This window comes from Enterococcus sp. DIV1421a, assembly GCF_051711025.1.
GTDB lineage: Bacteria > Bacillota > Bacilli > Lactobacillales > Enterococcaceae > Enterococcus_B > Enterococcus_B hirae.
In genome coordinates this window covers 2,362,844-2,420,514 of sequence record NZ_JBIOLU010000001.1, presented here as the reverse complement: position 1 = coordinate 2,420,514, position 57,671 = coordinate 2,362,844, and the positions used below count along the sequence as shown (strand labels likewise).

Below are 57,671 nucleotides of genomic sequence, written 5' to 3'. Positions count from 1 at the left end.
AGTTTGTGGTTCAATTGAACATCCTAAACAACAAAATGAGCATGTATTGCCTAATCAAGAAGAATTTGTCCAACTGGAAGCAAATTTAGCCGAGGCAGAAACAAACCTTGAACAAATCAATCAAGAAATAGGGCGTAGTGAAGCAGAAAAAGCACAAATAGAACAAAAAATAGCTGACTTGGAAAACTTCGGAACAGAAAAACAAGTAGAGATCCAAAAAAGCAAAGAACGATTACAACATTTGATCCAGCAATCGTTTAAATTTGCCATAGCAGATGATCCTCTTGTATCCTTAGAAAAAATCCAGCATGATTTGGATTCGCGTGCAGAGGCCATCACACAGGCAAAAATCGCTACTCAAACACTAACTGAACGTTTAAGTCTTATCGAAGATCAGCGAAAGAAGATCACCGAACAAATCAGCCAAAACAAAGAAGAGCTCCAACAAGTACAAGGGGAGCTTGTTACCTTGACGAAACAGTTAGAAGGACAAAATACTCAGACTTTGATTGAGGATGTCAACCAATTAGAAGAAAATGTTGCGATGAAAGCCCAATGGTTAGCAGAAGAAAAAACAAAAGAACTTCGTTTTTCTCAAGAAATCAGTTTGTTAAAAGCGCAAATGGCTAATATTCATGAGCAACAGGCAAAAATTGAAAATAAAATTCAGCGTATCCAAGAGCAAATTTCAGCAAAAATAAAAGAGCAAGCTTACTTTAAAGAAGCAGATGAGGTATTGGCATTTGCTAAACAAACAGTTGAATACCAAGAGAAGAGTCAACTGGTCAACGCATATGAGAAAGAACGATTAATCGTTGAAGACCGCTTAAGCCAGTTGAACCATGTTGCTTTAGCTGAAACACTTCCTGATTTAGAACAATTGGAGCAACAACTAGATGAGCTAAAAGCTGCGGTTCAAACACAACAGGAACATTGTTATCACTTGCAAGAGCAAGAACAGCAGAATCAGCAAATCATCGAAGAATTTTCTTCGATTTATCAAGCGAGTCAAGAACAATTAGATGAATTGATCCAACTACAACAATTATCGCAAACGATGAATGGGGAAAACCCTAGAAAAACCAGCTTGGAAAGATACGTACTACAAGTGTATTTACAAGAAGTACTACAAGTGGCAAATGTGCGATTGCAACGTCTGACGAAAAATCGTTACCAATTTGAGCTTGCAGATGAAGTGGGAAGTTACCGTGGGAAAACAGGGTTGGAGATCAATATCTATGATGATGAAGCAGGTCTGACACGTGGGGCTCATACGCTATCTGGTGGCGAAAGTTTTATTGCAGCTTTATCCTTAGCGTTGGCTTTAGCTGAAGTGATCCAGACACAAGCCGGTGGTGTGTTGATCGAAGCGTTATTCATTGATGAAGGATTTGGATCGTTAGATGAAGAAGCACTTGAAATGGCGATTGAAGCATTAGAAACAATTGAAAGTGAAGGTCGTATGATCGGGATCATCAGCCATGTGAGAGAATTAAAAGAACGAGTAGTACAACAAATCAGAATCGAAACAGAAGGTAGCGGACAAAGTAAAGTACGCTATCATCTTGGATAAGAGGGGGATTAACTGATGAAATGGAGCATTCCAGAAAAAGTCATTGCAAGAGGACGTCAATATCTGCAAGAAGGACGGGTATTATCGGTTGTCCCTGACCAAGAAGAAAAAGTTTGGCATGCGGAAGTCTTAGGCAGTGAATTGTATATGGTCGATTTAGATGGGACAGCCAAAGAAGTCGATTTCTGCCAATGCCCTTATTGGGAAGAACATCATTATTGTAAGCATACAGTGGCAGTCGAACTGTACTTGCGCTCTAAGAATCTTTCACGAATAATCAAGGCAGATCAACCTACGTTAGAACCAGTCAAAAAAAGTAGCGAAGGTGAAATTTTAACGAAAGGTTTTTCAAGACTAACTGTCAAAAAAAATTCACCACGGACGCAACCATTGATTGTGGAATATCAAGTAGAAACGATTGAGACCAATCATTATCATCCGGAATTAGCTATTTTAGCCGTTTATTTGCGGATTGGCTATTTAGATCAGCCAAAGAAAACGTATATCGTTAAAAACATTTTTGATTTTTTACATTCCTATATGGAAAATGAACGTTACACTGTGAATAAACAATACCAGTTCCATCTAGATCAACGAGCTTTTCAAGGAGAAGATCAAGTAATCTTAAAAACGTTAGCTGAGTGTGCCCAAACGCAACTTCTTTTAGGTGCAAACGGCCTACAAGTTAAAGGGAAATTAGATAAACGCTATTTGTTATTACCGATCGAACAAGCAAAAACATTGTTAGAACAAATGAACCAAACGACGAAACTCCAAATGAAGATCGGAGAAGTGAATTATCAAGGAGTCCGATTTTCGAATAATGAGCCTTCCTTAGAATTTGAAGTAACAAAAAAAGAAGAGGCTTATCAATTAAGTGCACTGAATGATTTTGAATTATTCTTTACTCATTATCAATGGGGAATGATCCAAGGAACATTTTATTCATTAACAAAACGTCAACAAGCAGTCTATTTAACTTGGAAACAGCTTATGAGAAGATTTGAGAAACCAGAAGTATTGTTTCTTAAGCAAGAACTATCCTCATTATTCAAAGAAATCATTCCATTGCTATCTGAAATTGGTCAAGTGAGCATAGCGGATGAAGTGAAAGCAGAAGTTGCTGACGTGCCAGTGGAATTTATTTTCTTCTTTAGAAAATCGAAAGGCAAGATCCAGGCTCGTGTTGATTTTGTCTATGATGAAGTCGTTTTTTCAACAGATAAAAAACATGAAGTTATTGCTGAAAATGCTTCTGAAGTATTAAGAGACAAAGCCCAAGAACAACGTGTATTAGACTTGTTCAAAATGTATCGCTACCAACGAAATGATACAGGCTATGAACGTTTATTGCCAACAGGAGAAGAGTTGTATACTTTTTTCCGTACGGAGTTAGCCGTTTTTCGTCAGTTTGGTGAGGTCCGCCTTGGGAAAAAACTTCGGGAATTGTATTTAGATGCACATCGACATCAACCGAAGATCGAAGTGGAAGAAACCAGTTCATGGTTAGATATTCGTTTTGATGTGACTGGGATTGAGGAACAAGAAATCAATCAGGTCTTACAAAGTTTGTTGCGAAATGATGCTTTCTATACGTTAGAAAATGGGCAAGTATTGTCCTTTGATTCCGAAGAGTTTCAGCAAACAAGTCAAATCTTGCAACAATTCCGTGAATCGATCCGTTCAGAATCTGGAACGATCCATGTGCCTAAAAACCAAGGATTGATCATTCAAGATAAGTTAGCAGGAAGTTCAGCAACTTTTGGTGACTCCTATCAAAAAATGATCCAAGATCTAATACAACCTGAACAATATCAAGTATCCTTGCCAGCAGGTCTACAAGCTGAATTGCGTGATTACCAAAAACAAGGATTTCGATGGTTGAAAATGCTAGGAAATTACCAGTTTGGCGGAATTTTAGCAGATGAAATGGGTCTAGGAAAAACCCTTCAGACAATTGCCTATTTGCTTTCAGAAAAAGAAGAAAAAGGCGAACTCTCTGCTTTGATCGTCGCTCCTGCTAGTTTGATCTATAACTGGCAAGCAGAAGTGAAAAAATTTGCTCCTTCTTTGAGCATCCAAGTAATCAACGGGAATAAAAAGGAACGAGAAGAACTATTAGCTCGTAAGGCAGATATCAGAGTCACTTCTTATGCTAGTTTAAGACAAGATTTAGCAGATTATCAAAAACATGCGATTAATTATTTGATCCTTGATGAGGCTCAGATGGTTAAAAATAGTAGTACCAAAACAGCTCAAGCGCTACGAGAATTAAGTGTACCGCAACGTTTTGCCTTAAGTGGGACGCCAATTGAGAATAATCTGGAAGAACTATGGTCGCTCTTTGCGACGATTATGCCGGGATTTTTCCCGAATAAGACCCGCTTTAGAGAGCTGGCACCTGAAGAAATTGCCCGAATGATTCGTCCGTTTGTGTTACGAAGGGATAAGCAAACCGTGTTAAGCGATCTGCCAGAAAAAACCGAGATGAATCTTTATTCTGCATTGACAGAAGAGCAAAAAACCGTGTACTTGGCTTATTTACGTCAGATGCGAGAAGAGATTTCTACTATGGACTCAGAAGCTTTTAAAAAGAATCGCATCGGTATTCTAGCTGGTTTGACACGATTACGCCAAATTTGCTGTGATCCAAGATTATTCTTGGAGGATTATGAAGGTGGCTCAGGAAAGCTAGAACAAGTCAAAGATCTACTGGTCGCAGCCAAAGAAAACAATCGGCGGGTTCTGTTGTTTTCTCAATTTACAGGTATGTTGACCATCTTACAAGAAGAACTAGCAGAATTAGGAATTTCTACTTTTTACTTAAGAGGAAGCACCAAACCGCAAGATCGTTTAACGATGGTAGATGCATTCAATGAAGGAGAACGAGATGTCTTTTTGATTTCATTGAAAGCTGGCGGAACCGGACTCAACTTAACGGGAGCAGACACGGTAATTCTGTATGATTTATGGTGGAACCCAGCCATTGAAGAACAAGCGGCAGGACGTGCGCACCGTATCGGACAAAAAAATGTGGTCGAAGTTTGGCGCATGATTGCAGAAGGAACGATTGAAGAGCGAATGGATTCGTTACAACAAGAAAAAAGAGAGTTATTCCAAAAAGTCATCCAAGGAAATGAAGACCAATTAACCAAATTAACGGAAGATGATATCCGAATGATTCTGAGTGTCGGAGACCTGGAAGACTAAAAATTTTGAAACAAAAAATAATTAAATCTTAAGACTCAATAATAAAAAACTCTCGAAACAAGATTATGTTTCGAGAGTTTTTTAGTTATTTGTTTTGCTAGGAGCTGTGCATGGATGCTTTAGCTGAAAATTACTTTCATCGTTTCTAATAATTGATCAAATGAGGTGATTTCGATATCACAGTTCAATGGACCATCAACTTTTCGTTCACGATGGTTAAACCAAAGCGCTTGCCAACCAGCTCTTTTAGCACCTAATACGTCATTGTCGTAGTTATCGCCTACATATAGAGTTTCTTCTGCAGTTAGATTGAAACGTTCTTCAGCAAGTTGAAAAATCTCTTTTTCTGGTTTCTGAAATCCTGTTGCTTGCGAAACGATCATATGCTGTGAAGGAATCCAGTTTGCTAATTGAAGTTGATTCAATTTTTTGGTTTGATGATCGGTGGGACCATTGGTAATGATTCCGAGAGGGATATTCATTTCAGTCAAGAAGTCCAATGTTTTCTTTACTTCCTCATGAAGACAGATATTATCTAATTCTTCTTCATAAACTTGTTGGAAATAAAGACCTTCTTCTTCAGTAATATGTGGATAATCTAAGTCTTTTAGTGATTGGCTGATTCGATGTGCACGCATATACTCCAAGGTCCATTTTCCTGCCATCACTTTAGGGAAATTTTCATCACTGTGATGACGGAACCGGAGATATAATGGTCCCATATCTATATCTGAAACAAGCGGCACTACTTTTTTTACCGCATTTCTAAATGGCTGTTGTTGATCGTACATCGTATCATCAACGTCAAAAACAACTGACTTAATCAAATTCTACACGCCTTTCGGTTTTCATCATTTTTTTCATAAATCCTCGACTATTGTATCAGAAAAATACCGGTTAAAACGTTGTTAAATAAAGGTTTTTATTACTATATTTCGCTTTTCTTGACAGAATAAGCTTTTTAAGTTTCAGTTTTTTTCACTAAAATAGTAAAATTGAATATCATTTGATTATCTGATGAATAAATTAATCCTCAATGAAACGAAATTCTGACTAATTTTAATAGAATAATCCTATTTTACTTGATAAAGAATGTTTTTTTTAATACAGAAAAACGAAAATGATTAAAATATAAAATAACACTTGATGATGACGATAAGGCGTTTTGTAGTGATTTTCATTTTATAACCATTGTAATATAAAAGGGTGCTTAATTAGCGGACAAAATAAGGGTTAGGTTCAATTAAAAGGACTGTTGTAATAGCAAACAAAATAAAGCAGACAGAAATAAAAAACATAATTTTTTCAAAGAAACCGTTTTTTTGTGGGGTGAGTAATAAAATAATAGTACAACTTTAAAGTCTGTTTCAATGGCAGGTTATATTTGAATTAAATTTGAAAACTCTCATTTTTTAATTGCTAACTAAACGTAAAGTGTTGGTTTTACGGAATATAAATCTTAGATAACTTTCATTTTTTTGATAAAATATTATGAAAAAAGCTAGCTATTTAAAAGTTGATTATGTATAATAGAAACAGATGGAAGATTATAATGATCTTCTGTTACAAAAAAGTGACATTAGTCATGAAAAGGAGTGGTGCACGTTGTTAACACTATATACTTCCCCAAGTTGTACTTCCTGTAGAAAGGCCCGTGCGTGGTTACAAGAACATCAAATTCCATTTGTTGAACGAAATATCTTTTCTGAACCATTAAATAGTTCAGAATTAAAGGCAATCTTACAAATGACTGAAGATGGCACAGAAGAAATTATTTCAACACGTTCAAAAGTTTTCCAAAAACTAAACATGGATCTTGATGATTTACCATTGCAAGAACTGTTAGAACTCGTTCAAAATAACCCTGGATTGTTGCGTCGTCCGATTATGATCGATGACAAACGCCTACAAGTTGGTTTCAATGAAGATGAAATCCGTCGTTTCTTACCACGTGATGTACGTCAATTGGAATTGCGTCAAGCACAATTAATGGCTGGATTATAGAAAATAAACGTTAACTTAGAAAAACTATTTTTGTAGTTTTTCTAAGTTTTTTTTTACCAGAATAGAAAGTACATATAACTAGATGTAACATGCAAAGGAATTTTACTCTTTGGGTGATAGCGAGATTTGAGAAGACCAAAATACTTGGTCTCAAAAATTCGATTCATTGTTAAGGATTACTTTTTGAATGCCGTTTATTCGTTCTCGCATTAGGAGTGGCTTTTTGTCCTAAGCTCTTTTTTACGTTTAGCTAAGTGAAAAAAATGATGTCAAGGTTAAATTAAAAACTTATTTTGATTTTAAATGGTAATTTTTTTTCTTTACATTTAAGCTTATTTCGCTACAATGAAGTTATATTGATAGTTGTGGCAAAGTGAGGTGTAGCCAGATGGAAATGGAACATATTAATGAAAATACGATCCGAGTAATGATCGGTCATGAAGATTTAGAAGAGCGAGGCGTCTCATTTTTAGACTTGCTTGGTAACCATAGAGAGATCGAAAATTTTTTCTACAGTATTTTAGAAGAAGTTGATATTGAAGATGAGTTCCGCAGTAGCGAAGCTGTTACATTTCAAGTGCTTCCTAAAGGAGACGGTTTAGAACTTTTTATTAGTAAAAACTTACCGAATGAAGAAATGCTCCAAGAAGACGAAGACTCTTTAGATTCTGATGATGTAACTGAATTTATCCAGCAACAAATCTTAAATAATGAAGAAGAAACGACTGAACGCATTTCCGATGAAACAGAACACCAAGCGATTTTTGCTTTTGAAGACTTTGAACAAATGATTCAACTAGCCAATGATGTCGAGTTGGAATCAGCCTGGACAGATTTGTATTTACTAGATGGTATCTACTATTTAGCCGTACATTTTTGGATGGAAGATTTAAACCAAACAGATGTCGCGAATGAAGTAGCTCGAATTTTAGAGTTTGCAGAAAGAAGCGATCGGACCATTGAAACATTGAACGAATATGCGCAATTACTTATGGAACGAAATGCTTTGGAACGTACAAAATTTTATTTTGCGTAAGCAGCAAATAATCAAAGAAACAATTTGAAGAATCTGGTCAATGAAAATGATCAGATTCTTTTTTTGGCGTATTTTCTTTTAGGAGGGGGGCAGCTAATTTATGATAGTTGCGATTGATAAACATGGAAAAAGATATCTGGCTACAACATGTACGAAACGGCAAAGTCTTTTCTGCCCAGCTTGTAAGGAACCAGTGATATTAAAAACTGGGCAGCAAAAAACAGCACATTTTGCTCACAAAAATTTACAGGATTGTTTTGGTTTTAGTGAGAAAGAAACAACGGAGCATCTCCAACTCAAAAAATATTTTTTTGAGTGGTGTAGACAATTTGTTACTCATCCGCCTGTCTTAGAAGCCTATTTACCAACCCTTCGACAAAGACCAGATATCCTTTGCGGGAATCTAGCCATAGAAATTCAGTGTTCAGTTCTCGCTTATGAACGGATGAAAGAACGAACAAAAGGATATCTAAGCAAAAACTATCGTGTTTGGTGGATCTTAGGTTCTGCTTTTTTCAAAAATGATCGTTTAAAAACGAGAGAAAAGTACTTTTGTATGTACAATGACACTATGGGCACTCATTTATGGAAAATCGATTGGCTAGAAAAAAGATTATATTTGTTTTATCATTTGGCAGAATTATTTTCTGGAACAGTAACCTATGAAACAATCAGCTGGCCTTTCTTTAGTGAATCTCCTGTAAGTCTATTAGAAAAACAGATGGAGAATCAAAATCGGCAAAAAGTTCTTACTAATGTTGGCTGTCAAAAATGGTTACAAAAAAAATTATACTATCGTCAGTCTAAATACATTCATTTACAAAAACAATTCTATCTTAGAAAAAAACATTTACTTTATTTATCTCCATGGATGTACGCAGAAAGTCGATTTTTTTTTATTTTCAAGAAAAAGTCTTCTTTTATCGTCTTTTATTTGAAGAAATCATCAGTGAACAAGCAGGCAGAAGCAAACAATGGAAGTATCTCAATTGGCTTCAAAAAATTGAACCAAATAAAACAACTTGGCTTTATTTAATGGTTGATAAGAAAAAGATTTTCCGATTACTTTACCAGGAGTGTGAGGAGATATTCTTGATGTCAAACAGAAATAAATTATGATACACTAATTAAGAGTAGCTGATTTTAGTAGGCTTATTCATTTTTCTATTTTCAATATGAATTAGAAAAAAAGAGTGAAAACAATAAAGGAGTGTATTAAATGAGTGAAACGACCCAATTACCAAAACGAGAAGAATTGCCTGAAGAACTAACTTGGGATCTCACCAAAATCTTTTCTAGCGATCAAGAATTTGATGAAAAATACCAAGAATTAACAGAAGAATTAAAAAATTCCGATCAATATAAAGGAACATTAGCAAAGGGTGCGACAGAATTTCTGAATGCGCTTGAATTTGTTTTAGATGTTTACCGAAAAGTGGAACTCATTTATGTCTATGCTCATTTAAAAAATGACCAAGATACAGCAAATACGACTTATCAAGCTTTATATGCGAGAGCAGGAAGTTTATTTTCTAAAGTAAGTGAAGCAGTCTCTTGGTATGAACCAGAAGTCCTTCAACTTTCGGATGAGCAGATTTGGCAGTATTTTGAGCAAGAGCCGAAGTTAGAACTGTATCGTCATTACGTAAAACAAATGGTGGATAATCGTGCGCATATATTATCTGCAGAACAAGAATCATTACTAGCTGGAGCAGGAGAAATTTTTGGCGCTTCCAGTGATACATTTGCTGTTTTAAACAATGCCGATCTAGAGTTTCCTACGATCGTGGGAGAAGATGGGAAAAAAATCCAGCTTTCTCATGGTGTCTATGGTCAATTGATGGAAAGCACAGATCGTACAGTTAGAGAAGCTGCATTCAAAGGGCTTTATCGTGTCTATGATCAATTTAAAAATACGTTTGCTTCAACATTGAGTACCCATATCAAAGGGCACAATTACAAAGCAAAAATTCGCCATTATCATTCTGCTAGAGAAGCTTCTTTGAGCAACAATCATATCCCAGAAAGCGTTTATGATACATTGATTGAAGTAGTCAATAAAAATCTTCCGCTATTGCATCGCTATATGGAATTACGCAAACGTCTTTTAAATGTAGAAAAACTGCATATGTATGATCTATATACACCAGTATTAGGAGAAGCTCCTATCAAGTTCACTTACGAAGAAGCGAAACAGAAAGCTTTGGAAGCTTTGGCACCAATGGGGGAAGAATATCTGTCAGTGGTAGAAAAAGCTTTTGCTGACCGTTGGATCGATGTGGTCGAAAATAAAGGGAAACGAAGTGGCGCTTATTCTTCAGGAAGCTATGATACCAATCCTTATATTTTAATGAACTGGCATGATACGTTGGATCAATTATTTACGCTCGTACATGAAATGGGACATAGTGTGCATAGTTACTTTACTCGTTCAAATCAACCGTTTGTTTACGGTGATTATTCCATTTTCTTAGCAGAGATTGCTTCAACAACTAATGAAAATATTTTGACAGAATACTTGCTTGAAACTGAACAAGATCCACGTGTTCGTGCATATGTCTTGAATCATTATCTTGATGGATTCAAAGGAACGATTTTCAGACAAACACAATTTGCAGAATTTGAGCATTTCATGCATGAAGAAGATGCCAAAGGTGTACCTTTGACCAGTGAATATCTAAGCGACAGTTATGGGGAATTGAATGCCAAATATTATGGATCAGCGGTAGAAAAAGATCCGGAAATCAAATATGAATGGTCTCGTATCCCACATTTCTACTATAATTATTACGTTTATCAATATGCAACAGGCTTTTCAGCTGCCTCTGCTTTGGCGCAGAAAATTTGGGGTCAAGAGCCAGATGCTCTAGAAAAATACCTTACTTATTTGAAATCAGGAAATAGTGATTACCCAGTTGAAGTCATGAAAAAAGCAGGCGTCGACATGACAAAAGCTGATTATATCGAATCAGCTATGACTAAGTTTGAACAACGATTAAATGAATTAGAGGAACTAGTTGAAAAATTGTCATAAGTGTTCGAGACAAGAATGCGTTGATTATCAACAGATAGCTTCTGTTTCTTTTATCTGATCTAAATAGCTGAAACCCACAAAAGTCCTATGTGGATTTCTGTGGGTTTTAGTTATTTACCTCATAATTAAAATAAATAAGAGCATTTTATTTTTTTATAGTTGCTTGTTTATATTGACGTAAATTTTATTTTTTCTTATGCTATAGAAAATAATTTGTCTGATAGATGTTGGAGATGCCTATCAATACTTCTAAAAATACATAGATGGTATTCAAGTGTCAACTCTATGAAATAAGCCAAAATTTTTCTTATTGTCAGAGAAGTTGCACAATATTTTTGTACCATACACATTCAAAAAAGAAATGGAAGGATGAATATGTCTTTTTGGGGATTTGAACAAGAGTCAGATGAAGTAGTGTTAACTTATGTCAATTGTCATGTACGTTGTCTGCGAGAAGCTGCTCGCTTGGAAATGAAGAAAAGAAGAGCAAAGAACGCGAAGAATAAAAAACAGATCCATAATAGGAAGAAGGTGACCCAGAAATGATGGAAGTACAAATCACTAGAAAAAGTGAGTTAACAGAAGGTGGTTGTAATGCCTGTGGTATCGTAGATGCTGCGATCTATTCGCTGCAATTAGGAGCGAAAACAGCAATCATCGCTGATTTGACTGTTGGTTCGTTAGTTGACAGTCTAGCACTACTAGAAGGATATGAAGGTGAGGACATCTATGAAATGTTAGGAGAAGTTCGCCAGTTGAGTAGAGCGGGCAAGACGATCAATGTTTCTGAAGAATTAGGGAATGTGACTTTTTGTACAGCTGATCAGCAACTGACCGTCAAAAATAGGATGGAGCGTCCAGCTTTATTTGAGCAAGTGAATCAGATCCTTCAACAGTTTTTTGAATTAGGACCATACAAATTTAAAGAAATAGCCACTGTACCAAAACATGATCCTGAATGGCAAAAACGAATCGAAGATCAAACGGATCATGCGTATTTATTTCAATAATAGCAGATGTTTTATTGAAATGGATATGGTGAGGAAATTAGCTGCAAAAAGACCGACCGCCAAAAGTTGTTTAAATGAACTTTTGGCGGTCAGTCTTTATTTTGACACTTATTTTCAGGTAGCATTTCATGATTATTTGTTTTTTTGAAAAGTGACGATCATAATTTTGCTTTATTCTTTTGAAACGTAACGTTGAACTACCTTACATTTCTTTCATTGGATTAAGCTGAAACACTTTCTTCCATAATCTTTGTAGTACCATTGCCGATGTGTGCCACATAAAATTCTGGGGCGTAGCCAACGACGTCTAAGTATTCATCATAGACCTTGTTTTTAAAGTTAGGGATATTTTCTTCTTTGACTAATGCGATCGCACAGCCACCGAAGCCAGCTCCTGTCATACGGGCGCCTAGGACACCTTCTTGTTTTTGAGCTGCATCGACTAATGTATCAAGCTCGATACCAGTTACTTCATAATCATGTCTCAACGAATCGTGTGAGGCATTTAATAATTGACCAAAAGCAGCCAAGTTTCCTTGTACCAGTTCAGCTTTAGCTTCTAATGTTCGTTGGTTTTCAGTAACTGCATGACGAGCACGACGAATCAATGTGTCATCACCAATCAAATCAATGTTTGCTTCAAATGTTTCTTCGTCTAAATCACCTAATGCTTGAATAGCTAATTTTTGTTGGAGACGTTTTAGTGCTTCTTCACATTCACTACGTCGTTCATTATATTTAGAATCAGCTAATTCACGACGTTTATTTGTATTCATGATTACTACTGCATAGCCATCTAATTTTACTGGAACCATTTCATATTTTAACGTATTTGTATCAAGTAGAATAGCTTTGTCTAATTCGCCAAAGCCAATCGCAAATTGGTCCATGATCCCCGAGTTGACACCGATAAATTCATTTTCTACTTTTTTACCAATTTGAACTAATTCAAGTCGATCAATGGATAAATGGAATAAGTCTTCTAAGGCAACACCGACTAACAATTCTAAGGAAGCGCTACTTGAAAGTCCTGCACCGTTCGGGATCGTCCCTTCAACTAAGAGTTCAAAACCATGTTCAATTGGGTAGCCTGCTTCGTTTAGTTTAACGATTATACCTTTGACATAGTTTGCCCATCCTGCTTGTTTGTCGTAATCAAGTTGGTCTAAAGTAAAGCTGATGACACCGTCGTCTTCAAAGTTTGTTGAGTAGACCAATACTTTATTATCCTCACGAGGTGCGGCAACTCCTTGTGTGCCATAAGTGATGGAGGCAGGGAAAACATGACCACCGTTATAATCTGTATGTTCACCAATCAAGTTGATTCTGCCTGGAGAAAAATATTGTGTGGTTTTTTTAGGTCCAAAGATTTCTGCGAATTTTGTATTTAAACTGCGTTTGATTTCCATAGTTAGATACCCTCTCTTGTCTCGATTTTAAATTCTGTAGTTGTTTCAAATGGTGTGTGTGCTGCTAAATGAATATTTCCAAAAGCTGGATACTGTTCTGCTCCGGGAGCGATTTGAGTCTCAAACGTGATACCACCGTGGTTGGCTAGTTTCTTTCCATGCATTTCTGGGGTATCTTGCCCAAAGTTAGCAGTAAAGATCACGACACTAGGTGAATCGGTCATGATGCTTACTTTGATTTGTTCATCGGGACTTAATAAATAAGCCGATACATGATTTATATCTGGGTTATTTAAAAAGAAAGGATGATCGATCCCGTCAACGAGTCGTTTTTGTTCAAATTGACTAGTAAAGACAGTGGCTAGTTTTTGAGGTGTTTGAAAATCAAAAGGTGTTTGAGCAACACTCGCTTTTTCGCCAGTTGGTATACTATCAGGTCGTAATGGGGCGAAAGACTCACTGTCTAGCCAAAGGGTGTGCTGATCAATTGATTCTTCTACATCGCCACTTAAATTGAAATACACGTGGTTGGTCGAATTGAAAAGCGTATCCTGATCACTGATTGCTTGCGTTCTAACACGCCAAATGTTGTCTTGTGTCAAAGTATAGCAAACTTCTACGGATAGATTTCCAGGAAATCCATGTTCTCCGTCGGGACTGGTAGTAGTAAAGGTGACTGAGCTTTCTTCGTCTGTTTCACTTAGTTGATACGTCCATTTTTTCTGTTCAAATCCTGGTGTACCTCCGTGAAGTGAATGCCCCGTCTTAGGATCGACACTCAATTGATAGGTTTGATCATTCAAAGAAAATTGGCCTTTTTCAATCCTACCTGCTGTTCGTCCGATCGTTGCTCCGATATAAGCATCTTTTGTCAAATATTCTTGTGCGGAGTCAAACCCTAAAATTAATTCCCGATCATTAGCAGTTAGTTGAACGATCCGTGCACCTAAGTCAGTGACGGCTAATTTAAGTCCGTGAGTATTGGATAATGTGATCAAATGGTACCCCTGACCAAAGTCTTTTTCTGTAATCGTCATAATATAATTCCTTTCTTAATGTTGTGGAATGATAAAGTCATCTTCTAATTCAGATGCGAGTTCTTCATGTGAAGCTAATTTATTTTCTAGTTCTTTGACGATTTGCGCATGTTTTTTCTCTGTCAAAGTGATCTTCCAAGCAAAAATGATGGCAGAAAAGAACATCAATGCTGCAGGAACATAAAATGCATACGCTTTAAAAGTCATGATCCCATGATTGGTAATATCAGCAGCAGAAGCATTTCCAGTCATACCAGCTGCGATTGCGACAAACCCAACGATCCCATTAGATAAAGCACCTGCAATTTTATCAAGCAGTGGGCGAATCGATAAAGTCACAGCTTCGTTACGAATCCCATTTTTCCATTGTCCATATTCTACAGAATCAGTGATCGTCATCAAAGCAGATAAAAAGATCAACTGTTGTGGGAAGTAAAATAAAACAAGTCCAACGATCACGATCGGTAAGCTAGTGCCTGCGATAGAGAAGAAGAAGTAAGAACTGATCATCATCGCAATACCGCCGATATAGACATAGCGTCTAGAAATCAATCGTGTCAAAGCAGGGAATAAAGGCACAGCGACTAGTCCAAGTAAAGCTGCTACTAAACCGACAATCCAGAATTGAGTTGGTTGACCTAAGACATATTTGAAAAAGTAGAATAAAACGGCAGTTGTTGCTACATTGGCAATAGCATAAGCAATGTAAGAAAGTGCTAACCACATTAATTGGTCATTTTGGGCAATTGCTTTAAAGACATCTTTGATGCTTGCTTTTTCATTTTGTTGACGAATCGCCGTGTCGACTTCTTTTGTTCCTAAAGCTGTAATAATTGCAGTTCCTCCAGAGATCACAGCGGTAATCACACCGAACCAGAACCAACCTGAAGCGCCTTCAACATGATGAGCAGTAACTAAATAAGTGAAAAATGTGACGATTGGTACGACGACCAAAGTGGTCCCATTTGCTCCTAAGGAAGAACCGAATCGAGCAAAAGTCGCGAATTTTTCTCTTTCTTTGGTTTCAGTACTTAAAGCTGGAATCATTGACCAAAAAGCAATATCTTTAAATGAATAAAAACTATCTAATAATACAAAAACAATGGTAAAAAGGATGATAAACAAAGTTGTATTGTGAGTAGCAAGGCCAAAGAAATTAGTAAAAAGAAAAATCAAAAGGAATGAACTAACTAAACCACCAATGACCAGCCATGGTTTAAATTTTCCATATTTTGTTCGAGTATTATCAATAATCCCGCCAATCAATGGATCGAAAACGATTTCAATTAAACGAATACCAACGACTAAACTGGTCACCGTAGCGATCATTCGAGCAGTAGTTGCTTTATCTGTACCTGCAAACATCTCGCTTGTTACAAAAACCATAAAATAAGTGCTGAGAGTAACATAAAAAGTATCATGACCGAATGCGCCTAAAGCATAAGAAACCCGTTGTATCATTTTGTTCTTCATAGTATCTAATCCCTTCTTTGTTAAATATACAATAAAAAGTTAACCGGTTACAATAAATAAATAAAGTTCTTTTTCTACTATTGACTTTATCAAGAAAACGCTTCCTGATGAATATATTTTTGTGACTAATATTTAACTTTTTGTTGCACGTTGTAGAACAAGAAGAGTAAAGTAAAAACAAAGGAGTGAGAGCGATGGAGCAAGCAATATTTTTAAAAAAAGAACGTCAAGAATTAGCTAAAGGGTGTTATTTTGACTTTTGTGGATTTTCAAAAACTTTGCCATATCATTCTTTCGGTCCAGCAATCAGACAAGATTATGTGTTACATGTCGTGATGGAAGGTAAAGGAACTTACCATGTGAAAGAACAGCAATATCAATTGCAAAAAGGGGATCTGTTTTTGATCCGGCCAGGGGATTCTACTTTTTATTTAGCAGATGGTGAAGAGCCTTGGGTCTACTGTTGGTTGTCTTTTGGTGGGCCATTAGCGAAAGAGATCATTGAACGTTCCTTATTCAAAGAAGATCAGTATACAATGGTTTCTGCAGGTATTTCGGCATATATAGATATTATTTTGGACTGTCTTCATTATTCACAAGACGGTTTAGCAGATGAATTAGAATTGACGGCTTTGACTTATCGCTTTTTATCCGTATTACTAAAAGATGGCGGGAAAATCGGTTTGGGAAATCAAAAAGTCTCTTCGCCACTAGCAATCGAAACAGTGAAGTATATTGAAGAACACTATCCAGAAAATTTAACAGTAGAGGAAATTGCTCGACAACTGTCAGTCAACCGGAGTCATCTATCAAGAGTCTTTAAAAATCAATTAGGAACGAGTATCAAAGAATATTTGATTGGCGTGCGAATCAACCGAGCAGCATTTTTATTATCGTTGACTGATGATTCAGTAGAGAGTATCGCTTATCAAGTTGGTTTTAATAGTTTAGTTGTATTTAGCCGAATGTTCAAAAAGACAACTGGAGAAACAGCAACAAATTATCGGAAACGGATGAAAAATGAAGCGTCCAAAAACCTTTCATTAGGTGCTTTGAAGAAAGAATTAGAAGAACAAGAGATTGTTTCCTGGTCTACCTAACCATAAGGCAGGAGACTAATGACATTTTGTGTTCTGTGCTAAACTAGGAAATAGCAAGAATGAAGAGGAGTCAAGAAATGAGAACTTTGATTATCGTTAGTCATCCTACGATTGAGACATCATTGAACCAACAGTTTTTCAAAGAAGCAACTGAAAATTTAACGGTTACTTGGCATCATTTGGAAAAACATTACCCAGATTGGACGATTGATCGTGATACAGAACTTGAATTATTAAAAACACATGACCGGATCATCTTCCAATTCCCTTTGTATTGGTATAGTGCGCCAGCTCATTTAAAACTATGGGAGGACACTGTATTGGAACACGCTGACGAATTTCTTAAAGGCAAAGAATTAGGGATTGTCGTAACAACTGGCGTTTCTGAAAAAGAATATCAAGCAGGCGGGAAAGAAGAATATACCATTTCTGAATTATTAAGACCGTATCAGCGGATTGCCCACAAGTTTGAAATGACTTTTTTACCTCCATTTGTGATGGCGCAATTCATGTATCAAACAGAAGAAAAGCGTTGGGAGCGTTTAGTGGCGTATCAACAATACCTGACATTAGTAGGCAAACCGACCTTGATCAAGCGAATAAACTGGTTTATTGAGCGACTAAGCAGCAATCATTCTTTACAACAACTAGATCAGACTAAGCAAGCATTCTTAATCGACTATTTAGAGAATGAAAAAGAAGAGATTGAAGACCTCACATTTATCTTACAAGAATTAAAGGAGCAATAAAATGGCGGAAGAATGGTTTGTACGACAATTGGAAGAATTAAGTACATCGGTAGATTATGAAACAAAAGCTGTGTTGCATGAAACAAAAAAACTTTTACTGGAAATTTCAGAACGAAAAGTCCAATTACAAGGAGAAATCGATGGAGAATCCTGGAATCATCAAAAATGGTGAGTTTTGTTTATAAATAACACAGTTTAAAATGTTCAGAATGATGATTATTTGCTACAATGGGATTAAAGTAGGATTGAGAACGCTATTTTATATACTAATGGGTGGTGAAAGAAATGAACGAAGAAAACGAGCAAAGAGTCAATGTCCGAATGGCTCGTAGACAACAACAGAAAAAAGAAACGCAACGCCGATTGATCAAAATTGGTTCGGCTGTTGCTGTTTGCTTGGTCCTTATAGGTGCTGTTACAGCTCTTTATTTCCATGGGAAGAATAGTTCGAGTGCAGAAAGTTCGGTCGCAAAAACAAGCGAAACAACCACAAAAAAAGCCTCTTCCACAACGAAACCAAAAAATAAAGAAACTGCAAGTTCGACCCAAGAATCGAAAACAGGCACACTGACGGATCAGTTACAAATGATTATGACAGATTATACAAAGAAATTGGAAGAACAAACACCTCGTTTGATCGAAGAATACCAAGCTGAGATTCAGAACAATCAAAACGGTGTGATGGGGTTGTCTGCGATTGCTAATCAAAAGGCTCGAGCGCTACAAGCTATTTCTGATGAAGGGATCAGCAAACTACAAGCAACGTATCAAGCAGCGCCAACCAAAGAAGGTGTAGATCTTGCAAATTGGATCAACCAACTTTCAGCAGATTATACGGAACAAGTAGCTAAAATTTCTGATATCTATCTCCGAACAAGTGCTTCGGTACAAGCAGAAACGTCAAGCAGTCAAACAACTAGTGAAACGGAAACTAGTGTTTCTCAGACGACTGACTCAACGACACAATCTTCCAGTCAAGCTACCCAAGCTACCCAAGGAACCGAAGGACAGACAGCAAGTGCTACTTCAAATGAACAAGCTGCTACTACTGTCGTTCAACAAGGAGAAGGTCCCAACCAGATTGCAGAACGTACAGGGATACCAGTTGATAAGCTTTTATCATTGAATGGGATGACGATGGACAGCTATTTCTTCAATCCTGGAGACGTATTGAAATTGAATTAAGCCACTGACAAGATGCCTTGATCAGCAAAAATAAGCTAGCGACCAATCAATTGATTGGACACTAGCTTATTTTTTTGAGTTGAAATGGTTTGTTTACGTATATCGTAGTTTGGAGTAAGCCATTGACACAGAAATCATTGGGAGCATTATTCGATGAGAAATTTTCTTAATTTTAGAAAGTCGTAAACATTGAAAAAAGTCCGTCTAGCGCCTCTTAGCTTTCAAAAAAACGACTAAGTGGTTAGCTATTACAATGAACTTCTATCAATGCGTATATCAATCATTTGTCTTGCTTATTTTAAGTATGTTGAAAATCATTTATCTAATTGCTTCGCTTAAATTCCCACGAAGTTGAACATATAGGAAAATTAATGAAAAAACGGAAAAAACGCTTGATTAGAAAGCGTTTTCGTTATAAAATGATTTTGTAAAAATAACAAGAAGATGATAGTCGTGTTTAAAAAAAGTAATTTTATTTGTTGCATAGCTAGTTTGTTGTTGGGATTAACTCCACTAGTTACTTTTGGAACTAATGTTTATGCAAGTGGAATAGTAGATAATAGGTCGGATCCAATCGAGTTTTATAAAGAAAATTCGGATTATTTCGATGTTCAAGTAGAAGAGGACAGCACAATCGTAACGATAACAGACAATAATTTAAAAGCGTTTCTTGAAATGAAAAGATTGGATTCTTCTTTTCTTTCTAAAAAGCAGCTCACACCAAGAAGTAATGGTGTCACTAAGATTGTGTGGCATGGACAAGCTAGAAAGTGGAATGTTGATATATATATTAGTAAAACTTGGTTGAATAATATAAGTAAAGCCGGTATTGGAGCAATTATAGGAGCTCTAGGCAGTTTACTCCCAGGCGCTGGTTGGGGTTCCGCCATAGGTGGGATATCAGGTGTTATAACTGGTGGTAATTTTAAACATGGTAGAGTTTTTGTAGTAAGAGGATTTGTATATCAATACTATTATTTACAATGATATCTGAGTAGATATTATTTTTTAGGAAGTGTTTATGTATGAAGAAAAATCAGCATGAAGTTTTAAATATATTATCAGCTTTTATAGGCTATATAATTGTCGGCACAATAAAGGCATTGATTGATGGAACATTGAATTTTTTATCATTTTTTAATGATATATTTCTTTCAGGTCTACTTTTTATTGTATTTTATTCAATTAGTTATCTTCTAATCATGAGATTAAAAAAATGATTATTAAAAATGGGAGGCAATTAGGCTGAAGAGTTTTGGATTAGGAATTCCACTTATTTTTATATTTTGTTTAGTTGGATTAGCTGTTCCAGTTGCAGCAGAACAAAATACAACGACGGATCATTTATTTATATACCTAGATGAAACGGAAAGTGAAATTGCAACAGATATATATGTAGTTGAGAACAATGATAATATTGTAGAAATTACTAAATCTAATCATTTAGTGAGAGTTAGTCCAATCTTTTCAGCCCAAGTTTGGATGAAAGTAGGATCGACTTGGGGTGGGAAACCTGCACAAAGTAAATATTGGTATGTTGAATATGTAAGTGGTCGAAAGTATCAAGGGTATGTTTATTGGACAGAAGACAAAAGAGTAGCAAATTGGGGACCACCACCACAAATGGAATTTAAATTCCAAGGAACTTTAGATTTAGTATAGAAAAATTTCTATTTGTTTCAAACAATAAAAAACGCTATTTGTGCATTTAACTAAAAAAGAGTAAAAAAGCAGGGTCCTATTTGATGGGAAGCCCTGCTTTTTTGATGAAGATTAGCGACTTTTCAGTCTTCGTTCACGTAGAAAATAATGAATCGTCATGTAGCACAAAAACACGAGACCAATAATCAATGGAATTCTTGTTTCTTGATTGATAAACATAAAAATCAAGACAATGGCTAAAAATAATAAAGTAAGATAATTGGTATAAGGTGATAATGGCATTTTAAATGGATGATCTCTCATTTCTTTTGGGTGTTGTTTTTTAAATTGGATCTCACTAAGTAAGATAACTACCCAAGGAACCATCCCCGGTAAAATACTGGAACTATAGACAAAAACGAAAATATTTTCTGCATGATTCACAAACAAAGGTAACAGGTAATTTAAAACTAGGCCAATCAATATCCCGCTAGAAATCGCTACGACTGGATAAAAAGGTACGCCATGACGGGTTAGTTTTAAAAATTTCCTCGACATTTTTCCATTGATTGCTAAGGTGTAGATCATTCGACTGGCACTGAAAATACCAGAATTACACCCAGATAAGGCAGCCGTCAAGACGACGAAATTGATCAATCCGGCAGCAAATGTGATCCCGATTTTAGAAAATGTTTGAACAAATGGGGAACCTATTGTGCCTAATTGATTCCATGGATAGATACTAACGATAATAAAAATAGCACCAATGTAAAAAATCAAGATTCGTCCAATAGTTGATTGAACAGCTTCAACGATCGTTTTTTTCGGATTTGCAGCTTCTCCAGCGGCCATTCCGATCAGCTCGATTCCTTGATAAGATGCAACAACAATGGATAGCGCAAAAAAGAAACCTTTTACTCCGCCGGTAAAGAAACCGCCGTTTTTCCAAAGATTAGAGATCCCGACTGCTTGGCCTTGATTTCCTAAGCCAAATAAGATGACACCTAGCCCTACCAGAATCATCAAAACGATCGTGCCGACTTTAATCATTGAAAACCAAAATTCTAGTTCACCAAAAGCTTTAACAGAAGCTAAGTTGGCAAGCATCAAAAAGAGGATGACAACAATCCCAGGAATGATTGTTGGCAGATGAGGCCACCAATAATTCATATATTCACCGACTGCAATGACTTCACTGATCCCGACAACAATAAACTGAAAGATGTTACTCCAAGCAGTTAAATAACCAGCGACAGGATGAAGATAATTACTAGCATAATTCGCAAAAGAACCCGTTGAAGGATCGACATAAAGCATTTCGCCAAGTGCTCGCATGATCAAATAAAGAAAGAGACCTGCGACAGCATAGGCAACCATTACTGAGGGACCTGTCCAACGAATGGTTGAGGAAGCACCCATAAACAATCCTACGCCGATCGTTCCTCCTAGTGCAATCATCTGAATGTGACGGGCACTAAGGCTTCGAGTTAATTTTTCTTCTTCCATACTAAAACTCCTTTCATTTTTGAGTAAAACAAGCAAATACGAATAAATGATAGACATTAATAACAAATAAATGATCAATAAAGACAATTTGCTTTTAAAACTCTTGATGTGATTTTACAGAAAGTTCTCACAAATTGCGAGCCTTTCTTGTAAAAAAAATCATGCGGGATACTTGAAAATGCTTTCGTCTTTAGTTAAACTATAGTTAAATAAAAAGTTAGGTAAACCTAAAAGGAGTGGAGAATGTGTCAGAAGCGATCATTAATATCCAGCAATTAACCGTTGCTTATCAAGGAAAGTTAGCGTTAAACGAAGTTGATGTAATGATCCAACCCAAAAAAATCACTGGGATCATCGGTCCAAATGGTGCGGGAAAATCAACTTTTATGAAAGCTATACTGGCTTTGATTCCCAAAGTATCTGGAGAAATTTCTTTTGGCGGTTCATTGCTAAAAGAAGCACGTAAAAAAATCGCTTATGTTGAACAACGAAATGAATTGGATCTCTCTTTTCCAATTGATGTGTTAGGTGTGGTCTTATTGGGGACTTATCCATCATTAAGGTTGGGACAACGTCCGGGAAAAAAAGAAAAAGAACGAGCACAGCAAGCATTAGAAAAAGTCGGTATGGCTTCGTATGGGAAGCGACAAATAAGCGAATTGTCGGGTGGACAGTTACAACGTGTTTTTATTGCCCGCGCATTGGCGCAACAAGCAGAATGGATTTTTCTTGATGAGCCATTTGTAGGGATTGATGCCGTAAGTGAGAAAAAAATTTTTTCAATATTGAAAGAATTAAAAGCAGCAGGTAAAACGATCATCATTGTTCATCACGACTTGCACAAAGTAACAGAATATTTTGATGAAGTGATTTTATTGAATCAGCAATTGATCGCTGCCGGACCTGTTGCAACGACATTTACTTCAGAAAATCTGAAGATTGCTTATGGTGAAGTGATCGGGCAATTAGTGAAAGGAGCAAAAGAAAAATGATCCAATCGTTTATTGAAGGAATGATGAACTACCAGTTTTTACAATATGCATTGCTCACATCAATGCTCGTTGGTTTGGCTTCCGGGGTGATCGGATCTTTTATCATCTTACGAGGGATGTCGTTGATGGGAGATGCTATTTCACATGCGGTCTTACCAGGAGTAGCAATTTCCTACATGTTTGGCTTTAGTTATATTTTAGGTGCCACGGTCTTCGGCATGTTGACGGCAGGACTCATTGGTTTTGTTACCCAACGAAGTCGATTAAAGAATGATACAGCAATCGGTATCGTCTTTAGTTCATTCTTTGCATTAGGAGTCATTTTGATTTCTTTTGCCCAAAGTGCTACGGATCTGTACCATATATTATTTGGAAATGTGTTAGCGGTGAGAGAAAGCGACCTGCAGATGACGGCGATCGTTAGCGGTATTGTGTTATTGTTTGTGTTCATTTTCTATAAAGAACTCAAAATTACTTCTTTCGATCCGATGATGGCTAAAGCTTATGGGCTAAATATTACCTTGATCCACTATTTGCTCATGTTTTTCCTGACGTTAGTCGCAGTGGTTAGTTTACAGACAGTAGGGACGATCTTAGTGATTGCGATGTTGATCACACCAGCTGCTACAGCTTATCTATTAACGAATAGTTTAGTGAAAATGATTGCTATCTCATCAACAGTTGGTGTATTAAGTGCAATCTTGGGGGTATTTTTTAGTTATAGCTATAACTGGCCTTCCGGTGCAACCATCGTTTTAGCTTGCGCGCTATTCTTTCTGTTGGCATTTTGCTTTTCACCTTCTAAGGGAATCTTTTTTGCTCATAAACGAGTCATAAAAAGCGAGTAAAAAGAATGATCATGTAAAACAAATCATTTGAAAAAAGGAGTAATGAGATGAAAACCAATAACTATCGGATTTTTTGGGTAATGTTCGCAAGTTTCTTTTTGTTAGTAGGCTGTGGCAGTCAAGAAAAGCAGGAAGCTAATAAAGAAACGACTAAAGAAACATTGAATGTTGTAGCAACCAACTCTATCTTAGCGGATATGGCAAAAGAAGTAGGAAAGGAACATGTAGCTGTTCATAGTATCGTGCCTGTAGGAACAGATCCTCATGAATATGAAGTGTTACCAGAAGACATCAAAAAAGCGAGTGATGCCGATGTGATTTTATATAATGGGCTAAATCTAGAAACTGGTAATGGCTGGTTTACAAATTTAATGGAAACCACACATAAAAAAGAAGAGAAAGATTATTTTGCAGTGAGTAAAAAAGTAACACCCATTTATTTATCAGGTGGGAGTTCCAAGAGTAAAGCTGACCCTCATGCCTGGTTAGATTTATCGAATGGGATGAAGTATGTAGAAGAAATTACCCGTATTTTTTCAGAAAAAGATGCTGAAAATAAAGCAGTCTATGAAGAAAACGCAAAAAAATATATTGAAAAGTTGAGCGAATTGGATGAAAAAGCTAAAACAAACTTTCAAACAATTCCTGAAGATAAAAGATTATTAGTAACGAGTGAAGGAGCTTTCAAATATTTTTCCAAAGCTTATGGTATCCCAGCAAGTTATATCTGGGAAATCAATACAGAAAGTCAAGGAACTCCTGAACAAATGAAACGAATCATCAATCAAGTAAGAGACTCTGCAGTACCCGCTTTGTTTGTCGAAACAAGTGTTGATTCTAGAAGCATGGAACGTGTAGCGAAAGAAACAGGAGTAGCTATCTATGATCGATTATATACAGACTCTATCGATAAGGAAGGCAAACCAGGAGATTCTTATTATAAGATGATGGACTGGAATATCCGAACGATCCATGATGGGTTGACTCAAGAAAAATAAATGGTACAAAATAACTTTCATTCAAAAAAACTAGAAAAGAATGCGTGCTAAATAGCCAGCCGAAGAGATCAAAATCAGTTCGTTAGATTTTGATTTCTTCGGCTTATTTATGCTAAAAATCAAGATTAAAAAAACAAGAAGCAGGAGGATTCATTTACCCTGATTTATGTGGAAAGGAGATCAAGCGAAGGCTCACTTATTTTGCAAGTAAAAAAATAAAAAAAACGTCTGCTTTTTGTTAGTTTCGGATACCTTTTTTTGTTGTTTTCCGTTATAGTTAAAGATAAGAAAGGAAGGTAAAGCTATGAATTTTACGCGTAAAGATAAACAACTAATCAAAGAAGAAATCCTTAAAGTGATCGAACAACAGGATAGCTCTGATAAAGATCAAGACCTTCAATTTCTTGAAACAGAAATGGCTAAATTATTCATAGCAAGTCCAAGTGAAGCGGATGTAGAAGAACGTTATCCGGGGAAATGGCTTTTTGATGAATTTCAGCCATTAGATGAACAGACTGGAATTGGTTATTTTGTCTCGATTTCTTCTGTTGGATTTATTCCAGGAGTATTAGTGAAACAAAATAATGAAATCAATATCAAGGCATGGCCAGCATTATTTTCCACAATGGGGACAGAAGGGGTCATTGAAAAAATTCAATCGGCTTATTATAAAAGTTCGTTTATTGCAAATAGTAAACTAATGAATACATTCTATAATCGTTTGGTTTTGATTGCCCGCCCAGGAGATATTCCACAAACATTTACCTACTCGCAGCAAAAGAATCTCTACGAAGAAACATTATATTCCAGAGATTTATCCACTTTTTCCGCAGTAGAACAGGTTCGATTGCATGAATTGTTGCATACTAAGCCAGTATCGCTCAACTTTTTTCAAGCGCTAGATAACCAAAGAAAATGGTTGTCTCTCAACTATTGGGAAATCTTTGCTACTAGAAAAAGATGGATGGAAGAACGAAAGATCGCAGATCAACAGATCCAATTTGTCCAGCTAAAAAGAGATCGGCTTTATTACGGAATTTATAGTCGCTAGCAATTATTTGAATAGGTGGAAAAGATGACAAAAACCTTAAAAGAAGAAATCATTGAAGAAAGCAAACGTTTAGGTATTGATAAAATCGGATTTACGACGGCAGAACCCTTTGATTATTTAAAAGAGTCTTTAGAAGAACAAAAAGCCGCTGGACATACTTCGGGATTTGAACATCCAGTAATTGAAGAACGTTTATATTTAGAAAAAACTTTTGATCGCCCACAATCGATTATCGCTATTGCTTTAGCCTATCCAACCAAGATCCATGAAGAGGTCCCAAAAGATGAAAAAAGAGGACAATTTGCACGGGCATCTTGGGGAATCGATTACCATGATATTTTACGTGACCGTCTCAATCAATTGATTACTTTTATCCAAAGCAGAGCAAGTGTCTGGCAACAAGAAGAAGCTTGGCGGTTTGCCCCACAAGTGGATACTGGAGAATTAGTAGATGTGGCTGTTGCACAAAGAGCAGGACTAGGATTTATTGGTCGAAATGGGTTGCTGATCACAGAAGAATACGGTTCATTCGTGTATCTTGGAGAAATTGTCACCAATATCGTATTTGAACCTGATGAACCAGGTGTTTTTGGCTGTGGTGATTGTACTCGTTGTGTGACAGCTTGTCCGACAAAAGCTTTGTTAGGCGATGGCAGGATGAATGCACAAAGATGTTTATCTTATCAGACCCAAACCAAAGGGCTAATGCCAAATGAGTATCGGAAAAAAATGCGAAATGTCATTTACGGGTGCGATATCTGTCAGTTAGTCTGTCCTTATAATCAAGGGAAAGATTTCCATTTCCATGAAGAAATGGAACCAAAAGTAGATGAAGTCTATCCGAAATTAAAACCAATGCTTTCTTTATCAAATAAAGAGTTTAAACAACAGTTTGGGCATTTAGCTGGTTCATGGCGAGGGAAAAAACCATTGCAAAGAAATGCTTTGATTGCTTTAGCAAACCTTGGGGATACTTCGGCTTTACCTGAGATCGAAAGCTGTTTAAGTGATGTTCGACCGGTTATTCGAGCAACCGCTGCTTGGTCGATTGGGCGTTTAGGTAGAAAAGAACCAGAAAAATGGTTGGAAACTTTAGAGCAAATGAAACAACGCGAAGAAGACCAAGAAGTGATTACAGAAATTATAGAAGCGCAAGAAATGTTAGCCAAGAAAACAAAGCGAAAAAAGAGGACATGAAAGAAGCGGTCAGCTCCGAGCGAATAAGAGAAAATTTTATGTACAAGATTCCTTTCACTTCTATAATAAGAAAAAAATAGAGTATTATGTTAAAACAAGCGTAGTACGACAAAGAGACTAGGACAGTTAGTTTGTTCTAGTCTTTTTATTGATTAAAGTAAAATAATGGATCATAACTAAATAATAAAAAGAATCTGTATTAGAAAATTTCAATACTTAGAGTAGTATAATCCACTGAATGTTCGACTTGTTTGTAATTGAAGTAGTTCAAAAAATAGAATACTATCGGTTTTTTTAGCAAAAAATCTAGAAATACCAGAAATTTCAAAAATATTAAAAAATTTATCCTAAAATTTTTTAGTAAAGGTTGTAATAATTACTCAATTTTTTGTCGTTTTGACACATAATTACTAAAAAAAAGGATAAATTAAATAAAAAAATCAAAAAAGTTAAAAAAAAATACTAGAAATATTACAAAATATAAGATTTTCTAAACTTTATAAGAAAATGTTAAAAAACGGTTTCTTTCTTATGATATAAGGGTTCTAGGACTTTAGTCGTACTTTTTTGTCCAGAGTTATGTTACAAATGTTAAAAATTAGGATATTTTGTCATTAAATGTCATATTTCTTTTACCTATGAAATATTTCTAGATGATAAAGTTAATGACGTTGATAAATACATGGAAAAAAAAGGAGATAAACATGAATTCAATTAAGAAGATCGTTTTAGGAACAACTTTTGCTGCTGGTGCAACTGCAATGTTTGTAGGAACAACTGCTCATGCTGACGAAGTCTATACAATTAAATCAGGTGATTCACTATCAAAAATCTCACAAAAATTTGTTGGAGATAACTCATTGATCGATGCAATCGCTGAAAAAAATGGTATCAAAGACATCAACCGCATCTATGTTGGCGAAGAATTAACGATCCCGACTTCAAGTGATGCTTCAGCAAAAACAGTCGAAGCACCAAAAACAACTGAAACAGTAACGGAAGAACATACATATGTTGCTCCAGTTAAAACAGTTGAAGTAACACCTGCTGCTCCAGCTGCTCAAACAGCAACAGCTCCAAGCAATTCAAGTTCTGCAAAAGAATGGATTGCGAATAAAGAATCAGGCGGTTCTTACACAGCAACTAACGGCCGTTACATCGGACGTTACCAATTAGATGCATCATACTTAAATGGTGACTATTCTGCTGCAAACCAAGAACGCGTAGCTGATCAATATGTATCATCACGTTATGGCTCATGGGATGCTGCTCAAGCATTCTGGTTAGCAAACGGCTGGTACTAAGTCGATTATTGAATACTAATAAAAAGACAAAACCAAGAAATCGTGTCATTCGATTTCTTGGTTTTTTTGCTGTTTAGGGATGAGACGGTAATGACGAAAAATAAATGAATGAAATAGTTATCTCTTTGTTCATCTTAGGTTTTCTTGATGTAGTTATGGAGATCTTTTTGATAGTCCGTTCCATGCCACGTACCAGTATTTATAAATTCAGCTAAGAGATAACCGATATAAGGACCAGTCGTTAAACCAGAAGAACCGAGTCCACTTGCGACGATCAGATTTGGTTCATCGAATAAAGGACCAAAAAACGGAGCAAAATCAGACGTATATGCCCTCGTTCCTACTTGTAACTGATAAGGCTGTGAAAGTAATTTTTCTGGTTGTACAAAAAAAGCTTTTGTCTGTTCAGTCAACTGTAAAAACGCTTCATTAGTAGGAGTCAGATCCCATCCTTGTTCATTTTCATGTGTAGCGCCCAATAAGATTTTTCCGTCATTGAAGGGAATGAGGTCTGCTTCTCCATCTAGCATGGCAACAGGCCATTTTTGGCTTTGGAACTGATGAGTAGTAAAAGCGATCAACTGCCCTTTTTGAGGACGAAGATCGACCTGATAGCCTAATGGTTCCAATAAAGGCTTCAAGGAAGGTCCAGGAGTCAAAATGACCCGGTCAAACGGTTCTTCACCAAATTCTCCGAGGATCAGCCAATCATCATTCCTTTTTTGTAGGCGAATCTTATCGTTTATTACTGTTACACCAGCCCTTTTCAAGCGTGCCGTTAAATAATGAAGGTAAGCTTTTCCGTCTAAACGGCCACCACCAGTGATGAATAAAGAGGGGGTCGGTTTTAATAAAGGAAGTAAATCAGCTGTTTGATCCGCTTTTAATAAATGGATTTCTCCGATCTCAGGTGCCTCTTTTTTTTGTTCTTCTGCAAGATCAAGTAATTCTGCTAATTGTTCTTTTTGTCGAAGCAAGAGTGTACCGGAACGAGCATAAATGGTCGGATCAAGTGCAAAATCTTGCACTAATTTTGGGAAAAATGCCGCACCGTCTTTGGCTAAACGATACCATGTTTTATTTCTTCTTTTGGATAACCATGGAGAAATGATTCCCGCACTTGCTTTGGTTGCCTGACCGATTCCATGGTCAAATAAGGTGATGCTGTATTTTGTGGTATCTACATAATTGGCTAATGTCATACCGATGATTCCACCACCGATAATGGCGATTTTTTCCATGTTTGATTCCTCCTTTACTTACAAATTGTATTTTTGCACAAAAAAACGGCAGTTGCAAACGACTGCCGTTTCAATCAATCATGAATGTTTTGTAGTTAAACTATAACGAATAAATAAGATAAAGCTGATAACTAATAGAAGAAGTAATACACCTAAAGCAACTTGTGAACCGAATGTCGTGGCGACTTTATAGCTCAAATCAGCATGCGCTTGAATAAGGTTGATAATGATTGCCACTAATGAAGTAGCAACGGCACCAGAAAATTGTTGTAAGGTATTAAAAACAGCATTGCCATCACTTTGATAGTCATCCGTTAAAGCATTCATCCCAGTGGTCATCATATTGCTATAAGACAAACCAATCCCTATCATATAGATCACGTGGCAAGTAATCAACAATAGCAATGAAACATGTCCTAGAAGAAAGACTAGTGCGGACCAACCAACAAGAGCAAGGAGTAATCCGGCAAAAATCGGTTTTTTGGGACCGTGTTGATCAAGCAGTTTTCCAGAAAAAGGCGATAATACAGCGCCAATCGTAGCTCCTGGCAACATGGCGATTCCAGCGATGAAAGGACTGTTTCCTTGAACAATCTGAACAAAATTTGGTAAGACAAAAGAAACGCCTAGCAATAAGAACTGGTAGATTAAAAAGCTAAATAAGAACAAGCGAAATGTTTTATTAGAAAAAATGGTTAGTTGGATCAATGGATAATCGGCTTTTTTTGTTCGTTGATAAAAAAGGATCCCACCAATAATCGCTATTAGTAACGCAAACCAACTAAGCGGTTGTCCTAGCATACTCAAAAACGTTAAGCTACCGCTAAATAATAAACACAAACTAAATACACTCAACACATCCAAACGTCCACTTTTTTGAACGGGCATTGAAGGAATAGCAACCAAGCCGATGCCAAGAGAAAGAATCAAAATAGGAATCAAGAAAAGAAAGATATGATTCCAAGTGAAATTTGAAGTTAAGATTCCCCCATATGTTGGCCCGATAGCCGGAGCAATTGCTGTGGTCAGTGTTCCCACCCCCATCATCGCTCCGCGGCGGTTCATAGGCGCAAAGGTCAAAATAATATGGAACATTAGTGGTAAAGCAATCCCGGTAGCTGCCCCTTGTAAAAGCCGACCAAGTAATAAAATGAAGAAAGTCGGAGAAAAGAAGTCAACAATGATTCCTGCTAAAAAAAGCAGGTTTGAAAGTAAAAAGAGACTTCTAAGGCTGAAATTTCGTGTTAAATAAGTTGATAATGGCACGATGATCGAGATCATCAGCAGGTAAATCGTTGTCACCCATTGAACTTGTGCAGTCGTTAATTGAAACTGGTTGATCAACGTTGGAAATGTGACGTTCATTGCTGTTTCGATCAACACTCCCGCAAAAGACATCATACCGGTTGCAATAACTGCAGGTACTAAGAGTAATTGTTTTTGTTTTGTCATATCCTCACCTCAAAAAATTTCGTAAAAAAAGAGAGTGATTTCTATTATAAAAATAGAAACCGCCTCTCTCTCGACACGTAATATACGTGTTATCTGTACGATTTATTTCCATCGCTTATTCTAGCATAGAGGTAAAAAAAGTGTCAACCAGGTTAGCCAAGTCTTTTGAAAAGAGTTATGATAGTAGAGAATAAATCATCGCAGGAGGAAAAAATGGCTACGATTGATTGGAAAAAAACGGAACCAGGTTATAGTAGTAAAAAAAAGCCACAGATCTTAACGTTATCCCCACAGAATTTTTTTAGCATAAAAGGAGTAGGGGATCCAAATGAAGACGATTTTCAGCGACGAGTGGCAGCTTTATATGCTGTTAGTTATGCGATCCGAATGGCCCCAAAGAAAAATTGGCAGATTCCTAACTATCTTCCTTACACTGTTTATCCATTAGAAGGACATTGGGGATTACAAGAAGCTTATTTGCAAGAAAAAGTAATGAAGAAGAGTCATTTTGCTTATCAGATCATGATCAAACAACCTGAATTTGTGACGAAAGAAGTTGCACATGAGGCTCTACTACGTGTAGCGGACAAAATTCCCAATGATTTGTTCGACCAAGTAGTATTTAGTAGCATGGATGAAGGATTAGTCGCTCAGATGCTTCACGTGGGACCGTATGAGGATGAGCCACAAACCTTTGAAAAATTAGCAACGTTTATCGAAGAGCAGGGGTATCAACGGATAGCTAAAGAACATAAAGAAATTTATTTAGGGGATCCGCGCAGAGCCAACCCAGAAAAACTGAGAACGATTTTACGTGTCAAGATTGCGCCAAAAAATCAACTAAAAAAATAAAAGTAAAAAATACCAAAAAAGGCAGAAAAACGATTATTTTTTTGCTATAATCAAAGACAAGAGGTGTCCGCTATGAAAAAAATCCAACGACAAGCATTGATTCGTCAGATCATCACAGAAAAACCAATCAGCACACAAGAAGAACTATTGCTTTGTCTTCAAGACGCAGGGGTGACAGCCACTCAAGCAACTATTTCGCGTGATATCCGTGAGCTGAAGTTAGTGAAGTCTACGGATGAAAATAAGCAAGTTCGTTACAATCTATTCAGTCAGCCTGCTGAAACGTTACATGAAGAACGACTACAAGCAGCTGTTAAAAGAGAAGTCTTGAAAATACAAGTTGTTCAATTTATGATCGTGGTGCTAACAGAAAAAGATGGGGCGGATGTCGTAACCAATTGGTTAGATGAAGTCGCTTATCCAGAAGTTGTTGCAACGATTGCTGGAGTGGATACATTCATTGTGATTTGCCGTTCGGAAGAAGAAGCACAAGATTTTGCAGAAAAATTAGAAAGAATGAGGGAATAAAAGAAGGGAGAATGATTTATGACTTTGTTGAAAGCGCTACAAAACGGATCTGATATTCGAGGGATTGCCATGACGACGGAAACACATTCAGCTAATTTGACACCAGCTGAAATCCAAAAAATAAGTTGTGGCTTGGTTAATTGGTTAAAAAGGGATCATCCACGCAAATATCAAGAAGGTAAATTAACGGTAGGAGTGGGGCGGGATAGTCGAATCAGTGGTCCAACGTTAGAAAAAGCGCTGATTGACGGATTAATCGAACAAGGCATAAATGTTCTTGATTTTGAGTTAGCTACGACACCGGCGATGTTTATGGCTACTCAGTTTTCTCAATTCCAGTGTGATGCAAGTGTGATGCTAACAGCTAGTCATTTGCCGTTTTACTTTAACGGCATGAAGTTTTTTACAGCTAATGGCGGCGCAGAAAAAGAAGATATCGCATTTATTTTATCAGAAACAACACCAAATAAAACCAATCATAAGGGGACAGTCCAAAAAGCTGATCTGTTAACACCTTATGCAGAAGACTTAGTTCAAAAAATCAAAAATGGTATTAGAAAGAAAGGAATGTCTGACACAAAACCGTTAGCTGGCTGGCGGATCATCGTAGATGCAGGAAATGGCTCCGGTGGTTTTTTTGCTGAAAAAGTACTACAACGATTAGGGGCAGATACGACAGGTTCGCAATTTTTAGAGCCAGATGGTCATTTTCCAAACCATATCCCGAATCCAGATAATGCTGAAGCCATGGCAAGTATCAAGCAAGCTGTTTTAGAAAGTCAAGCCGATTTAGGAGTGATCTTTGATACGGATGTTGATCGTTCGGCAGTAGTCAGTGCAAGTGGTCAAGTGATCAATCGTAACAATTTGATCGCCTTATTAAGTACGATCGTGTTAAAAGAATACCCTGGAGCGACGATCGTAACTAATTCACCAACGTCTAATCACCTAGAAATGTTTATTGAAGAAAAAGGTGGCAAACAAGATCGTTACATTTCAGGTTATCGTAATGTCATTAATCGTGCAATTGCATGCAATAAAGAAGGAATCAATGTTCCATTAGCGATTGAAACAAGTGGGCATGCAGCATTCAAGGAAAATTATTTTTTAGATGATGGTGCCTATGTCATTGCAAAAATTTTGATGCTTTTGCCAGAACTAAAACAAACAGAACAAACGTTGGAAGAGATTATCCACGACTTAAAACAGCCACAAGAAGTACAAGAAATTAGGTTAAGGCTTAGTGGAGAGGATCCGAAAAAACAAGGGGCAACAATTATTCAAGGGCTAGCGAACGAATTGAACGAAGAGGGACTGGTATTTCATCCGGAAAATGAAGAAGGAATTCGTTACGATCTAAAAGAACCATATGGGAATGGCTGGTTTTTATTACGAGCAAGTTTGCATGAGCCATTACTGGTGCTCCAGATCGAAAATGATGAAGTTGGAAAAAATCAACACGTTTTACAGCTACTTGCGGAACATTTAAAGAAATACTCAAATGTTGAACCACTGATAGTGGATACTAAGGAAGCGAAGGGAAATGAAAAGTAAAAATGGTTGCGAACATAGTAATTTTTTTGACTATATTAGTTTATGGTGTTAATTTTTTAGTTTTTCTTTATCTTAGAATCAATCATATCAAAAATTGTGTAGAGAAATTAGCTATTTATTTGGGAACAAATATGACTTTATTATTTACGAGTGGTATTTTTCTCTTTTTTGGAAAAATCATTGAAGATGGCATCCTTGTTTTTGAATAAGTAACTTTCATGAGAAAATAAACTAAATGCTCATGTTAATCAAGAAGTCCTCAATCGTTGCAGTATGAATCTAGGAGCAGAATTTTTGAACAAATTGCTAGATATGCTTACACTGGTAATAGACGAAGTGTCATATCGAAAGGAGCAGTACAATGAAAAAATTATACGAAACAGCGATGATTAATCATGGCGGACGAGAAGGCGAAGTAGCAGCACCAAATGGTTCGATGCAAATGAAGATCACTCCTCCAGGCATCCATGCTGAAGGAACAAATCCGGAACAACTATTTGCTGCGGGCTATGCCTCATGTTTCAATGGTGCACTGCAACATATGATCAAAGAAGCAAATTTGTCCGTAGATTCCACAGTTAAAGCACGAGTTTCCCTTTATACCCTTGATGAAGGTGGTTATAAAATCGGTGTGGTCTTAGAAGTACATGTTGACGATGTGAGCGAAGAACAAGCCAAGCAATTAGCGGAAGATGCCCATGATTACTGCCCTTATTCAAAAGCGACAAGAGGAAATATTGATGTTGAGGTAGTGACAGTTTAAACGATTTTTCTATCTAAGGAAGAAGTAAGTACCTTTAGATAACTACTTTTTTTATAAAAAACAGGACCGGTAGAATTTTCTATCGGTCCTAAAAATGATGTTGACGGTCTCAAACTATTCTTAGCTTATAAATGTCAATAGAAGCTAAAAAATGATCGACCAGCAAGCATTTCTACTGTCTTTAGTAGGAAAGTAATAGCTTGCTGGTCGATCATTCTTATTTTTATTCTGTTGAGTGGTAAGGACCCAAAGGATGTTGGACACAACTACTTTTGCATGTTTTATTTTTTACTTGGCGGTGTTCCATACATTTTTGGTGTAACCCGTTGTAATTTTGGTTTACCACCTTCAATTTTTGGTTCTGCTAACCATTGGTATTCGCCTTCACCATCTAAGGCTTCACCACTTGCCCAAGAACCTTTGCTGCTTTCATCACCTTCTGAGAAATTATAAAAGTCATAGGCGATATCTTTTCGTTCGTTTTCACGATTGAACGTACTTGGTACAAGAATGGATCCTTCGTTTTCTTCCAATTCTTTCACGGCACTTGCCCATAAGTTTTGATGATAACTATCTCTTGCAAGCAAGACTGCCAGTAAATCTTTGACACCACGGTCATCGATCATTTCATAGATACGAGCGACTTGTAACCGTCCTTGAGATTCAGCATTTAGATTGGCACGGAAATCAGCTAACAAGTTTCCACTTGCAACGATATAACCGCCGCTCCAAGGATTGCCAACACTATCAGCAGGGCGTGGTCCTAAGCCAGCGACAATTGCATGCTGAGGATTCATACCAGAGATGATTGCACCGATCGTAGGATCTTTCTTCATTGCTTCTTCTTGGTCTTCAACTGGCGCATCTTCTAATAAGCGTGCGACCATCGTTGCTAACATTTCGACATGTCCAAGTTCCTCTGTTGCGATATCCATTAACATGTCTTTATATTTTTCTTCTCCTCGGCAGCTCCAACCTTGAAACAAGTATTGCATTGCCACACTCATTTCTCCGTATTGTCCACCGATAAGCTCTTGTAAATATTTTGCGATTAACGGATTCGGACGATCTGGTTTTGCTTCAAACTGTAATTCCTTTTGGTGTCTGAACATCAAAAATTCCTCCTAATCTTTTATTAATACATTTACATTCTGCGCTTTAAAATGAGAAAACACAAAGGAAATGCTTAGAAAAAATATAGTGGTAGATTTAATCTGATATATGAGTAGACGCGCCTAATAAATTGTTATTTTCTGATTAAAATGATATCGTTATATTAAAATGTTATCGGTTGCAAATGACAAAAGATAACCTTTTTATTAAAAAACGGAGGGATAAAATGAAAAAGTTGTTAGTTACTGGGGTGCTGGCAAGTACAGCATTATTTTTGTTGGGAGGCTGTGGTTCAAGTAGTGCAAAGTCAAACGCAGCTAGTTCATCTGAAAAAACAAGTGACGGGAAGAAAACTATTGATTTCTGGTCATTTTGGGGATCAGGAGCACGTAAAGAAGTGATCGAAGAGATCATTGACGATTACAATCAATCACAAGATCAGATCCAGGTTAATTATAAATACCAACCGTGGGGGGATATTTGGACCAAATCATTGTCAGCGATTACAGCGGGGAATGCACCAGACGTGATTGTTCAAGATATCAATTCAGTTGCTCAAAGAGCTGAAGCGCAACAGGCCACAAACTTATCTAAATATGTAGATGAAGAGACCTCAAAAGATTTTTATCCACAATTGTGGGATACAGTGGAGTACAAAGGTGATCCATATGCGATTCCGTTCAACACAGATACTCAAGTTATTTTTTATAATAAAAAATTATTTAAAGAAGCAGGAATCGCTGAAAAAGATTTACCAACTACATGGGATGAATTAGAAAAAACCGCCCATCAATTGGATAAAAAAGACAAGAAAGAATTCACACGAATTGGATTTTATCCTTTATGGAATTTAGGGGCAGATGTCTGGGCATTAAATGCAGATAATGGGACAAGCTGGTTTGATCAAGACGACAAAATCAAAATCGATACGAAGAATAAAGTTGAAGCATTAGAGTGGATCCAAGATTGGCAAGACTATTATGGGAAAGATACGATCAATAAATTAGAGGCAGAATTTGGCTCAGGTGTTTCTGATCCATTCATCTCAGGTTTAGTCGCAATGCGTGCCCAAAATATCAATTATTATTCGAGCTTGATGGAAAATGCTCCAGAAGATTTTGATTTTGGTGTCATTCCGCTTCCAGAAAAAGAAAAAGGTTCTGGTCATTGGTCATGGGGCGGCGGCTTTGTACTCGAAGTACCTTATGGGGCGAAAGATCCAGAAGCTTCTTATGACTTTATCAAGTATCTTTCTTCACCAGAAGTTCAAGAAAAATTTGGCGAAAAGAGTTTTGATATCATGGCAAGTAAAACAGCCAATGAGAACTTAGTGAAGAATGAACAGCTAAGTGACAAGGGACGAATGATCTATCAAATGGCTGATGAGAATTTCAAAAATACGGTCATTACACCTGTTCCATTAGCGGCACCAGATTATACGACACTAGTGAATGAGCAAATCGATCAAATTCTTTTAGGAACAAAAACACCAAAAGAAGGTTTAGCTGATGCTCAAAAAGCGGTGGAGAATTTAGTAAAACAAAATAACTAATCAACTGTTGACTAATTGAAAGAAAAAAGGAGGCAAGAAAATGAAGCGTTTATCGATCCGAAAGAAAAAAGAGGCAAGATGGGCCTATTTATTTATCTCGCCTTTTATTATTGGCTTTGTCGTCTTTATGTTAGGGCCCATGCTTTTTTCTGTTATCGGAAGTTTCACTGATTATAATTTGACTTCTAAAATGAATTTCATTGGATTAGCTAATTTTAGACGGATGTTTCTACACGATGATCTTTTTTGGAAATCATTATACAATACAGTGTATTTCGTCCTATTCAATGTTCCTTTAACCACAATGTTTAGCGTATTTCTAGCAACGATTTTAAATCAAAAGATCAGAGGAATTAGTATTTTCCGAACGATGTTTTATTTACCCGCAGTCCTATCTGGTGTTGCTGTTTATATTTTATGGATGCAGCTGCTCTCACCTTCTGCCGGGTTGATCAATACGTTTCTAGGTTGGTTCAATATTTCTGGACCAGCCTGGTTGTTTGATCCTAACTGGACAAAGCCAGCTTTGATTTTAATGAAAATCTGGAGTTCTGGCGGAGCAATGCTGCTTTATTTAGCGACTTTGCAAAACGTTCCACGCTCTTTATATGAATCAGCAGCGATCGATGGCGCTGGCGTATGGGGGAAATTTAAAAATATCACGTTGCCGTTGATCACACCAATTATCTTTTATGATGTGATTACTTCAACGATCGGCTCTTTTCAAATTTTCCAAGAGGCTTATGTGATGACTAAAAATGGGACAGGAGGACCAGCTAACTCTTTACTATTTTATAATCTTCACATGTGGAATAAAGCTTTTGTTGCATTTGATATGGGGTATGCGATGGCGATGTCAATGATCCTATTTTTAATTGTGTTAGTGTTGACTTTTATTAATTTGAAACTGGCACCTAGATGGGTCTATTACTCTGGAGGTGATGGCAAATGATGGAATATTTCAAAAGAACAAGTGTTAATCGTCAAACCAAAAAAATCATTAGTTATCTCCTCATGACTGCTATCGGGATCGTATTGATCACACCATTATTGTGGATGGTATTTACTTCTTTAAAACCAATGGAAGAGATCGTACGTTATCCTCCAACCTTTTTTCCAGAAAAAATTGTTTGGCAAAACTATCTGGATACCATTACTGCTTTCCCATTCTGGCGTTATGCAAGGAATACTTTATTGATCACAGTCTTAGTGGTATTCGGCAATGTTCTCTCGAATTCTTTCATTGCTTATGGGTTTGCGAAATTAGATTTTCCAGGAAAAAAGCTAATGTTTGCTTTAGTCCTTTCTACAATGATGATTCCAGGTTTTGTGACCATGATCCCCCAATATGTTCTATTCTCAAAAATAGGCTGGGTAGGAACTTATTTACCATTGATCGTTCCATCATTTTTCGGCAATGCATTTAATATATTTTTGATGCGTCAATTTTATTTATCCATCAATGATGAATTAATTGAAGCGGCAGAAATCGATGGAGCAAATCATTTCTATATTTGGAGCCGTCTGATGCTGCCGCTGACTAAACCAGCGTTAATCACGATTGCGATCAATTCATTCAATGCGGCTTGGAACGATTTTTTAGGGCCGTTATTATACATCCAAGATCAAGAGAAGTATACTTTACAGATTGGGTTGCAAGTTTTCCAAAATCAGGCGACGACTCAATGGAATTATTTGATGGCAGGAGCCACACTTGTTTTGATCCCAACGATTTTGATGTTCTTCTTTGCGCAACGTTACTTTATTGAAGGAATGGATTTGACAGGAGGGTCAAAAGGCTAAATGAATAAAATTCATAGTGAAAAAATCAATCAGCATTTTTTGACAGTCATTGAATGGATTCCGTCATTGCTTATTTTGCAATTCTTATGGCTATTAACTAGCTTACCGCTGTTGACAATCGGCAGTGCTAGTCGTACGGTTATGTCTACCATTTATCACTACCACAAAAACGAAGAGAAAAAGATCCATACGTTGTTTTGGCAAGAACTTCGTCATAATTTTTTGACCTATCGTAAGCAAGACCTCATAGTAAGTTTCTATTTATTGCTTTTACTAATTGATAGTCGTATTTTTCTTTACTGGGGCGGAGCATGGGGATTGATATTGATGTATGCTTCGTTAAGTATCCTTTTTTTAAGTATCGTGATGGTTAGCTACCGTATGTTGCTCCAAATAGAGAGCGCAAACGAAGTCCCTCTTTTTACTGCTTCTATTTTATTTTTTTATCAATGGAAAAACGCTCTCTTACATTTAGGGGGAACCCTGCTACTACTGCTTTTTTTATTCTTCCTGGGACCTATTTATGTGGTTTTAGTCGGAGGAAGTTCATTGCTTTATTTACAAACTTTTTTGTTTTTTGGACGGAAAGAAATAAAGAGCCCTTCAAAAGTTTAAGAATAGTCAAAATATTTGCGATGAAAGAATCAACTACCTGACTAAATATTGAGGAATAAACCCATCGTTTCAGATATAAGGGGTACGAAGAGAGAAATAGTTGAAAATATGGTTACTTGTCACGTTCGGCCTTCTTTGTTATGGTTATAGCAAGAAAGAAGTAGGAGGACAACAAGATGGCAAAAATTATGGTTGTAGAAGATGAAGAAATCATCCGCCAACTCATCATGGAAGAACTGGAAAAGTGGCAGTTTGAAACGTTCGGTACCTCTGATTTTAATCAAGTATTTGCAGACTTTGAAAAAGAAGAACCTCAACTTGTTTTATTAGATATCAATCTTCCGGTCTTTGATGGCTACTACTGGTGTCAAAAAATTCGAGAAGTCTCCAAAGTGCCGATTATTTTCATCTCCAGTCGAAATACCAATATGGATATGATCATGGCGATGAATATGGGCGCAGATGATTTTGTCACCAAGCCTTTTCAAATTGATGTGCTGATTGCCAAAATCAATGCTTTATTGCGACGTTCATACAATTATGGGGAACTGTCGAGTGAAGTCATGAGTCATAACGGGATCACGTTGAATGTTGATAATGGGAGTATGGAAATCAACGGTGAAATCATCGATTTAAGTAAGAACGAATATCGATTACTATTTATCTTGATGAAGCAACATGGGAAAATCCTTAGCAGAGAAAAGTTATTGAGAGCATTATGGGATGATGAGCGGTTTGTTGATGACAATACATTGACAGTCAATATCAATCGTTTACGTCGGAAAATCGAACAAGCAGGGATCAAAGGATATATCGAAACAAAAGTCGGGCAGGGCTATATTGTTCCCTGAAAGGATGAAAATAAATAATGAATTTCTTTAAATACTTAAAGGATCAATGGTCGTTGCTCTTAGGCTGGCTCTTTTTTGTCTTGCTAACGATTTTTGTCATGTGGTTAGCACCTAATATTTTAGTCGACTGGACGATGGTTGGCTATCTGGCACTTATTCAAGCCGTATTTTTGTTTTTTTATTTACTTGTCCGTTATTTAAGCAAACGTCATTGGTGGGAAAAACTTGCCGATCTCAAACAAATATCTCCGCTGCAAAGTTATTTGAGTGGCGGTCATACAGAAGAAGAAAAATTAGTCGAAGATTATATCAATCAATTGATCCATGAGCACCAAGAAGTTATGCAAGAGGCGATTAGTAACCAACAGGATCAAAAAGATTACATTGATTCGTGGGTCCATGAAATCAAGGTGCCTTTAGCAGCCTCTGAACTCTTGGTGCGTTCGATTGAATTTGATATTGATGATCAAAAATATACCCTACTAGAAAACGAACTAGCCAAAATCGATGAATATGTAGAACAAGTTCTTTATTATGCACGGTTGGATAGTTTTTCGAGAGATTATTTAATCCAAGAGTATGAATTAAAAAGCATCATTCAGCCAGTGATACGCAGTCAGGCGAATTACTTTATTCAAAAAAATCTTCGGTATGAGATTATTGGAGAAGATCAAAGAGTTTTAACAGATGCCAAGTGGGTAGCTTTTATATTCAAACAAATTTTGAGCAATGCGATTAAATATACACCTGACCATCGAGAAATCATTATTTCGATCGAAAAGAACCAACAAGGGATCTCTTTAGCCATCAAAGACTCGGGCATCGGTATTCCTAAAGAAGACTTGTCGCGGATTTTTGACAAAGGATTCACAGGTTCTAATGGACGATTGAGTAAAACACATTCTACTGGTTTAGGGCTTTATTTGGCTAAATCCTTAGCTGAAAAACTTGGGATCCAACTACTTGCTGAATCAATTGTAGGAGAGGGAACAACGATGACCCTGTTTTTCCCAATCTTAAATTTCTATAATGAGAAACGTTAGAAAATAGTTAGAATCGAAAAAAACTTCTTGTGTTGTGAACGTTTTCGCTGATAAGTTTCATATCATGTGAAATAAAAGGAGATTAGTTATGGAAATTTTAATAGCATTAATCCCTATGGTAGCATGGGGAAGTATTGGTTTAGTAAGCGGGAAAATTGGTGGCGATGCCAATCAACAGACATTAGGGATGACGATTGGTGCATTTATCTTTTCATTAGTTGTCTTTTTCATCGTTAGCCCAACAATCACACCATGGATTTTCTTGATTGGATTCCTCTCTGGGTTAGCTTGGAGTGTTGGTCAAAACGGACAGTTCCATGGAATGAAATTTATGGGCGTTTCTGTTGGTTTGCCTTTATCGACTGGTTTTCAATTAATTTTGAATACGATTGCGGGAGCCGTTTTCTTTCATGAATGGACACAAACGAAAGATTATGTATACGGTATCCTAGCTTTAGTACTTCTTGTTAGCGGTGCCTATTTAACAGCACGCCAAGATGATGAAGGAAAAGTTGATACTGACAATAAAATGCTTGATTTTGGTAAAGGGTTTAGAGCATTGATCTATTCAACGATTGGTTATGGTGTTTATACGATCATTGTGAACTGGGCTAACTTGGATGCGATGTCAATCATCTTACCTCAAAGTATCGGAATGATCTTAGGTGCAAGTTTCTTTGCCTTTCGTAAAGTGAAAGTGGATCAATTTGTTTGGAAGAACATGATTTGTGGTTTGCTATGGGGAATTGGGAACGTGTGCATGCTCTTAACTGTTAAATCACTTGGTTTAGCTGTTGGATTTTCATTATCACAGATGGGGATTATCATCTCAACTTTAGGTGGTATTTTCATTTTGGGAGAAAAGAAAACGAAAAAAGAACTTGTTTACGTTATTGTCGGTTGCCTTTTAGTCATTTTAGGTGGTATCATTTTAGGGTATATGAAAACGGCTTAATGGCCGTTTTCCAACCTAAAATAGGGAGGTACTGCCATGGATTTGTTTCGTAAGAAAGAAATCAATCTCAACCACACAAGTGGGATGAAGAAAGATCTGAAAACGTCCGATTTAATTATGCTTGGAATTGGCGCAATTATCGGCACAGGAATATTTGTAGTGACAGGGGTTGCGGCCAATCAAAATGCGGGTCCAGCACTGTCACTTTCATTCGTTTTAGCTGCAATCGTTGTCATTTTATCGGGGTTAAGCTTTGCTGAGTTTGCCTCACGTGTGCCAGTCATTGGTGGCCCGTATGCGTATCTTTATGTTGTTTTTGGTGAATTTGCCGCCTGGTTAACAGGTTGGTTGTTGATTGGCGAATTTCTATTAGCAGTTTCGTCGGTTGCTTCCGGCTGGTCTGGTTATGTTCAAGGGTTCTTGGAAGGATTTGGAGTCCATTTACCACAAGCCTTGACCAGTGGTTATAATCCTGACAATGGCACCTATGTCGATTTGATCGCAGTGTTCGTTGTCATATTTGTGACATACATCGTTTCTTTAGAAGCCAAAAAAGCATTAAGATTGAATAATATCATGGTTTTTGTGAAATTCGGTATTATTGCATTATTTATCGTTGTAGGGATTTTCTTTGTAAAACCTGAAAACTGGCAACCATTTACACCATTTGGTTTTTCAGGCGTTTTAGATGGAGCAGCTCTAGTCTTCTTCGCTTTCTTGGGATTTGATTCAGTTGCAATGGCAGCCGAAGAAGTGAAAGAGCCACAAAAGGACGTTCCTCGAGGGATCATTGGTTCGATCTTGATTGCCACAGCTTTATACATCGTAGTTACCTTGATTTTAACGGGGATTGTTCCGTTTACTGAATTAGGGGTCAGTGACCCAGTTGCCTTTGCGATGCGTTACGTTGGTCATGGAACAATCGGAGCTGTGATTGCAGTCGGTGCCATTTTGACGCTCTTGACCGTAACGATTTCTATGATGTATTCGCTAGCTCGGTTATTGTTTGCTGTAAGTAAAGACGGTCTTTTACCTAAATTTATGACAGAGATCGATGAAAAGCATCGGACGCCTAGAAAGGCGACTTTTGTAGCTGGGGTAGCGGCTTTATTTTTCGCTGGTTTCTTCCCATTGAATATTCTCGCTGAACTAACAAACATCATGGCGTTGACCTATTTGATGTTAGTCAGCTTAGGATTACTTAAACTAAGAAAAATGTTTGGTAAACCAAAAGCCGGTGAATTTAAAGTGCCATTTGTACCGATATTACCGATCATATCTATCGGTACATGCTTGGTATTGATGCTTCGTTTACAACCAGTCACATGGATCGTCTTCGGTATCGTGATGGCGATTGGATTAGTGATTTACTTTGGTTATGGGTACCAACATAGTAAAATGAATCAACAAAATTGATGATTCGTGCTTTTCAAACGACCTAGGTTTAGAACCTATAGCGTAATTTGATAAGACGAGTGTAAGACATCTTGAGTCCTTCGATGAATTGGTTAGCCAAATTCATTTTGAAGGATTTCGAGGTGTCTTTTCTATCCTTTTAAAGCATAAAAAAGATGTTGGCGAATTTCACCAACATCAAAAAGTATAGAGCCTTTTTTGATTGATCCATGCAAAATAGTCTTATTGTGTTAAATCGAGTAATTTTTGTTTCAAGTCGTCTTCCATATGACCAAGTTCGACTTCTGCATGACGACGTTTTTCTTTTCCTTCTTTTTGGATGCGTAATGTTTCTTGGATCGTTTCGATCAAATCATTTTGAGTTGTTTGTAAGGTTTCAATATCAACGATCCCACGTTCATTTTCTTTTGCTGTTTCAATAGCAGAGATTTTCAACATTTCTGAATTTTTCTTCAAAAGGTCATTAGTTGTCTCAGAAACTTGACGTTGGGCGGTTACCGCATCTTTTTGGCGAAGTAACGTCAAGGCGATCACTACTTGGTTTTTCCATAGAGGGATCGCTGTTGCGATTGATGCTTGGATTTTTTCTGCTAACGCTTGGTTAGTATTTTGGATTAAACGGATCTGTGGTGCTTGCTGGATAGTGATCTGTCTTGCCAAACGTAAATCATGTGTTCGTTTGTCCAAACGATCTAGAAATTGAGTATAATCATTTGCAATTTGAACATCCATTTGATCGCCTGTTTCTTCGGCTTTTTTCATTGCTTTAGGAATGATCGTTGTTTGAAGTTCTTCCATTTTCAATTCGCCAGCTGCGATATAAATATTCAGTGCATCAAAATAATCTTTGTTTTTTTGATAGAGTTGTTCGAGCATCAAATTATCTTTTAAAAGCCCGTCTTTTTCTTTTTCTAGTTTAACAGAGATTTTATCGATTTGGGCACCGATCTTTTGATATTTTGCAGTCACTTCATAGATCGATTGTTTTACTTTGCCAAACATCCGTTGGAAAATATTGCCTTCGCCAGCTCGCAATTCATCAGGATTTGCTTCTTGCAGACGATACATCAATTCAGTCAATGAATCTCCGACAGGACCAATATCTTGTGCCTGTACATGATTTAACATGGATTGTGAAAATTCACTTAACTTCGTTTGTGCAGCAGAACCGTAGCTGATCACCGACTGTGCATCTGAAACATCGATTTTAGCTGCTAGCTCTTTGGCTTGCTCTTGTCGTTCAGCAGGTAGTTTATCAATCAAGCGTGCAGCGGTTTGTTGTTCTTGCAAAGCATTGATTTCTGACTGTTGTGTTTGGGTTAATTTATCTGTTGGGGTAGAGAACGGATTATTTAACAAATCATCTAACGTGTCATTTACAGGTGTTACCTCTTTAGGTTTATTATCCATTTAAAACTCCTCCTCGTGGTTCAATGTGATGCGATAGGTTCAATGTTATCATTTTTGTAAAAAAACAGTTGTTCATCTTATTCATCTATTATAAAGGATAAACAAAAGAAAGGATAAGCAAAAGGAGTGTCTAAGAAACAAAACACTCCTTTATGATTCTATTAACCGATCATTGAGATTGATTGTTATCATCAGATAGATTCTCTCGTTTTAAGCTTTGTTTCGCAACTGATATTTCTACATCTAGATCATCTAAATCTTCAGAGACAAATTGTTGATAGTCTTGAGCGATCAGATGTGCTAGTTGATCAATGATTTGTGAACTTTCTTCTAACTTTTCATAAGTCTGTTTGTTTTTGATTTCATGGTCGTTGATCTCAATATATTTATTGGTCAAATCGACTAAGTTTGGTAAGTGAGTATAAAGAAATTGACTTGCTTCGTGTAATCGGTTGGGCTCTTTCACCAATGCTTTGAAGAGTGCTTTGGCCGCCTTCACTGTATCGTGACGAAGATCGACAGCTTTTAGTTTGGCTGTTTGTTGCATGTTTTGTTGCAATTGTTCAATTTCGACTTTCGTTTGATTCATTGTCTGTCTAAAGAAAGTAATCTCACTAGGTGTCATCCCGCTTTTTGTATAATGTGATTCAAGTTCATCAGATAAATCGGGCATTTCATTTTTTGCTGATTTTTTCTTGCCAGAGCCAAAGATTCCCCAAATCACTAAAGCTGCGCCGATAATCAAAATGACTGTTACTAAAGAAAAGTGACCTTGACGAATCAAAAGAAACACCAACAATAGACCTAAGATCCATCGCCAATTTAATTTTCGCATAATAAGCCCTCCATATATATTCCATCCATTTTAAGTAATGAAGCGTTGTTCTCATTTCCACCCTTATTTTAGCACACTCAACCTAAGAAAGAGTATGGGACTAAAGGAGGATTTTGTAGATTTAGAGAATTTCTAAGGTTTAGTTATGGTAAACTAAAAGAAAACTCTAGAAAAATTGAAAAGTAAACGAAAAGCGGGTATTATTACAAAGAAAGTGGGAGAAAGATGCTTGAATATGAGCAATTTGAAGAAAAAACGATCGAACGAAAAGAAATCTATCACGGAGCAATCATCGATGTTGCAGTAGATGACGTCCGCCTGCCAGATGGGAAACTTGCCAAACGTGAATTAGTGTTTCATCCGGGTGGTGTAGGGATCATCGCATTTGATGATCAGGATCGTTTATTATTAGTGAAACAGTTTCGGAAACCATTAGAAAAAGTGATTTTGGAGATCCCTGCTGGGAAAATCGATCCAGAAGAAAGCCAAACACCGGAACGTACCGCTGCAAGAGAACTGGAAGAAGAGACTGGGTATCGGGCAGGAAAGCTCAAACATGTTTCATCTATGTATCTTTCACCAGGATTTGCAAATGAGATCATGCATATTTATCATGCGATTGATTTACAGAAAGTAGAGAATCCGTTGGCTCAAGATGAAGATGAGGTGCTTGAATTATATGCACTGACTTTCGCAGAAGCTAAACAAGCAATAGATGATCAACTGATCTGTGATGCGAAAACCATGTATGCGATCCAATATTGGGAGCTATTGATTAAAGGAAAGTAGAGGGATCGGCTGATGGCCAAAGGACCGCTGATTACGAGAAGTGAATTACGTAAACGACAGCAGGCGCAAGCCCAAGAGTCATTAAAACGGCAAAGAAAAGAAGAGGCTGCTTATCAGCAAGAAGAAAAGAAAATTGCTAGTTTTTATCGAAAGGAACAAAAACGGAACAAACCTATCACAAAAACAAGAATCGGTGAACGTGAAAAAACGACGAAGTGGAATTCATTTTTGATGAAATCCTTGATTATTGTTATTCTATTATTGTGTGTCGTATTTTTTGCGGTCGCATTTATTTAGAAAGAAGGAAAAAGCTATGAAAATCGGTATTATCGGTGCAATGGAAGAAGAAATCAAAATTTTAAGAGAAAAGCTAAGTGAACCCTTGTCATGGGAACGAGCAGGAGCATTGTTCATTTCAGGCTCTTTAGGAAGACATGAAGTAATTGTGGTTCGTTCAGGGATCGGTAAAGTTTTGGCATCAGTCACTACTAGTTTATTGATCCAACAATATGGTGTAAATATGGTCATCAATACAGGTTCAGCGGGTGGTATCGGACAAGGGCTACAAGTAGGCGATATCGTAATCTCTGATAAAGTAGCTTATTTCGATGCAGATGCAACCGGATTTGGCTATAAGCCAGGACAAATACCAGGGATGCCGCTTTATTATGAAGCAAGTACGTATCTTCGCACAGAGATGGCAAGAGCAGCCAAAGCGATAGATCTGAATGTGAAAGAAGGCTTGATCGTTACTGGAGATACGTTTGTTGATTCTTCCGAAAAAGTAGAAGAGATTTTAACAAACTTTCCAGATGCGTTGGCTTGTGAAATGGAAGGAGCGGCTGTTGGACAAACGGCTCGTCAGTTCAATATTCCTTTCTTGATCGTTCGTGCGATGAGTGATACTGCTGATCATGCAGCGACACAAACCTTTGATGAGTTTATTGAAGATGCAGGGAAACGTTCTGCTGAGATGGTAATCGAATTTGTCAAACATCTTGTATAAGGAGCCCATTAATGAAAGCATTGATCTCGATTGATTACACGTATGATTTTGTGGCAGATGACGGGAAATTAACGACAGGTAAAGCTGGGCAAGTGATTGAACAAGCAATGACGACTCACACGAAAAAGTTTATCGAAGAGGGAGACTTTGTGGTGTTTGCGATTGATGCGCATGACCCATCGGATAACTTCCATCCTGAAAATAAACTATTTCCTCCGCATAACGTGATTGGCACCAATGGTCGTGCCCTTTATGGTTCGCTACAAGCTGTTTACGAAAACGCCCAAGAACAAGCCAATGTCTATTGGATTGATAAGCGGCATTACTCTGCTTTTAGTGGAACAGATCTAGATATTCGGCTCCGTGAGCGGGGGATCACTGAACTCTATTTGACTGGCGTATGTACGGACATTTGTGTGTTGCACACAGCTGTTGATGCATATAATTTAGGCTATCAACTGTTTATTTTTGAAGATGCTGTAGCTAGCTTTGATCCAGTCGGTCATGACTGGGCACTACGTCATTTTGAAACAGTCCTCGGGGCAACGTTGATCAAGTAAATATATAATAAGCTTGTTAATGATTTGTGGGCCTAACTGGTTCATGAAGTAACCAGATCGTTCTGTCGTACGATAGAGTAAGTCAATACGGAAAAATAAACCGAAGGGGGACTGGGACAAAGTTGTCTCAACCTCTTCTTCGGTTTATTTTCTTTCATAATTTTGTAAGATTTTTTAAGTCAATCAATCAGTATCCATTTTAAGCCGATGGTTCGATTCTTTTCCAATCGCTGAAATAGCGGCTTTTATTAGGAGATAAAGAGTTGGTTTGCTAGTTTGTGCTTATGAATGAGTGGCAATAACTTATAGGTAAGCAAACTAGCTACGAACACAAGTAAGATATCGCAACTTAAATCAATCAATGTGGAAACTGCTAGCACACTGTAAAGAACATTCGTTTCTTTAAGGTAAAAGAATAAAATCAAGCATTTATACAACAGACCGATTAAATAGAGATAAAGTAATCCTGAATAGTTAATGATCAGGATTTTTTTTAATGGGAGCCATTTTCTGCGCCAGAACAATTTTGACAGTGTAGCTTGAATCAGTGGGAAAGTTGCAAAAGATAGTAGAAAGCCAAAACTAGGTTTAAAAATATAAAAAATACCTCCGCCACTAGCGAAAATCGGTAATCCAATGAGCCCTAGGATCAAATAACTGAATGTGACAATGAGCCCGTATTTTGTTCCTAATAAAGGATAAATCAGATAAATCGTTATAATTTGTAAAGATAAATAATCGAATAGTGGTAACGGAATCACTAGTTTTGCTGTGATGATCAATAAGGCCATCATCATCGCCATCATGGTGATATCTCGCCTATTTGTATACATTTAAATGCCACTCCTTACTAAGTTCTCTTTTTTTTGTTCTCGATTTTAACCAATGAGTTAAATCCTCTAAATAGGGTAATTTGCCAATTTGTGTGATTCCTGTCTTATCTGTCATCCATTGGCTTAAATCTTCCATGTCATTCTTTTCATTTGCTTTACTTGAATTAAAAACCAGACCTGCTATTGGAATGTTTTCGCTTTGTAATAAACTAGTCGTTAGCAACGTATGATTGATTGCACCTAAATAATTATCCGAAACGAGAATAACCGGTAATTGCAAAAGTTTGATCATGTCTAACATGGTTTGCGAGTCATTAATGGGAGAAAGCAGACCCCCTGCTAATTCAAAAATCGTGGGTCGATTTTTTTTCAAGACAACATTTGCTTTTTCCTTCAAGACAAGTAGATCGATCCATTGATGCTCTTTTCTGCTAGCGATATGTGGAGAAGCTTCTAATGACATTGAATAGAAATGAACAATATTTTGTTTCTCAATATGGCATGCTTGATAAAAATCTGTATCAGGAAACGGTCCTGTTTGGATCGGTTTCACGAGTAACGGTTCCTGATTTGTCAGATCACGTAAATATTCATAGAGTAAGACACTGATCACTGATTTTCCACAATCGGTATGAATCCCGCAAATAATATAATTATTCTTCATCACAGACACCAGCCACAACTAAACCTAAACGATCAAGCATTTTTTGATCTTCAGAAATAGGTGCTCCTTTCTCTGTCAAATAGTTGCCTAAAAAAATAGAATCCACGATCAATAAAGCAAATGGTTGGAGTTCTCCTAAATGAAACTCTCTTCCTGCACTTACCCTAAGTTCTGTAGTAGGGAATAGTAACCTCAGCATGGTTAAGATTTTTAAACATTTCATAGGGGTTAATTCATTGTGTTCCTCAAACATTGTTCCAGCAATTGGAAGTAAAAAATTGACTGGAACGGAATAAGGCTCTTGATCTTTTAAGTCAAAAGCCAGATCGACTAATTGTTCATCTGTTTCTCCCATGCCACAAATAAAACCAGAGCAAATATTCATTTTGTGCTGACGAAGTTTGTTTAATGTTTCTAACCGATCATCATAGGAATGGGTCGTTGTGATGTTTGGGTAATTATCTCGACTAGTATTAAGATTATGATTCAACCGATCTACTCCACACGATTTTAAATAATCAATTTGTTCCTCAGTAACTAAGCCAATGGATAAACAAATCTCAATCGACATTATGCTTTTGATCGTTTGAATTGCCTCACCTAAAAGGTGGATTTCTTTTTTTGATGGGCGTGTTCCGCTTAACGCAATGCAAAACACACTGGAATGATTCTTTTTAGCAATCAACGCTTTACGAATGATTTCTTTTTTGGGTAATAATCCATATGTTTCAATCGTTGCAGAACTTTTTTTTGATTGCGCACAATAACCACAATCTTCTCTACACAAGCCGCTCTTAGCATTCAGCAATGTATTCAGACGGATGATATTTTGTGACTTGTTTGTTTTGAGCTGAAGGGCTTGTGCATAATACCCCCATAAATTAGTTTTGTCTTTTAGTATCTCCAGACATGTTGTTTTTGTTAGCGGAACACAAGGTTCGAATAGATTTTCCATAAAAACACCTCTTTACTTTCGTTAACTAATTTTATTACAAAGGTTAACGAAAATAAAGAGGTAAATGAAATGATGCAGTTTTATGACTATTTATGGTCGGAAAGGGTAGATAACAGTAGAGAACAGTGAAGGAAGATGGAAGGATTTATTTTTCTTTATTAAGTGGAGTTGGTTTGTGGGTAGTCAAAATGAGCTTGGTAGAAAAGTAAATGATAATATTAAGAGAGGTTGAGACAAAAGTGTTCAGCATCAAGAAATAAGAAGGAATTTCCGAAAATTGACAAGAAACACAAAAACTCGTTTTTGATGTTGATTGTTACCTACTTGGTGCTTCTCAAATTTTTGGTAAATTTCGACAAATTTTCCGAAGATGCTACTTTTGTCTCACCGTGAACAAGAGGTCGTGAAAAGAGTGTTTTGACCTGAGCGCTCACCAAGTAAAAACTGCGACGAGTAATCGCAGGAGCATTAAGGATGGAAATCTCGAAACAGCTTCCCATGTTTTGAGATTTTTTGACTTATCGCCGAAGATCAGCTCTTTGAACACCGTGAATCAGAGGTCGTGAAAACATCGGGTAGCTCTGATGACAATAAGAAAGAATTTTTTGAAACAGCTCCTCATGTTTTGAAAAATTCAGGCTTATTGTTGAGGATTTGCTTCTTGAACGCCGTTTATCCGTTTTTAGAGATACTAGAAAAGACTGAGACAACTTTTGATATGCTCCCCCTATATAGGACACTGAAATATAAAAGTCCTGTATAGGGGGGATTTTGTATGCCGAAAAGAAAGATGAAACTCACTCCAGAAAAACGAGTAGAACTAGTAGAAAGCTATTTGAATGGTGAAGACAGTATGACCAGCCTAGCTCGCACTGCAGGCATTAGTTGGGCTGCTTTAAGTAACTGGGTTATGCTTTATGAGAATGAGGGGCCTACTGGCTTATTAGCAAGACGAAAGAATACACACTATACGATTGAAACAAAGATTCAGGCTGTAAATGATTACCTAAATGGTTTAGGGAGTCTGTCGGAAATTACTAAGAAATACGGACTAAGACAGTCTAAACAACTACGAAATTGGATAAAGATATATAATACTCATGGAAACTTCAAAACAGAAAGCGGTGGAAGTCAAATGAGTCAATCAAGAAAAACAACCTTCAAAGAACGGGTGGAAATTGTCCACTATTGTATTGTGCATGATCATAACTATGGCAAAACGGCTATCAAGTATCAGGTATCGTACCAACAAGTACGTAATTGGGTACTAAAATATAAGGAAATGGGCGAAGCCGGCTTAAAAGATCGTCGAGGACATCGAGCTGGAACAGAACCCAGTCGGACACCAGAAGAAGAAATGCGTGATCGACTGGCTGAACAAGAACGCAAAATTAAACTGTTAGAAATGGAAAATGACCTCTTAAAAAAAGTCAGGGAGTTAGAAAGGAAGTGGGACTAGACCTCATCCGTCATATCTTTGAATACCAAGCAATTAAGGAACTCCATGATCTCAAAAATTATTCGATAAAATTAATGTGTGATTTTTTACACGTCTCCAGATCAGCGTATTACCGTTGGTTAAAGCAACCAAAATCAGCTCAAACTATCTTTAACGAGCACCTGGCAGACCTAATAAGATACATCTATGAAGCAGATAACGACAAGGGGTATCGGAGAATCCGTGACGATTTGGTTCAAAACTTTGGTTTGCACGTCAATGACAAAAGAGTCTTGCGGATTTGTCGTAGTCTTCAAATTAAATCTACCGTCAAACACCAGCCAAGCGGAATTACTAAAGCGTCCAATAATCCTTATCATATTGCCAAGAACTATCTAAATAGAAATTTCCATGCAGATAAACCAAATGAAAAATGGCTAACTGATATCAGTGAATTCAAGTACACTCTAGGAAACCAAGTAAAAAAAATTTATCTTAGTGCCATTCTAGACTTAGCAGATCGGCGTATTGTTTCTTTCGTCATTAGCGATAGAAATGATAATAAGTTGGTTTTTGATACCTTTGACGAAGCGATTCGACTTGAACCTGTGGCTCATCCGCTATTCCATAGCGATCGAGGGTTTCAGTACACCAGTAAAAACATGAGAAATAAAATCAAAAATCAAGGGATGAAACAAAGCATGTCTCGTGTAGCCCATTGTATTGATAATGGGCCAATGGAAGGGTTCTGGGGAACATTGAAACGTGAAAAATACTATCGTCGTAAATTTACAAGACGCGAAGATCTCGTATCGATGATCGAAGATTACATCAACTACTATAACAATGGCCGTTATCAACGATGCTTGAAATCCAAAACGCCATTACAAGTTCACCAACAGCTTTTAATGGCAGCGTAATAATCGTATCTCTTAGATGGGTGAAATGTCCTTTGTTTCGCACATCTGAGGGATACGCCAACCAAGCGCAGCCGAGGTTTAAACAATGAAAAACAAAAGAACTGTTTGCCACAAAATTAGCAAACAGCTCTCTAAAAATTTTATTATATTTCCGTGTCCACTTGACGGGGAGCCAACCATTTTGTCTCAGTCCCTCGTAAAGAGAAAAATAGTGTTCAAACAACCGCTCCTTGAAATAAGTCAATTTTTTTATATGAGAGGTTGTTTCAAAAAATTTTCTTATTGCCATTGGAGCGTTTTTTAACTGTATTACCAGATATGCACTCGTTTTTCAGGTGGAAGATACATCGCGTCTTTTTCAGTGATCGCAAATGTGTCATAAAATTCCATCAAGTTTTGGGGTTGGATATTGGCACGTAATTTAGCAGGGGCATGAACGTCGATTTGTAACAACAATTGTTGGTATTCTTTTTTTGCTTTTGTCCGCCAAATCGTCGCCCAGCTGACGAAAAAGTCTGCTAGTGAGTGATCTGCTTCGGTTTTTGCTGCTTCTAAAGCACAACTTAGACCGCCCGCATCTGCGATATTTTCTGAAACAGTAAGCTTACCATTAACAGTACCATCAGCAAATGATAAGCCATCAAATTCTTCGATCATTGCTTGGGCTTTTTCTTGGAAGTGCGCTAGATCTTCTTCCGTCCACCAGTTATTTAAATTACCATATTCATCGAATAAGGCACCATTATTATCGAAGGCATGAGAGATTTCATGGGCGATGACAGCGCCGATCCCACCGTAGTTTGCTGAACTTGATTGTTCTAAACTGTAAAATGGTGCTTGTAAAATAGCAGCTGGAAAAACAATGACATTTCTGAAAGGATGGTAATAGGCGTTGACTGTATCAGCACTCATTTCCCATTCCGTCCGATCAACAGGTTGATTCCAGCGACCAAAACGTTCTTTCAATTCGATTTTGCTGAAGGCTAAAGCGTTGGAAAGCAAGGTTCCGCCTTCTTCTTGTGTCACTGTTTGGTACTTCGTATATAACGAAGGGATTTGGTCTGGATAGCCGACCTGAACTCCTAGTTTATCTAATTTGATGATCGCTTTTTTTCGAGTAGTATCGCTTAACCAGTTGTTTTTTTCTAAACGATCTTTATAGACAGAGATCATTTTTTCGATCATATGCTCAACATCTTTTTTGGCCGCTTCACCAAAGTATTTTTTGCCATAATAATCGCCAACGACTTGGTCAAATTGACCTGAAGCTAAGTAATAGGCAGCTTTTTTCTGCGGCATGGCTTCATCTGTGCCTGAGAGTGTCCGTGAGAAGATTCCGCTGATTTGTCTAAAGTCTTCTGATAGATAACTACTCAACGAACGAATCGTTCGGACGATCATCCAGCTTTTGATCAATTGAAAATGTTCTGTGGTTAGTAGTTCGCCTAACTGTTCAAAATAAACAGGATCCGTCACGATTACTTTATCCGGTGTGGTACCAATCAATCCCACTGTCAACTTTTCCAGATCCAGTTTATCGGTATAGTGGATGAAGGTGTCAAATGACCGGGGATTGTACATTTTGCTGTAATCCGCTTTTTCTTCCGCACTTTTAACATGAGGCGCAACCAATCGATCAAATTGGATGGCTTGTTCAACGATTGCCTCTGCTTGGCTTTTTTCTTTTCCGGTTAATTCAACGAGTTGGACCATCATATCAAAGAAAACGCCTAATAGTTGCGCACCATTTGGATGTTCTGCAGTATAGTAAGTTTTGTCAGGTAAAAATAATGAAGGGGGATAAGCAAATAATGCGTTTGTTTGTGCATTTTTCATATCCGCATCGACATCTAAGCTAAACGGTAAAGGTAAACTATCCAATGTCCAAGTAGGAAATTGTTGGTTCAAGTCTTCAAAAGATTCGATTTTTTCAATTCGTTCAATTAAAGGAAGCAACGGTTTAGCAGCTAACTGGTTTCTTCGATCATAATCATTAGCTAATTGATAAAAATGAAGAAAGTGACGCATCATATCTGATTGGACTTTATCAGGTTCAGCCAGCATATGATCAATATCTGTCATCAAAAGATCATCGATACCGTCAACTAAGTCCTGGAAACCGCCAGTGGCTGGTTTATCAGCGGGGATCTTGGCTGTTTTTAGCCATTCTTCATTCACAGCTTCAAAAAAGTCTTGCTTTATAAGTTCTTTGTTCATTCGGTTATCGCTCCTTTTTATCTAATGTTCCTATTATCATATAAAAACAGCGAATAAACAAATAGAAAGAGGAAAGAAGCACTTGTTGGGGTCTTGCCGTAGGCACAGCAGAACTAGTCTATCTGATTTGTTTTTCTCCTTATTTCACTTATAATAAAAAAGACGGAGGTGATTCGTTCTTGAAAACTGTATTTGAACAATCAATCGAATGGAATCTAGATGGTATCAAGAAACGGTTAAGCGCTGTGGAACAGTTGGCGATGAAGGATGAAGAAAAGGGTTACGCTTTAATTTTTGAAGATGGTAGTTATGTCATTCTAGATCAAAACAAACAACCAATAGAATACGGTCCTGCGAGCCACTCCTACCCAGATGCAAGAAAAGCTTATCAACTCGTACCGATGACTGAAGCAGAAGTCACCAATATTTCTCGTTGGCTTGCAGATAATCGTGAAAAAGCTTTGATTGCGCCAAAGGAAAACGGACAAGAACTTTTGGATTGTTGGGTGGGATTGCCTGAACAACGGTTTTTAAACTATAAAAATTGGCGGACACCGTCTGGCTATCTTTGTGGGACCTATGCTGCAACTGTCCTTATTGCTTATTACCAAGATTTTCAAAACGAATTGTTTTTCTCTCCAACGTTACGTGAAAAAGGAACGAAAGACCATGCGCAACTAAGTGAAGCATTACGCCAAGCGATCCAGCCGCTAGGACTTCCGACGGTTCCCGGTCAAGTCAGTCATGGTATCACGAAGTTTTTAAAACATACAGGAAATCGAGTGTCTGCTAGAAGTACGATGCTTGGTTCTTGGCAGCGAGCGACTAAACGGATTCGCCAAGGAAAACCTGTGATCTTAGGGGTGTTGAAAGTATTAGGGAGCACCTATGGCAATCATTGGGTCACTGCATATGCATATTATCAATCCTCTTCTGGAGAACGCTTTTACAAAGTTCATGACAACTGGGGCAACACGGATCAATTGATTCCTGCTAGTTGGTGTAATGGAACTGTTTCGCTGCCTTAAAAATTATTTACAGAAATTACCAGAAAAAATGGAAAAAATATGTTAAACTATCGAAGAAGAGAGAACAATAGGGAGGACAACATGAGTAAAAAGTATCAGGATGACACATTGAAAATCTTTAGCTTGAATGGAAATCGACCACTGGCAGAAAAAATTGCCAAGGTGTTTGGAACGGAGCTAGGAAAAAGTGTCGTAAAACAATTTAGTGATGGAGAGATCTCGATCAATATCGAAGAAAGTATTCGTGGGGATCATGTTTATATCGTGCAATCAACCAATCAGCCAGTTAATGATTATTATATGGAATTATTGATCATGATCGATGCGATGAAACGTGCCAGTGCAAAAACAATCAATGTTGTGTTACCTTATTACGGTTATGCCAGACAAGACCGTACAGCAAAACCACATGAACCGATCACAGCTAAATTGATTGCTAATTTGATCCAAGAAGCTGGCGCAACTCGTGTGCTGACATTGGATTTGCATACAGTTCAAGTCCAAGGATTCTTTGATATCCCTGTAGATAACTTATTCACAATGCCATTGTTTGCTCACTATTACCGAGAACTTGGTTTAACAGGTGACGATATTGTTGTCGTTTCACCAAAAAATAGTGGTGTCCAACGTGCAAGAAGTCTTTCTGAATATTTGAATAGTACATTGGCGATCGTGGATCACGCCGATGATGCAGATGAAAATAGTGGATATGTGATTGGCGATGTCCAGGGAAAAACATGTATCATGGTCGATGACATCTTGAATACTGGTGCAACGCTTGCTCGAGCTGCTAATGTTTTGAAAGAAAACGGAGCAAAAGAGGTTTATGCTTGTGCTTCACACGGCTTGTTGTCTATTCCTGCAAAACAAATTTTAGATGATGCACCGATTAAAGATATCTGCATCACTGATTCTGTATTT

56 protein-coding genes (2 of these 56 running past the window's edge) are annotated in these 57,671 nt (G+C 37.2%); 42 read left to right on the top strand and 14 right to left on the bottom strand.

Annotated elements, in window-relative coordinates:
* On the top strand, positions 1–1,573 hold the 3' portion of the coding sequence (locus IGK21_RS10985) for an AAA family ATPase (protein WP_181915115.1). Its footprint begins 1,562 nt before the window's first position; 1,573 of the gene's 3,135 nt are visible here — the last part of the coding sequence; the start codon falls outside the window, past its left edge; its stop codon occupies positions 1,571–1,573.
* A 15-nt stretch (positions 1,574–1,588) separates the two neighbouring features.
* Positions 1,589–4,783 (top strand): DEAD/DEAH box helicase, encoded by a 3,195-nt coding sequence (locus IGK21_RS10980; protein WP_181915114.1) that lies wholly within the window; start codon positions 1,589–1,591, stop codon positions 4,781–4,783.
* A gap of 119 nt (positions 4,784–4,902) precedes the next feature.
* On the opposite strand, the gene IGK21_RS10975 is transcribed toward IGK21_RS10980, so the two are convergent.
* Complete coding sequence (locus IGK21_RS10975) at positions 4,903–5,610, bottom strand: HAD family hydrolase (RefSeq protein WP_010720866.1); 708 nt, start codon at positions 5,608–5,610, stop codon at positions 4,903–4,905.
* Positions 5,611–6,388: 778 nt separating this feature from the next.
* Here IGK21_RS10975 and spxA point away from each other — a divergent pair.
* From spxA to IGK21_RS10945, 6 genes are all read left to right on the top strand, one after another.
* Complete coding sequence (spxA, locus tag IGK21_RS10970) at positions 6,389–6,787, top strand: transcriptional regulator SpxA (protein WP_002296384.1); 399 nt, start codon at positions 6,389–6,391, stop codon at positions 6,785–6,787.
* Between the two features lie 388 nt (positions 6,788–7,175).
* Complete coding sequence (locus IGK21_RS10965) at positions 7,176–7,823, top strand: adaptor protein MecA (RefSeq protein ID WP_010720865.1); 648 nt, start codon at positions 7,176–7,178, stop codon at positions 7,821–7,823.
* A 100-nt stretch (positions 7,824–7,923) separates the two neighbouring features.
* Complete coding sequence (locus tag IGK21_RS10960) at positions 7,924–8,859, top strand: competence protein CoiA (protein WP_181915113.1); 936 nt, start codon at positions 7,924–7,926, stop codon at positions 8,857–8,859.
* Positions 8,860–9,042: 183 nt separating this feature from the next.
* On the top strand, positions 9,043–10,857 hold the full coding sequence (pepF, locus tag IGK21_RS10955) for an oligoendopeptidase F (protein WP_034699929.1): 1,815 nt from the start codon (positions 9,043–9,045) through the stop codon (positions 10,855–10,857).
* A gap of 369 nt (positions 10,858–11,226) precedes the next feature.
* Entirely contained in the window at positions 11,227–11,403 is a 177-nt protein-coding gene (locus IGK21_RS10950) for a hypothetical protein (RefSeq protein ID WP_158000813.1), read from the top strand.
* A complete protein-coding gene (locus IGK21_RS10945; protein ID WP_181915111.1) occupies positions 11,400–11,867 on the top strand; it encodes a DUF4809 family protein in 468 nt (155 codons plus the stop codon). The genes IGK21_RS10950 and IGK21_RS10945 overlap by 4 nt, the downstream gene beginning before the upstream one ends.
* Positions 11,868–12,088: 221 nt before the next feature.
* On the opposite strand, the gene IGK21_RS10940 is transcribed toward IGK21_RS10945, so the two are convergent.
* Genes IGK21_RS10940 through IGK21_RS10930 form a run of 3 tightly spaced genes read right to left on the bottom strand, consistent with a single transcriptional unit; the run spans position 12,089 to position 15,786 of the window.
* The gene (locus IGK21_RS10940; RefSeq protein ID WP_181915110.1) at positions 12,089–13,276 is read right to left on the bottom strand and encodes a galactokinase; all 1,188 of its coding nucleotides are present in this window, start codon (positions 13,274–13,276) and stop codon (positions 12,089–12,091) included.
* Positions 13,277–13,278: 2 nt separating this feature from the next.
* On the bottom strand, positions 13,279–14,313 hold the full coding sequence (locus tag IGK21_RS10935; protein WP_181915109.1) for an aldose epimerase family protein: 1,035 nt from the start codon (positions 14,311–14,313) through the stop codon (positions 13,279–13,281).
* Between the two features lie 15 nt (positions 14,314–14,328).
* Positions 14,329–15,786, bottom strand: coding sequence for a glycoside-pentoside-hexuronide (GPH):cation symporter (locus IGK21_RS10930; protein WP_034699920.1), 1,458 nt, complete (start codon positions 15,784–15,786; stop codon positions 14,329–14,331).
* 194 nt (positions 15,787–15,980) lie between these two features.
* Between IGK21_RS10930 and IGK21_RS10925 the strand changes: the two genes are divergently transcribed.
* The 7 genes from IGK21_RS10925 to IGK21_RS10895 all read left to right on the top strand — a co-directional run bounded on the left by IGK21_RS10925 (position 15,981) and on the right by IGK21_RS10895 (position 20,482).
* Entirely contained in the window at positions 15,981–16,886 is a 906-nt protein-coding gene (locus IGK21_RS10925) for an AraC family transcriptional regulator (protein WP_034699918.1), read from the top strand.
* 77 nt (positions 16,887–16,963) lie between these two features.
* The gene (locus tag IGK21_RS10920; protein WP_010720856.1) at positions 16,964–17,635 is read left to right on the top strand and encodes an NAD(P)H-dependent oxidoreductase; all 672 of its coding nucleotides are present in this window, start codon (positions 16,964–16,966) and stop codon (positions 17,633–17,635) included.
* Position 17,636: 1 nt separating this feature from the next.
* Complete coding sequence (locus IGK21_RS10915) at positions 17,637–17,807, top strand: hypothetical protein (RefSeq protein ID WP_010720855.1); 171 nt, start codon at positions 17,637–17,639, stop codon at positions 17,805–17,807.
* Positions 17,808–17,920: 113 nt separating this feature from the next.
* A complete protein-coding gene (locus tag IGK21_RS10910; RefSeq protein ID WP_181915108.1) occupies positions 17,921–18,820 on the top strand; it encodes an SAG1386/EF1546 family surface-associated protein in 900 nt (299 codons plus the stop codon).
* A 453-nt stretch (positions 18,821–19,273) separates the two neighbouring features.
* Positions 19,274–19,807, top strand: a complete 534-nt coding sequence (locus tag IGK21_RS10905; protein ID WP_252703174.1) for a hypothetical protein — start codon at positions 19,274–19,276, stop codon at positions 19,805–19,807.
* Positions 19,808–19,845: 38 nt separating this feature from the next.
* Positions 19,846–20,040, top strand: a complete 195-nt coding sequence (locus tag IGK21_RS10900; protein ID WP_010737109.1) for a hypothetical protein — start codon at positions 19,846–19,848, stop codon at positions 20,038–20,040.
* A 262-nt stretch (positions 20,041–20,302) separates the two neighbouring features.
* Positions 20,303–20,482 (top strand): hypothetical protein, encoded by a 180-nt coding sequence (locus IGK21_RS10895; RefSeq protein ID WP_252703173.1) that lies wholly within the window; start codon positions 20,303–20,305, stop codon positions 20,480–20,482.
* 111 nt (positions 20,483–20,593) lie between these two features.
* Here the strand turns inward: IGK21_RS10895 and IGK21_RS10890 are convergent, their stop codons facing one another.
* Positions 20,594–21,967 carry an amino acid permease gene (locus tag IGK21_RS10890; RefSeq protein WP_010720853.1) on the bottom strand — a complete coding sequence of 458 codons (1,374 nt, stop codon included), beginning with the start codon at positions 21,965–21,967 and terminating at the stop codon, positions 20,594–20,596.
* Between the two features lie 245 nt (positions 21,968–22,212).
* On the opposite strand from IGK21_RS10890, the gene IGK21_RS10885 reads away from it, so the two are divergent.
* The 6 genes from IGK21_RS10885 (at position 22,213) to IGK21_RS10860 (ending at position 28,357) form a co-directional block, all read left to right on the top strand.
* Positions 22,213–22,959: a metal ABC transporter ATP-binding protein gene (locus IGK21_RS10885; RefSeq protein WP_010737112.1), complete on the top strand. Its 747-nt coding sequence runs from the start codon at positions 22,213–22,215 to the stop codon at positions 22,957–22,959.
* Entirely contained in the window at positions 22,956–23,807 is an 852-nt protein-coding gene (locus IGK21_RS10880; protein ID WP_181915107.1) for a metal ABC transporter permease, read from the top strand. Before IGK21_RS10885 ends, IGK21_RS10880 begins: the two co-directional genes overlap by 4 nt.
* A gap of 47 nt (positions 23,808–23,854) precedes the next feature.
* Positions 23,855–24,805: a metal ABC transporter substrate-binding protein gene (locus tag IGK21_RS10875; RefSeq protein WP_034699910.1), complete on the top strand. Its 951-nt coding sequence runs from the start codon at positions 23,855–23,857 to the stop codon at positions 24,803–24,805.
* 304 nt (positions 24,806–25,109) lie between these two features.
* Positions 25,110–25,856 carry a hypothetical protein gene (locus tag IGK21_RS10870; protein ID WP_034699908.1) on the top strand — a complete coding sequence of 249 codons (747 nt, stop codon included), beginning with the start codon at positions 25,110–25,112 and terminating at the stop codon, positions 25,854–25,856.
* Between the two features lie 24 nt (positions 25,857–25,880).
* Positions 25,881–27,053 carry a tRNA epoxyqueuosine(34) reductase QueG gene (gene queG, locus IGK21_RS10865; protein ID WP_181915106.1) on the top strand — a complete coding sequence of 391 codons (1,173 nt, stop codon included), beginning with the start codon at positions 25,881–25,883 and terminating at the stop codon, positions 27,051–27,053.
* Positions 27,054–27,757: 704 nt separating this feature from the next.
* Positions 27,758–28,357, top strand: a complete 600-nt coding sequence (locus IGK21_RS10860; RefSeq protein WP_010737115.1) for a LysM peptidoglycan-binding domain-containing protein — start codon at positions 27,758–27,760, stop codon at positions 28,355–28,357.
* A gap of 134 nt (positions 28,358–28,491) precedes the next feature.
* On the opposite strand, the gene IGK21_RS10855 is transcribed toward IGK21_RS10860, so the two are convergent.
* Together IGK21_RS10855 and IGK21_RS10850 are read right to left on the bottom strand one after the other, a co-directional pair.
* Entirely contained in the window at positions 28,492–29,598 is a 1,107-nt protein-coding gene (locus IGK21_RS10855) for an NAD(P)/FAD-dependent oxidoreductase (protein WP_181915105.1), read from the bottom strand.
* A gap of 78 nt (positions 29,599–29,676) precedes the next feature.
* Positions 29,677–31,050 carry an MFS transporter gene (locus IGK21_RS10850; RefSeq protein WP_010737117.1) on the bottom strand — a complete coding sequence of 458 codons (1,374 nt, stop codon included), beginning with the start codon at positions 31,048–31,050 and terminating at the stop codon, positions 29,677–29,679.
* A 213-nt stretch (positions 31,051–31,263) separates the two neighbouring features.
* Here IGK21_RS10850 and IGK21_RS10845 point away from each other — a divergent pair, with 213 nt between their 5' ends.
* The 5 genes from IGK21_RS10845 (at position 31,264) to IGK21_RS10825 (ending at position 34,747) form a co-directional block, all read left to right on the top strand.
* Positions 31,264–31,902 (top strand): GyrI-like domain-containing protein, encoded by a 639-nt coding sequence (locus tag IGK21_RS10845; RefSeq protein WP_096708744.1) that lies wholly within the window; start codon positions 31,264–31,266, stop codon positions 31,900–31,902.
* A 72-nt stretch (positions 31,903–31,974) separates the two neighbouring features.
* Positions 31,975–32,430 (top strand): arginine repressor, encoded by a 456-nt coding sequence (locus IGK21_RS10840; protein ID WP_010737119.1) that lies wholly within the window; start codon positions 31,975–31,977, stop codon positions 32,428–32,430.
* An 18-nt stretch (positions 32,431–32,448) separates the two neighbouring features.
* Positions 32,449–33,984, top strand: a complete 1,536-nt coding sequence (locus IGK21_RS10835; RefSeq protein WP_034699900.1) for a phosphoglucomutase — start codon at positions 32,449–32,451, stop codon at positions 33,982–33,984.
* A 2-nt stretch (positions 33,985–33,986) separates the two neighbouring features.
* Positions 33,987–34,193 (top strand): hypothetical protein, encoded by a 207-nt coding sequence (locus IGK21_RS10830; protein WP_034699898.1) that lies wholly within the window; start codon positions 33,987–33,989, stop codon positions 34,191–34,193.
* A gap of 152 nt (positions 34,194–34,345) precedes the next feature.
* Positions 34,346–34,747, top strand: coding sequence for an organic hydroperoxide resistance protein (locus tag IGK21_RS10825; RefSeq protein WP_010720840.1), 402 nt, complete (start codon positions 34,346–34,348; stop codon positions 34,745–34,747).
* 281 nt (positions 34,748–35,028) lie between these two features.
* Here the strand turns inward: IGK21_RS10825 and IGK21_RS10820 are convergent, their stop codons facing one another.
* A complete protein-coding gene (locus IGK21_RS10820; protein WP_181915104.1) occupies positions 35,029–35,859 on the bottom strand; it encodes a manganese catalase family protein in 831 nt (276 codons plus the stop codon).
* 227 nt (positions 35,860–36,086) lie between these two features.
* Between IGK21_RS10820 and IGK21_RS10815 the strand changes: the two genes are divergently transcribed.
* The 8 genes from IGK21_RS10815 (at position 36,087) to IGK21_RS10780 (ending at position 44,095) form a co-directional block, all read left to right on the top strand.
* Positions 36,087–37,412, top strand: a complete 1,326-nt coding sequence (locus IGK21_RS10815; RefSeq protein ID WP_034699896.1) for an ABC transporter substrate-binding protein — start codon at positions 36,087–36,089, stop codon at positions 37,410–37,412.
* Positions 37,413–37,452: 40 nt separating this feature from the next.
* Entirely contained in the window at positions 37,453–38,364 is a 912-nt protein-coding gene (locus IGK21_RS10810) for a carbohydrate ABC transporter permease (protein ID WP_010737122.1), read from the top strand.
* On the top strand, positions 38,361–39,215 hold the full coding sequence (locus IGK21_RS10805; protein WP_034699894.1) for a carbohydrate ABC transporter permease: 855 nt from the start codon (positions 38,361–38,363) through the stop codon (positions 39,213–39,215). Before IGK21_RS10810 ends, IGK21_RS10805 begins: the two co-directional genes overlap by 4 nt.
* The gene (locus tag IGK21_RS10800; RefSeq protein WP_034699891.1) at positions 39,216–39,830 is read left to right on the top strand and encodes a DUF624 domain-containing protein; all 615 of its coding nucleotides are present in this window, start codon (positions 39,216–39,218) and stop codon (positions 39,828–39,830) included.
* A gap of 176 nt (positions 39,831–40,006) precedes the next feature.
* The gene (gene sapR / locus IGK21_RS10795; RefSeq protein ID WP_010720833.1) at positions 40,007–40,681 is read left to right on the top strand and encodes a two-component system response regulator SapR; all 675 of its coding nucleotides are present in this window, start codon (positions 40,007–40,009) and stop codon (positions 40,679–40,681) included.
* Between the two features lie 17 nt (positions 40,682–40,698).
* The gene (sapS, locus tag IGK21_RS10790; protein ID WP_181918621.1) at positions 40,699–41,724 is read left to right on the top strand and encodes a two-component system sensor histidine kinase SapS; all 1,026 of its coding nucleotides are present in this window, start codon (positions 40,699–40,701) and stop codon (positions 41,722–41,724) included.
* Between the two features lie 88 nt (positions 41,725–41,812).
* On the top strand, positions 41,813–42,679 hold the full coding sequence (locus tag IGK21_RS10785) for a GRP family sugar transporter (protein ID WP_034699888.1): 867 nt from the start codon (positions 41,813–41,815) through the stop codon (positions 42,677–42,679).
* Positions 42,680–42,715: 36 nt separating this feature from the next.
* Positions 42,716–44,095 (top strand): APC family permease, encoded by a 1,380-nt coding sequence (locus IGK21_RS10780; RefSeq protein WP_010720830.1) that lies wholly within the window; start codon positions 42,716–42,718, stop codon positions 44,093–44,095.
* 222 nt (positions 44,096–44,317) lie between these two features.
* Here IGK21_RS10780 and IGK21_RS10775 read toward each other — a convergent pair whose 3' ends face one another.
* Positions 44,318–45,505, bottom strand: a complete 1,188-nt coding sequence (locus IGK21_RS10775) for a toxic anion resistance protein (protein WP_010720829.1) — start codon at positions 45,503–45,505, stop codon at positions 44,318–44,320.
* 169 nt (positions 45,506–45,674) lie between these two features.
* Positions 45,675–46,340 carry a 5-bromo-4-chloroindolyl phosphate hydrolysis family protein gene (locus IGK21_RS10770; RefSeq protein ID WP_010737126.1) on the bottom strand — a complete coding sequence of 222 codons (666 nt, stop codon included), beginning with the start codon at positions 46,338–46,340 and terminating at the stop codon, positions 45,675–45,677.
* A 225-nt stretch (positions 46,341–46,565) separates the two neighbouring features.
* On the opposite strand from IGK21_RS10770, the gene IGK21_RS10765 reads away from it, so the two are divergent.
* From IGK21_RS10765 to IGK21_RS10750, 4 genes are read left to right on the top strand one after another with little or no spacing between them, the layout of a single operon-like run.
* The gene (locus IGK21_RS10765; RefSeq protein ID WP_010720827.1) at positions 46,566–47,129 is read left to right on the top strand and encodes an NUDIX hydrolase; all 564 of its coding nucleotides are present in this window, start codon (positions 46,566–46,568) and stop codon (positions 47,127–47,129) included.
* A 12-nt stretch (positions 47,130–47,141) separates the two neighbouring features.
* Positions 47,142–47,426, top strand: a complete 285-nt coding sequence (macP, locus tag IGK21_RS10760; RefSeq protein WP_010720826.1) for a cell wall synthase accessory phosphoprotein MacP — start codon at positions 47,142–47,144, stop codon at positions 47,424–47,426.
* 16 nt (positions 47,427–47,442) lie between these two features.
* Positions 47,443–48,135: a 5'-methylthioadenosine/adenosylhomocysteine nucleosidase gene (locus IGK21_RS10755; RefSeq protein ID WP_010737128.1), complete on the top strand. Its 693-nt coding sequence runs from the start codon at positions 47,443–47,445 to the stop codon at positions 48,133–48,135.
* An 11-nt stretch (positions 48,136–48,146) separates the two neighbouring features.
* Positions 48,147–48,695 (top strand): cysteine hydrolase family protein, encoded by a 549-nt coding sequence (locus IGK21_RS10750; protein ID WP_034699886.1) that lies wholly within the window; start codon positions 48,147–48,149, stop codon positions 48,693–48,695.
* A 248-nt stretch (positions 48,696–48,943) separates the two neighbouring features.
* Here the strand turns inward: IGK21_RS10750 and IGK21_RS10745 are convergent, their stop codons facing one another.
* Genes IGK21_RS10745 through bioB form a run of 3 tightly spaced genes read right to left on the bottom strand, consistent with a single transcriptional unit; the run spans position 48,944 to position 51,147 of the window.
* Positions 48,944–49,528, bottom strand: a complete 585-nt coding sequence (locus tag IGK21_RS10745) for a biotin transporter BioY (protein ID WP_010737130.1) — start codon at positions 49,526–49,528, stop codon at positions 48,944–48,946.
* Positions 49,515–50,192: a dethiobiotin synthase gene (bioD, locus tag IGK21_RS10740; RefSeq protein WP_034699883.1), complete on the bottom strand. Its 678-nt coding sequence runs from the start codon at positions 50,190–50,192 to the stop codon at positions 49,515–49,517. Before bioD ends, IGK21_RS10745 begins: the two co-directional genes overlap by 14 nt.
* Positions 50,182–51,147 carry a biotin synthase BioB gene (gene bioB / locus IGK21_RS10735; RefSeq protein ID WP_034699881.1) on the bottom strand — a complete coding sequence of 322 codons (966 nt, stop codon included), beginning with the start codon at positions 51,145–51,147 and terminating at the stop codon, positions 50,182–50,184. The genes bioD and bioB overlap by 11 nt, the downstream gene beginning before the upstream one ends.
* A 775-nt stretch (positions 51,148–51,922) precedes the next feature.
* Here bioB and IGK21_RS10730 point away from each other — a divergent pair.
* Together IGK21_RS10730 and IGK21_RS10725 are read left to right on the top strand one after the other, a co-directional pair.
* Positions 51,923–52,606 carry a helix-turn-helix domain-containing protein gene (locus tag IGK21_RS10730; protein WP_034700759.1) on the top strand — a complete coding sequence of 228 codons (684 nt, stop codon included), beginning with the start codon at positions 51,923–51,925 and terminating at the stop codon, positions 52,604–52,606.
* On the top strand, positions 52,597–53,505 hold the full coding sequence (locus IGK21_RS10725; protein ID WP_197538272.1) for an IS3 family transposase: 909 nt from the start codon (positions 52,597–52,599) through the stop codon (positions 53,503–53,505). The genes IGK21_RS10730 and IGK21_RS10725 overlap by 10 nt, the downstream gene beginning before the upstream one ends.
* 309 nt (positions 53,506–53,814) lie before the next feature.
* On the opposite strand, the gene IGK21_RS10720 is transcribed toward IGK21_RS10725, so the two are convergent.
* The gene (locus tag IGK21_RS10720) at positions 53,815–55,722 is read right to left on the bottom strand and encodes a M13 family metallopeptidase (RefSeq protein WP_034700650.1); all 1,908 of its coding nucleotides are present in this window, start codon (positions 55,720–55,722) and stop codon (positions 53,815–53,817) included.
* A gap of 179 nt (positions 55,723–55,901) precedes the next feature.
* On the opposite strand from IGK21_RS10720, the gene IGK21_RS10715 reads away from it, so the two are divergent.
* Positions 55,902–56,750, top strand: coding sequence for a hypothetical protein (locus IGK21_RS10715; protein WP_010720819.1), 849 nt, complete (start codon positions 55,902–55,904; stop codon positions 56,748–56,750).
* 81 nt (positions 56,751–56,831) lie between these two features.
* A protein-coding gene (locus tag IGK21_RS10710; protein ID WP_034700648.1) for a ribose-phosphate diphosphokinase crosses the window boundary here: on the top strand, positions 56,832–57,671 show its 5' portion. Its footprint extends 135 nt past the window's final position; only the first 840 of its 975 coding nucleotides appear in the window; its start codon is at positions 56,832–56,834; its stop codon lies beyond the right edge, outside the window.

What these genes read in the sequence shown, in the direction of transcription:
- IGK21_RS10980 (WP_181915114.1), top strand. Translation starts at nt 1,589, where the DNA reads ATGAAATGGAGCATTCCAGAAAAAGTCATTGCAAGAGGACGTCAATAT.
- IGK21_RS10965 (WP_010720865.1), top strand. Translation starts at nt 7,176, where the DNA reads ATGGAAATGGAACATATTAATGAAAATACGATCCGAGTAATGATCGGT.
- IGK21_RS10960 (WP_181915113.1), top strand. Translation starts at nt 7,924, where the DNA reads ATGATAGTTGCGATTGATAAACATGGAAAAAGATATCTGGCTACAACA.
- pepF (WP_034699929.1), top strand. Translation starts at nt 9,043, where the DNA reads ATGAGTGAAACGACCCAATTACCAAAACGAGAAGAATTGCCTGAAGAA.
- IGK21_RS10950 (WP_158000813.1), top strand. Translation starts at nt 11,227, where the DNA reads ATGAATATGTCTTTTTGGGGATTTGAACAAGAGTCAGATGAAGTAGTG.
- IGK21_RS10945 (WP_181915111.1), top strand. Translation starts at nt 11,400, where the DNA reads ATGATGGAAGTACAAATCACTAGAAAAAGTGAGTTAACAGAAGGTGGT.
- IGK21_RS10940 (WP_181915110.1), bottom strand. Translation starts at nt 13,276, where the DNA reads ATGGAAATCAAACGCAGTTTAAATACAAAATTCGCAGAAATCTTTGGA.
- IGK21_RS10935 (WP_181915109.1), bottom strand. Translation starts at nt 14,313, where the DNA reads ATGACGATTACAGAAAAAGACTTTGGTCAGGGGTACCATTTGATCACA.
- IGK21_RS10930 (WP_034699920.1), bottom strand. Translation starts at nt 15,786, where the DNA reads ATGAAGAACAAAATGATACAACGGGTTTCTTATGCTTTAGGCGCATTC.
- IGK21_RS10925 (WP_034699918.1), top strand. Translation starts at nt 15,981, where the DNA reads ATGGAGCAAGCAATATTTTTAAAAAAAGAACGTCAAGAATTAGCTAAA.
- IGK21_RS10920 (WP_010720856.1), top strand. Translation starts at nt 16,964, where the DNA reads ATGAGAACTTTGATTATCGTTAGTCATCCTACGATTGAGACATCATTG.
- IGK21_RS10915 (WP_010720855.1), top strand. Translation starts at nt 17,637, where the DNA reads ATGGCGGAAGAATGGTTTGTACGACAATTGGAAGAATTAAGTACATCG.
- IGK21_RS10910 (WP_181915108.1), top strand. Translation starts at nt 17,921, where the DNA reads ATGAACGAAGAAAACGAGCAAAGAGTCAATGTCCGAATGGCTCGTAGA.
- IGK21_RS10900 (WP_010737109.1), top strand. Translation starts at nt 19,846, where the DNA reads ATGAAGAAAAATCAGCATGAAGTTTTAAATATATTATCAGCTTTTATA.
- IGK21_RS10895 (WP_252703173.1), top strand. Translation starts at nt 20,303, where the DNA reads ATGAAAGTAGGATCGACTTGGGGTGGGAAACCTGCACAAAGTAAATAT.
- IGK21_RS10890 (WP_010720853.1), bottom strand. Translation starts at nt 21,967, where the DNA reads ATGGAAGAAGAAAAATTAACTCGAAGCCTTAGTGCCCGTCACATTCAG.
- IGK21_RS10880 (WP_181915107.1), top strand. Translation starts at nt 22,956, where the DNA reads ATGATCCAATCGTTTATTGAAGGAATGATGAACTACCAGTTTTTACAA.
- IGK21_RS10875 (WP_034699910.1), top strand. Translation starts at nt 23,855, where the DNA reads ATGAAAACCAATAACTATCGGATTTTTTGGGTAATGTTCGCAAGTTTC.
- IGK21_RS10870 (WP_034699908.1), top strand. Translation starts at nt 25,110, where the DNA reads ATGAATTTTACGCGTAAAGATAAACAACTAATCAAAGAAGAAATCCTT.
- queG (WP_181915106.1), top strand. Translation starts at nt 25,881, where the DNA reads ATGACAAAAACCTTAAAAGAAGAAATCATTGAAGAAAGCAAACGTTTA.
- IGK21_RS10860 (WP_010737115.1), top strand. Translation starts at nt 27,758, where the DNA reads ATGAATTCAATTAAGAAGATCGTTTTAGGAACAACTTTTGCTGCTGGT.
- IGK21_RS10855 (WP_181915105.1), bottom strand. Translation starts at nt 29,598, where the DNA reads ATGGAAAAAATCGCCATTATCGGTGGTGGAATCATCGGTATGACATTA.
- IGK21_RS10850 (WP_010737117.1), bottom strand. Translation starts at nt 31,050, where the DNA reads ATGACAAAACAAAAACAATTACTCTTAGTACCTGCAGTTATTGCAACC.
- IGK21_RS10845 (WP_096708744.1), top strand. Translation starts at nt 31,264, where the DNA reads ATGGCTACGATTGATTGGAAAAAAACGGAACCAGGTTATAGTAGTAAA.
- IGK21_RS10840 (WP_010737119.1), top strand. Translation starts at nt 31,975, where the DNA reads ATGAAAAAAATCCAACGACAAGCATTGATTCGTCAGATCATCACAGAA.
- IGK21_RS10835 (WP_034699900.1), top strand. Translation starts at nt 32,449, where the DNA reads ATGACTTTGTTGAAAGCGCTACAAAACGGATCTGATATTCGAGGGATT.
- IGK21_RS10830 (WP_034699898.1), top strand. Translation starts at nt 33,987, where the DNA reads ATGGTTGCGAACATAGTAATTTTTTTGACTATATTAGTTTATGGTGTT.
- IGK21_RS10825 (WP_010720840.1), top strand. Translation starts at nt 34,346, where the DNA reads ATGAAAAAATTATACGAAACAGCGATGATTAATCATGGCGGACGAGAA.
- IGK21_RS10820 (WP_181915104.1), bottom strand. Translation starts at nt 35,859, where the DNA reads ATGTTCAGACACCAAAAGGAATTACAGTTTGAAGCAAAACCAGATCGT.
- IGK21_RS10815 (WP_034699896.1), top strand. Translation starts at nt 36,087, where the DNA reads ATGAAAAAGTTGTTAGTTACTGGGGTGCTGGCAAGTACAGCATTATTT.
- IGK21_RS10810 (WP_010737122.1), top strand. Translation starts at nt 37,453, where the DNA reads ATGAAGCGTTTATCGATCCGAAAGAAAAAAGAGGCAAGATGGGCCTAT.
- IGK21_RS10805 (WP_034699894.1), top strand. Translation starts at nt 38,361, where the DNA reads ATGATGGAATATTTCAAAAGAACAAGTGTTAATCGTCAAACCAAAAAA.
- IGK21_RS10800 (WP_034699891.1), top strand. Translation starts at nt 39,216, where the DNA reads ATGAATAAAATTCATAGTGAAAAAATCAATCAGCATTTTTTGACAGTC.
- sapR (WP_010720833.1), top strand. Translation starts at nt 40,007, where the DNA reads ATGGCAAAAATTATGGTTGTAGAAGATGAAGAAATCATCCGCCAACTC.
- sapS (WP_181918621.1), top strand. Translation starts at nt 40,699, where the DNA reads ATGAATTTCTTTAAATACTTAAAGGATCAATGGTCGTTGCTCTTAGGC.
- IGK21_RS10785 (WP_034699888.1), top strand. Translation starts at nt 41,813, where the DNA reads ATGGAAATTTTAATAGCATTAATCCCTATGGTAGCATGGGGAAGTATT.
- IGK21_RS10780 (WP_010720830.1), top strand. Translation starts at nt 42,716, where the DNA reads ATGGATTTGTTTCGTAAGAAAGAAATCAATCTCAACCACACAAGTGGG.
- IGK21_RS10775 (WP_010720829.1), bottom strand. Translation starts at nt 45,505, where the DNA reads ATGGATAATAAACCTAAAGAGGTAACACCTGTAAATGACACGTTAGAT.
- IGK21_RS10770 (WP_010737126.1), bottom strand. Translation starts at nt 46,340, where the DNA reads ATGCGAAAATTAAATTGGCGATGGATCTTAGGTCTATTGTTGGTGTTT.
- IGK21_RS10765 (WP_010720827.1), top strand. Translation starts at nt 46,566, where the DNA reads ATGCTTGAATATGAGCAATTTGAAGAAAAAACGATCGAACGAAAAGAA.
- macP (WP_010720826.1), top strand. Translation starts at nt 47,142, where the DNA reads ATGGCCAAAGGACCGCTGATTACGAGAAGTGAATTACGTAAACGACAG.
- IGK21_RS10755 (WP_010737128.1), top strand. Translation starts at nt 47,443, where the DNA reads ATGAAAATCGGTATTATCGGTGCAATGGAAGAAGAAATCAAAATTTTA.
- IGK21_RS10750 (WP_034699886.1), top strand. Translation starts at nt 48,147, where the DNA reads ATGAAAGCATTGATCTCGATTGATTACACGTATGATTTTGTGGCAGAT.
- IGK21_RS10745 (WP_010737130.1), bottom strand. Translation starts at nt 49,528, where the DNA reads ATGTATACAAATAGGCGAGATATCACCATGATGGCGATGATGATGGCC.
- bioD (WP_034699883.1), bottom strand. Translation starts at nt 50,192, where the DNA reads ATGAAGAATAATTATATTATTTGCGGGATTCATACCGATTGTGGAAAA.
- bioB (WP_034699881.1), bottom strand. Translation starts at nt 51,147, where the DNA reads ATGGAAAATCTATTCGAACCTTGTGTTCCGCTAACAAAAACAACATGT.
- IGK21_RS10730 (WP_034700759.1), top strand. Translation starts at nt 51,923, where the DNA reads ATGCCGAAAAGAAAGATGAAACTCACTCCAGAAAAACGAGTAGAACTA.
- IGK21_RS10720 (WP_034700650.1), bottom strand. Translation starts at nt 55,722, where the DNA reads ATGAACAAAGAACTTATAAAGCAAGACTTTTTTGAAGCTGTGAATGAA.